Origin of the sequence: Bradyrhizobium sp. CCBAU 53351 (assembly GCF_015291745.1) — a bacterium.
Classification (GTDB): domain Bacteria; phylum Pseudomonadota; class Alphaproteobacteria; order Rhizobiales; family Xanthobacteraceae; genus Bradyrhizobium.
This window is the reverse complement of record NZ_CP030060.1, coordinates 57,672-115,342: the sequence shown is the minus strand read 5'-3', so window position 1 is coordinate 115,342 and position 57,671 is coordinate 57,672. Positions and strand designations below refer to the sequence as shown.

The following is a 57,671-nucleotide window of genomic DNA, read 5'->3' as shown; positions in this document are numbered from 1 at the left end:
CAAGGCGCGATCCACCGCAGCAGGCGCAGGTCGTTGGAGCCTCGATAACGACGCGCTCACGTTCGATGTCGTCCGGCCACGGCTTGCGCACCGGCCGCTTACGCGTGAAGGCGCTTACGCTCTGGGTTTTTGCGGCGGCAGCCTGCGCAGCCAGCTCATTCTCGGTCGCCGTGGTGGCGAGTTCTTCGAGCTCCAATTCCAACTGCTCGAGTAGCCGCGCCGTGCGCTCGGAGCGCAGCCCGTGCAGTTCGCGTTTGAGCTTCTCGATCCGTAGCTCAAGATGAGCGATCAGCACCTCGCTGTCCGACAGCTCCGCCCGCGCGTTGGCGGCATCCGCGACTGCCACATCGCGTTCAGCCTGCAACGCCTCGCGCTCGGCCAGCAGCGCAAGGTAGGCGCTCGCGAGATCCGACGGAAGATCGTCCGGCTTCGATGTCATGAAGCCATTGAATCAGATCAAGCCGCAGATTCAAACCAAAAACGGCTATCCGACACGCGTCGGACGATGAGTTTCTTGAGGGTTGCGCCAATCGATTCCGGACAACAGGTAGCTCATCTGAGCCGATGAGATCGTCACCGCTTCGCCCGCAACCGATGGCCAGACGAACCTTCCTCTCTCAAGTCTCTTAGTGAACAGGCATGCTCCCTGGCCATGGTGAGTCGGCCCCGGGAGTTGCACCCGGAGCCGCTCTCCGAACCGTACGTGACGCTCTCACGTCATACGGCTCTCAACAAGTAACGAAGCAGAACCTAACATCGTCCAATGAGCGAACAGCTTCGGCCTACGGCAGCGGATCAGCCTGAGCCTGGTGGAGGCCCTGACTTTTCCATTCTTCAGCCCTTTGTATTTGCGTCGCGCCCAGCGGTTTAGAGATTCGTCGACGTATCGATACAGGTTATGCATTTCTGACCGCCCATATCTGCCGTAGTACTGCATCCATCCACGAAGGACGGGGTTCAGTTCCAAGGCGATTGCGTCGATTTCCGTCTGCGAGCGAAGCCTGAGCCGGAGCTGCCGGATCGTCATCCGCATAGACTTCATTGCCGCCCTGCTGACCGCTGGCGAGAACGTACAGAAGTTTTCTTTCTTCTGATGGTTTCTTGCCCTGCGCGGTCGAAAGGTAAATCCCAGAAAGTCAAATGACTGACTGGCATGGCTACCCGGGCGATTGCTATCTTTGCAGTAGACGATCTTGGTCTTGTCGGGATGCATTTCGAGTTCGCATTCCCTGAACCTCGCCTGCAGCGCCGCCTTGATGGCTTCCGCTTCAGCCTTGGTTCGGCAATGTACGAGCCCGTCGTCCGCGTATCGACACCACGGTGACTGCGGGAAGTTTCGCGCCATCCATATATCGAACGCATAATGCAAGAACAAATTGGCAAGGACGGGACTGATCACGCCGCCTTGGGGTGTACCCCGGTCGCGAGCGGTGATCGCTCCGTCTTTGCCTTGCATCGGCGCTGTTAGCCAGCGTTCGATGTAGAGCAGAGCCCATTCGTCTTGCACATGCTTCCTGACGGCTTTCATAAGCAACTGGTGGCTGATATTGTCGAACAGGCCTTTGATGTCGAACTCCAGCACCCAGTCCATCTTCCAGCACCGTTGCCGGGTGATGCCGACGGCGTCCAGCGCGGCTTTTCCGGGCCGGTAGCCGTAGGAATCGGGAAGGAAGATTTTCTCGAGTACTTGTTCAATCTGAAGCTTGACGACCGTCTGCGCCACGCGATCTGCTACTGTCGGCACGCCTAGAATGCGTTGTCCGCCGTTCTTCTTGGGAATGGGGACAGCCCGAACGGCAGGTGGAAAGTAGCTGCCAGAAGACATTCGATTCCAGACCTTGTAAAGGTTGCCCTTGAAGTCCTTCTCAAAAGCTTCGAGCGATACCTTATCCACGCCGGCCGCGCCCGCATTGGCTTTGACCAGTTTGTAGGCCTTCATCACTGTCTGCTTGTCGATATCGTACTGCTTACGTCCGGTTACACTCACATGTCCTCCTGCTCATCACAGTTGCATATGGGCGCAACCCACTTGTTTCGGCCCCTTCGCTCCAGTTCCATTACAGCACCTTCATCACTACTACGAGCCGATCCGCCCCAGTGTTGTGCTTCGGTACTCTCGTCTCGCGGTGTGTGCCGCTTGAACTTCTCCCTTGGCATCACAACGACTGGTTCCTGCAGTTCTCTACAAGAGCCTGTATCCAGATCGCGTCCCCTAAACGCCGGTCGCCATCCGCGCAGTAATCCAGGCGTCTCACGGATTGATCTCAGGGATGGCACGCGCCCCTGATTTTGGCGACGCCTTAGTAATTTTCGACGCGTCATCGGAAGATTTGCTTTCGCTCGCCTTCTGGATACTTACCTGCCCCGTAAACCCGGGACTTTTGCAACACTTGCTGATGACCGCGCCTTTTAAACGAAGCCACAGTGTCGTGGTTTTGCACCTGCGCCTGGAACGCCGATGCAGGAGGGCCGTCCTCCATCTCTCATAAAGCTGTACGCATCAAATTCGGTTATTCACCTCCTTCATGCTCTGCAGCACACCGTGCCAGATCACCTTCACAAGATCGCTGCGGCGACCGCGGAAGACGAACAAATGACCGCTGAGCGGTTCTTTGCGCAGCACCTCCTGAACTTGGAGGGCCAGCGACAGGAAGCCTCTGCGCATATCCGTGTAGCCTGTCGCCAGCCACACTCGCACATTCCCTGGTACAGCAATCATCGGCGTCCAAGCACATCGAGGACCCGCGCCAGCGCCTCCGGATCGACGTGCGCATCCACCCGGATGCACCGTCGGTTGCCGAGATCGATCTCTATCAATCCAGTACGTGCGGCTGCCGCCGAGCGAACTCGGCCATCAACCGTAGGCAAAAGCTTCGCAGTTTCTTCAGCCGAGGCCGCTACGGCGGCGATCTGCACCGGCGTAAAAGATGGTGCAACTTGTTCCGATGTCCGTGCTTGTCGACGCCAGGTAAACACCAGGCTGGCCGCTACTCCGTTGCGCCGCGCGACTTCAGTTACCTTCGCGCCCGGTACTAGCGTCTCCTCGACAATCCGTGCCTTGTCGTCCTGCGACCAACGCCGCCGCCGCTCAAGCCCGCCCAAAACTTCGACCCGCATCGCCTGATGACCTTAAAGCTAGACTTAAGGTCACACGCTTCGCGAATTACCACCCGTCACGCAAGACGGTCCTCGTCGGAGGCGTACTTTCAAGTGGACGAGAATGTCGGCTCGCTTCGAACGCAGAATGGGGCCCAGCGCGCCTGTGAGCCCGTAGCGGGCGCGTCAAGTTGCTGAGGTCAAGTCAGCAAACTCCGCTGCTGGAGTTTTCCAAACAGCCGCTCAAATCTAGGGAGAAGTCAGCCGAACCGGTCTACGATTAGCGTCGGCCGTCAAAGCAATCTGGAACGCGCCACTTAAGGCGCGAGGTAGCGCAGAAGTTCCGGATTCGTGCGGATATCGGCTGCAGCGCCTTGTAGTGCGATACGGCCGCGATCAAGGACATAGGCCTTGCTCGCCACGCGCAACGCGAGATCGAGGTGCTGTTCGACGATGATGACCGCGATTTCCTTGGCGAGTTCAATGAGACGTTCGGTAATCTCTTCGATGACGCCGATCCAGACGCCCTCGGTCGGCTCATCCAGCAGCAGCAGCTTTGGGTTCCCCAGGAGGGCGCGCCCGATCGCTAACATCTTACGCTCGCCACCAGAAAGCGTACCAGCCGCCTGGTCCAGGCGGTGGCCGAGCTTGGGAAAGATCGCCAGGACCCGATCGATCGCCGAAGCGTCGGTGTTGAAGAGGGAGCCCATTGCAAGATTATCCCGCACTGAAAGGCGTGAGAACACTGAGTGCTCTTGCGGCACATAGCCGATGCCGGCGCGCACGCGTTGCTCGGTCTGGAGCCGATTGAAATCGTGGCCATCGAAGACTACCTCGCCTCTCCAGCTTGGTAGCTCGCCAACGATAGCTTTCATAAGCGTGGTCTTGCCTGCACCGTTGCGCCCAAGCACGGCGGTACCACCACGCCACGGAATGTCGAGGCTCAGGTCAAACAGCACCTGGCTGCGACCATAACCGGCGTCGAGATGTCTTATGTCGAGAAAGCGTTGTTCAAGCACGGCGCAAATAGATCTCCTGGACACTTTTGTCAGCCTGGATCTCAGCGACGCTTCCTGTCGCCAGCACACGGCCCTGGTCGAGGACGGTGAGGCGGTCGCAAATGTCGCGGATGAAATCGAGATCGTGCTCGACGATAACGAGGGAGCAGTGCTCCTTTATTGGTCGCAACAGTTCGCCAGTGACGCGACGCTCCTCCAGGCTCATGCCTCCGGTAGGCTCGTCCAGCAGCAGGAGCCGGGGTTTTCCCGCGAGCGCCATCGCAATCTCCAGCCATTGCTGCTGGCCATGGGATAGCGCTGCTGCTGCATCGAACGCACGATCGGCAAGACGAAACTGGGTGAGCATCATCATGACCTGGTCGTGCAGCTGTCTGCGGCTGCGCGAGAACACAAGATCAAAAAGAGAGCAGTGCCCCTGCAGGGCAAGGAGGATGTTGTCGTAGAGGGTGAGGGATGGCAGAACCGATGTGATTTGGAACTTCAGGCTCATGCCAGCGCGCGCGCGCTCGGTGGGGGTGAATGTGGTAATATCAGTGTTGATGAATCGGACTTTGCCTTGCGTCGGTACCTCCGCCCCCGCGATGCACTTCATCAGCGTGCTTTTCCCCGAGCCGTTCGGCCCGATCAACCCGTGGAACTCGTTCTCGCGGACGGTGAGCGCCGCACCGTCGACTGCCGTGAGCTTGCCGAAGATCTTTCGAATGCCTGCAGCTTCAAGAAGCGGCATGATGCTGCGCCCTCTTCTTGTCTTGCGCTTTGGCGGCGAAACTGCCTACCCGCTCGCGCTCCGTCAACACCAGGCTGATAAGCCCAAGCGGCCGAAAAAGGATTACCAGGAGCAGGAGCACGCCCAGGATGATCGGCCAGATATCGCGGTAATTGTCCGACAGCCAGAAGGAGAGACCTTCGACAATCGCCGTACCGATCACCGCACCGATCAGCGTGCCGGAACCGCCGAACAGAACGTAGAGCACGACTTGCGTGGAGACGACAACGCCAATCATATTGGGCCACACAAAACCCTCGTGGAAGGCATAGAGGCTGCCGCTCAGGCCTGCGATGGCGCCACCGATCGCGAACACTATGGCTTTTAGATGCTGTGTCCGGTAGCCGAAAAAGGCAATGCGTTGCTCGTTCTCGCGGAGGCCTGCGAGTGCAAGACCGAACTGCGAGCGCACCAGGAAACGGCATGCAACGTAGACGATGACAAGAAGCCCTAGTGCCAGATAGTAAAAGTTCGACCCTTCCGATAATTCGTAGGAGCCGAGCGTCATCGGCGGAATCGAGGGAATGCCGTTCTGGCCGCCGAGATAGTACCAGCCACGCGCGAGGCGATCCGCCGCATAGGCACCGGTGAGCGTACCGAGCGAAACGAAGATCATGCTGGCCGGATGCCGTCCGAGTAGGAGGAACCCACCAAGTAGCAGCGCGAATACGAGGCCAATCAGCGTGCCCGCCGGCAGTACCAAAAGGATTGAGGTGATATCGAGGTCGCGCGCAAGCAGCGCAACGCCGTAGCCTGCGGAGCCGAAGAAGAGGGCCTGCCCAAAGCTCATGATTCCGGCATAGCCCCAGACCAGATCGAACGAGAGAGCGAAGAGCGCCAGGATCACAACGCGAGTGGCAAACACCGTAAGATAGTCGTGAAGCATCACCGGAAGGACTAGTGCTCCAATCAGCACTAGTCCTTCGATGATGAGCAGGACACGTCGTGCACGACTGACCTGTCCTGCAAAGGCGATTTCAGCCATGTCAGCCGTCGCACAATTCACTTCTAGCGTGGGCACCGATGGCCTCTCTACCGCGCTTGTCGCTTTCACAGTGATTCGTCAACATTGCCCGGGATCGACAAGCCCATTGCTGCGTTGCACGACTTGAAAAACCCCGCTCTTGCACACGGCCGTGTACATGTTCATCTTACAGTGCCGCTTGCCCGGCACCATCTCGGCGGGGCCGCCCGGACCCTCCGCGATCTTTGCGTGATCGAGCGTCGCAGCAACCGACTCGCGATCGACCTTTCCGGCCTCTTTGACGGCAGCTTCCCAAAGTTTCAGCCCGCGATATGTACTGGGAGCGGCACTGCTCGCGGCAAATAGAGAATCGCCTGGATAGTCCTTATCATAGGCAGCCTGAATTCTGGCGGAGACCGGGTCATCTTTGGCGACGGCTTTGTAATAATCGAGACAACTCGCAAGCCCTTCCATCTCATTGACCGGATGGAGGCTGAGATAATTCTCGTCCTCGTTGACGGCAGCAAGCCGTCCGCCGTTCTTCAGATAGCCCGCTTCATAGAGCTGTTTGAACAAAGGACCGACGCCGGGTGGAATAACGGTGTTAAAGACGGTGTCGGCCTTGTTGGACATGATCGCGTGGACAGTGGCGGAGAAATCCACTTGGTCTAAAGGATAATACTCCTCGAACACGACCTCGCCGCCATTGGCTTCGATTAACTTGCGAGCATATGCATTCAGGTTACGCGGCCAAATGTAGTTGGAACCTGGAAGGGCAAATCTCTTGCCGCCGTTCTTGATCAGCCACGGGATAAATGTGTCGCATTGCTGCGCCGGTGTGGCGCCGCTGCAGAACAGGTATGGCGTGCATTCCCCCCCTTCATAAAATTGCGGATAGATATAGAGCGTCTTGCCCCGAGAAACGATCACATCCTTGATCGCATTGCGCATTGAGCTCGCGAGGCCGCCTAGGACCATGTCCACCTTGTCCCGCTGGATCAGCTTGCGCACGTTGCCTACAGCGACCGATTCATTGGAGGCGGTGTCTTCGATGTACAGCTCGATCGGCCGGCCCAAAAGACCACCTGAATTGTTGATCTCCTTGATGACCATTTTGGCGACGTTGGCATCCGCCTTTCCGGCAAAGCCGATCGGGCCGGTCAGATCGATCGCGATGCCGACCTTGATGGGACCTTCGGCCGCATTGGCCCAGTCGGGACGGATCACCCAGCTACTCGCTCCTGTGGCGATTGCACCGGCCGTGAAGGCAAAGTTCGAAAGGAAACGACGGCGTGTGAAATTGAGTCGATCAACAGCCATATGACTACACTCCCCCTTGCGCGATGAGGCCTTGCGGCCGACACTTGATGAAAACAATGGCAAGCAAGAAGACGAGCACATCGGCGAGGACCGGAGGGATAACCCAGGGCAGCGCCGCGCTGAGAGCGCCGATGATACCGGCTCCTGCCACTGGGCCCATAAAGGAGCCGACACCGCCAAGCATGACGGCGACAAATCCCTGGATCAGAAAGCGAATTCCGAGATCTGCAAACAGATCGAACACCGGCACGATAAGCGCCCCGGCGAGCCCGGCCAAAGCTGCGCCGAAGGCAAAGGTGGTGCCATAGATGAAATTCGTCGAAACCCCGGAGGCGCGCGCTAGCGCCGGATTTTCCAGGGTCGCCCGAACGCGCAAGCCGAAGCTTGTGCGGGACAGGAGCAGAAAGCAGCCCCCCATCACCAAAGCCGTGATCACGAGAATCGTAAAGCGCCAAGCTGAGATGTGTATCGTGGCGATATCTATGGATCCACCGATAGGCTCCGGAACCGTCAGATAAAACCCGCCAATTAGGCCCCGCACAGACTCCCGGATGATAAGACCGAGCGCATAGGTGCCGAGCATTGCAACGATCGGTGCGGCATAGAAGCGGCGGATGATGAGCGCTTCGAGTACGAAACCCAGCAATCCGACTAAGATCGGTGCCGCCGCCATACCGAGCCAAACCGGGAGACCATGACTATAGGCGAGATAAGTAATATAAGCGCCGAGCAGGACGAACTCACCCTGGGCAAAGTTGAAGATGCCCATCATGCTCGCGATGATTCCTAGCCCAAGCACGATCAACACGATAATCGCACCGAAGCTCAGGATCTCGAATGCCGCCATGAATGCACTAGTCATATGCCGCGATCCAGTCGCACTATCGTCTCGGCCTCACATCTTCTTCCAGTCGCCTATCTGTTCGAAGGCATGGGCGGCGCGGTAGATGGTGGATTCCTCGAAGTGGCGACCGACCAGCATTAGGCCCACTGGCAGGCCGTCGACCATTCCGCAGGGCAGCGACATAGCTGGATGATGCGTAATGTCGAATGGCGCGGTGTTGGTGAACATCTCAATCGCGCGCGTGAAGTAGTCCTCGCGACTGGCATTGGATGGCGGCAGCGGGGTTGCCTTCATCGGCGTCGTCGGCATGAGGAGGAGATCATAGCTCTCGAGAGCTTTGTCATATGCCGTAGCGAGGCGGCGGGAGATGTTGAGCGCCTTGCCGTAAAACCTGGACCCGAAGGTGTTGTTGATATAGGTCCCCCACAACATAAACAGCTTGTTAGTCTCGGACAATGAGTCCGCCTTCTGCCGCCACCCGCGATGGAAATCCATCAGGGAGGTTGGATAAAGATCGCCTCGGCTGAGACCATAGCCGTCACCGAACATCATGGTCTGGACAGCCCCCTCAGTTCCGATGGGGGTCCAGATCGCCGCGCCTAGAAGGTGCATCGGAATCGAGACGATCTCTACGGTCGCGCCGAGATCTTTGAAGCGCTTTGCGGCCTCACGCACGCTTTCGTTCACGGCAGCTTCTGCGGACGGCTGCTCGAAGCCCTCCTTGAGGATACCAATCTTCATCCCTTTGATGCCCGCACCCAAGGCCTTGGTGTATTCATCCACCTTCGGAGCCTTGATGCGCGAATCGTAGCCGTCGTCGCCGGCGATCACCTCGAGTAGCAGGGCGTTGTCGGCCACCGTTGCCGTAATCGGCCCGGTGTGGTCGATAAAGATCTCAATCGGCATTATTCCTGTATAGGGAACGAGACCCCAAGTCGGCTTCATACCGTACGTGCCGCAGAATGAGGATGGCATTCGGATCGAACCGCCCTGATCGCCGCCGATCGCAATGTCGACCTCGCGTAGTGCGACCACAACCCCGCTTCCGGAGGAAGAACCGCCGGCCGAATAGCCCATCTTGTGTGGATTGTGGACCGGGCCAGTCGCGTTGGTGTGGCTGCCGCCAGAGAGACAGAAGGCTTCGCAGTGAACCTTGCCCACAATTTCGGCGCCAGCATCAAGCATGCGTGTAACGATGGTGGCGTCAAAATCGGGTACGTAGCCTTCGAGGGTGGCCGAGCCATTCATCATAGGCACTCCGGCCAACATAATGTTGTCCTTCAAGGCAACGGTCTTGCCTTTCAGTTTTCCGCTGCCGGCGCCTTTGATGTTGGTTTTGCGGTACCAAGCATTGCGAGTGTTTTCGTCTGGCGATGGCCGATAGCCGGGCGTCCGCGGATATTTGACCACGGGCAACTCGTCGGGCATCGCGGCAACGAGATTGTATGCGTCCAGCGAGCCCCGCATCAAACCGCGGAACGAGGCGACATCTTCGTCGGTCAACGAAAGACCACACTGCTTGGCAACTTCGAGAAGCTGGGTGGGAGTCGGAAGGGAAACTGACACGCGGCTCTCCTGAAAGGTTGATCCCGTCATTGGGACACGCGGCGTTCTTCTGTCGTGGCCGCTTATCAGATTAGCCGTAGGTAAAGCGCAGCAGGGCGCTCGGCCCCAGAAGGTGCGCAACGCAAGTTGGGTAATATTGGGTAAAACGACGCTGAATGCGTCTGCCAGTGCAGGCGTTTCGCCGATCTGTCCTGCCTCGCCGGCTTGTCTTTGAGCCCTTAGGTCTTTTTGACGGGCTGGTAAGGCGACAAGTGAACCGGTCTCGTCACCTTAGAGTTGAAATATGGCACGGATCTGACAATGCAGCGGATTACATCAGAGGCCTAAGCATTTCAAAGTAACAACCAGCCAATTTCGGCGATCACGCGCTTCCCCTAACTGGCGCGAACTGCCGCGCGCCAAGCTCACGATCGTACGCGCATTCGCCACCACCTTAATCCACCTAAAGGGGGGTGGTAGATGAATGATGGTGTAAAATCTTCCAGGAGGCATCATGACGGCGCAGCACAAACGTAAATCGGGCGGGTGTCGCCACTTGCAGATCATGCCGCGTTTCAGAAAAGACATAATTTCCGACGGCCATAACAATGTCAGCCGCCAAGCTGACGCAATGACATACGTCAAATTTTACCCTTGCGGTGCCATGGAAGTAGGTGCGTATTTCTGCGACACCGATGTAGAGCGTGGAACTAGACGTACCGTGAAGCAAGGCATCATCTGCGTATAACGCAACAAGATACTCCGGCTTGCCAGAGTTGAACGCTCGCGCCCAAGCTTCCAAGAAGGCACGCACATCCAGCACAACTTTGTCGTTGTTCACGATGAACGCCTCTTCAGCGGAGAAATGGCGACCGGAAGCGATAAGAGTGGGTTGGCCTTACCATCTGATATAAGGAAACCTCTTGCATATGCACTGCATTTTTGATCCGTTCGTTCATGCTTCCGACTGCGCGCTCATCCACGATCTTGTTGAGGTCGCTGCTTGTCAGCGGAGCGCAACGTTTTTTGCAAGCTCGCCTCCTCTATGCAGCTTGTCGGTCATTATGTTCTCATTGCGAGCCAGCAGTACCTTCGCCACCCCGTCCGGGTCCACACCAAATTGGTGATGGGGCCGCAAAAGAATTGGCGCGAACTCAACAAGTACGGACCGAGTTCAGAAGTGTTCGCAGAGGATCAGGGGCAGCGACGTGAAGTCGCTGCTTCGAGCCCTTGATCGCCGCGTATACGACGCAGCCCTGATACACCGGCTTATCTTCCCTCAGCTCGCCGCCAGGTGCTGGGACTGGTGCCAGTGCTGCGCTTAAATTCACGGCTGAAGTGATAGACGTCACAAAAACCGCAGCGTTCGGCGATTGCGCCGAGCCCAGCGTCACTTTCCAAGAGCAGCTTTTGCGCCATCATGATCCGCTCTCGAATCAACAAGCGCCTTGGGCTGATCTGCAGATGCCCTTGAAATAGCCGCCGCGTCTGTGCGGCGCTGAGGCCAGTGACCGAGGCGAGTTCATCGGCGTGCCAGGATCGCTCCGGGGACTGCCGCATCTTTAAAATGATGGCTCGCAATGGGGCCGGGAGACGGGATTCACCGTGCTTCGAGGAAGGTGCTGCGATGAGGTGAAGCAGTTCCGCCACGAGGCAGTTAAGTGCCAAATCGACGTTATCATCCCTGGCGCGCAAGACATCAAATAGTCTTGCGAACCACCGTTCGATCTCGTTCGGCACTGATATCGTTGCTAGCGTTGCTCCGGTGCCGAACACCTTTCGCCGAATGGCCGCACAGTCGGGCCCGTCGATCCGCACCCACAGAACAGTCCAGGGATCATTTTCATCCGGCCAGTGCGCATGCGACGTTTCGTTGGCAATCCAGATCAACTGACCGCGCTCAACAGTCGATGTCCTGCCTTCGCTGACTACAAAGCCGCGCCCAGCGGAGCAGTATAGAATGTCCTGGCCCGGATAATTGTCTCGAGCGATGTGATGATCACGTGCGGTGATGGCCTTGCCCGCCCTAAGTACCGTAAAGGCGCATCGGGTCCAGGCAGCATCAGGGAGGACGTACTGATGGCTCTCAGGAAAAAGTGTGCGCTGCGGCAAGCCGGCCATGCGCGTTTTATATAAATTGAAGCGTGCTTTGTCCATTCCCGCTGGGGCTTTCTGCATCTAGGCTCGATGTCAATGACTAACAAATGAGCTCGTGATCAGGCTCCCGGATGCACGTTTTGTATCCATAGAGATCGCTGAGGGAGCTCAGGGAGGACCGGTGCCGATGCTCACGGCCCACGAAACTGCGCCACCGCGCGCAGGGCCCTTGTGGCGACGTGGTGGAGGCATTCCACGCCACGCCTTGATCTCAGGCACTTTCAGGGGAGGAATTGATGAGTAAACCGAGAATTACCGTCGTCGGCAGCTTCGCCGTAGGACTGACCATTCGCGCTCCGAACATCCCGGTCTTCGGGGTCACGATGTTAGGCAGCAGTTTCGATATGGGCCCGGGCGGAAAAGGTTCGAATCAGGCTGTTGCCACTGCGCGGCTCGGGGCGGACTCGTCGCTGGTTGCGATCATCGGCAAAGACCAATTCGCAGATATTGGCATTGATCTGTACAAGGCCGAGGGCGTCGATACGGCGCATGTCAAGCAGATCACCGAGAAGCCGACGGCGGTTGGCTTCATCATCCTCAATGAGCGAGGCGAGAACTTCATTATCATGGATTATGGCGCCACAAACGCCATGGATCCGGCTTTTGTCGATCGCGCCGAGAGCCGCATTCGCGAGAGCGACCTCGTCATGGCGGTCCTGGAGCCGCCGGTCGAGGTGGCTATGCGGGCGATGGAGCTCGGTCGCAAATACGGTAAGAAAACCATTCTCAATCCGGCGCCGGCCGCACCGCTGCCGGATGAAATCTTCCCGTTGGTCGATTTCCTGACGCCGAATGAAAGCGAACTTCGCATCCTGCTCGGTCTGCGCCCGGATGATCCGCGGCCCTCGCGCGAGCTGGTCGATCTGTTGCGCAAGCGCGGGGCCGCCAACGTGATCGTGACGCTTGGCGACCGTGGTGTACTGATCGTCACCGACAAGGTCGATACCACCATTCCGGCTGCAGTGGTCGACGTAGTGGACACGACGGGTGCTGGCGACGCGTTCAATTCCGGCTTCGCCGTGGCTCTGGCGGAAGGGCGGGATGTGATCGAGGCCGCGCGCTTCGGGGTGTGCTGCGGTGCCCTGGTCTGCACAAAGCTAGGGGTCATTCCCGGCATGGCGAGGCGCGCCGCAGCAGACGAGATGTATCGCACAATGCGCGCCTCGGCTGCAGAATGAGAGAGCAACAAGAAATCAATGCGCCTTGGGCGCGAACAGTGAGAACTGGAACGATATGCCGCGGATTTACGATTGGGCGGCGCGCGAGGCCGAGCGCACGGTGACGGTGGCCGACCTGCGCGCTTCCCGAAAGTCGGGCAAGCGCTACACTCAGGTCACTGCCGAGACCGCCGAGGAGGCAGCGGCCGCGGAGCAGGCCGGCATTGAAATGCTGGTGACCCGCGCCCGCAACGTGGAAGCCGTACGGAGGGGCTCAAAGCACCTCTTCGTCACCGCCGCGTTGGGCTTTGCCGATGCTGTAACACAGGACGACATCCTTCGTACCGCCTTGAAGGCGCTAAGCGACGGGGCCGATGCGGTGATCACCGCACGCGGCATGGCGACCGTCTCAATGCTCGCGGCCGAGGATATTCCGGTTGTCGGTCACTTGGGCCTCGTTCCCAGAAAATCGACCTGGCTCGGAAGGCTTCGCGCCTTCGGCAAATATGCGGAGGAAGCCTTGGCACTCTTCCAGCGCTTCCGACGTCTAGAAGAAGCCGGCGCTTTTGCGGTGGAATGCGAGGTCATCCCAGCCCGGGTCATGTCGGAAATTCGCCGGCGGATCGGACTGGTGACCGTCTCGCTCGGCTCCGGACCGGATGCTGACGTGATCTTTCTATTCACCGAGGACATATGCGGTGGCGAAGGCCGGCGGCCCCGGCACGCTCGGGTCTATGGAGATCTTCAGGCCCTGCAGGAGCGCATCAAACAGGAGCGCGTGAAAGCTCTCAGCGCATTCCGTGCTGACGTCACCGCAAATGGCTTTCCAGGCCCGCAGGAAATATCGGACATCGCCGACGATGAATATGCGGCCTTCGTGTCGAGACTAAAAGACTCGGGCTTTGGCGATTGATCTAAAGCTCTTGCGACGGCGACGAGAGCTGATCTCAATCAGCCGGCGAAGGATCTAACACACGAGCTGTCTGCCTTGAAGCGGCAATGGAGTGCAATATGGACGAAGCATTGTACGGCACGCGCGATAAGCGGGGCAATTGGGTACCAAAGAAGAAGCCCGAACGTGCGCCGATTTTTGTCTGGCCGGTGCAACCGCTGAAAATACTGCGCTGGTTACCGGGCTATCTCCTGCCCTGGAATACGGTCTATTTCCTGATCTCTCTTGTATCGTGGACTTATCTCACTCCATCGCTCGATACGATGCGAGAACTCCACGCCGACTGGATACTGCTCATTCTGCTTCGTAACACCGCTTTGACTCTCCTCCTCTACGGCACCTTCCATTTCATTCTTTATATCGAGCGGCGTCAGCAGACGGCGTTTAAATACAATGCAAAGTGGCCGGATGCGCACAACCCGACCTTCATGTTCGGAAGTCAGACGGCCGAGAACATATTCTGGACCATGTGCAGCGCCGTGCCTGTATGGAGTGCATATGAGGCGCTCACCTGGTGGATGTACGCGAACGACCGCTTGCCTTACGTCGATTTCGCAGCGCATCCGCTATATTGTGCTGCACTCGTGCTGGTGATGCCGGCGTGGCGCGAACTGCACTTTTACCTCATTCACCGCCTCATCCATATTGGGCCGCTGTACCATCTCATCCACAAGGTCCACCACAAGAACGTCAATCCGGGGCCGTGGTCCGGCCTCTCGGCGTCGACACTGGAACACATCGCTTACTTCTCAGGGGTATTGATTCATTTCGTTCTTCCGTCCCATCCGCTGCACGCAATGTTTCAGCTGATGCACGCGGGACTGTCCCCCGCAAAGTCACATACCGGTTTCGACCGCGTGGTCGTGGATGATGCGAAGGCGATCAGCACCGACAACTTCTACCATTACCTGCACCACAAGTATTTCGAGGTGAACTACGGTGAACGCCGCATCCCGCTCGACGAGTGGTTCGGCACGGCTCACGACGGCTCTCCAGAGGCCGACGAGAGAATGTATAAGCGCATAAAGGCCAAGAAGTGGGTGCGCGGCGGTTAGCGCCGAAGCGGGGAGGCTCCGAAGGCCTGTCACGTTGAGGCAGCCCTTGCGCCGCAACGGTACTGGCGCACGCTGCGCGACTGAGCCACAGCCGATTGATCGCCGCCAGTTGAAGATTGAGGACTAGATATGACTAAACAAGCTGAATGGGTGGCGGCCTGCGCTGCGGACGCTTTGAGGCCTGAAGAGGTTCGCCGCCTCGATCACGGCGGCCGCACGTTTGTGATTGTTCGCTCGCCCGAGGGCGATTACTTCGCGATGGACGGCCACTGCTCACACGAGAAGGTCCATCTTGCGGATGGCATTGTCGATGGCGGAATTATCGAATGCCCGAAACACTTCGGCACCTTCGACTATCGAACGGGCGAGTCGCGTGCGCTGCCCGCATGCGTCGACTTGCAGAGTTACGAGGTAAAAATCGAGAATGGCATTGTTATGGTCAAGGTCTGAGCGGGTGAGAGCTGCGGATGACCTCACAGCGTTTACTTGTCTTGCAGTCCCTCTGGGCCATGGAGCGGCGGCAGCCTGACGGTTTCGAACGTTCTCTCGATGAAAACCTGGCGATGATACAGCAAGCGGGGTTCGACGGGATCTCTACGTCCTGCAATGATCCAGGACGCGTCAACCTGATCGCACGCGCTTTGAACGGTTCCGGGCTTGCAGTCGAGGGCATGTGCTTCCCGCAGACGATCGATCACTTGAAGTCTGCCATCGACCTCGCCAAGCAGATCAACGTTCTGCATCTCAACGTCCAGCCAGACATCCGTCCGCGCAGGGTCAGCGATTGTATCCCGCTGCTGGATGGCTGGATCAGGGTGGCGGAAGAGGCAGGCATGCCGATCTACTTCGAAACGCATCGCAACAGGATGACCACGGATCTCCTCTTTACTCTCGATCTGATGGACGAGGTGCCCGGGATGCGGATCCTTGCCGATTTGTCGCACATCCTGCTGGGTCGGGAGTTCTGGTATCCCATCTCGGACGAGGATGAAGCGCTGGTGCGGCAGGTGCTCGATCGCGCTTGGGCGTTTCATGGACGGGTTGCATCTCGCGAGCAAATTCAGGTTGAGATCACGTTTCCTCAGCACAGGATATGGCTGGATCTGTTCCTGGGGTGGTGGAAATACGGGTTCCGAAGCTGGCGAAAGCGCGCAGGCACGGGTGCCTGCCTTAGTTTTACCTGCGAACTTGGCCCGCAGCCCTATGCGATCACCGATCGGCAAGGCAAGGACACGACGGATCGTTGGGAGGAAGCTCTTCTTCTTAGGTCCCTAGTCCGTGACCTCTTCGATAGCGTGGCCAGTGAGGAGCAGGCTCTGCCTGCAAGAGGGGTGGCCATTTGAGTACTCATTCGACGATTGCCATTGTTGGCGCCGGCGAAGCTGGCACGGCAGCCGCCCTGGCGCTGCGCGAGCGCGGCTGGGAAGAGAGCGTGGTGTTGATCGGCAACGAAAGCAGTCTCCCGTATGAGCGCCCTCCTCTCTCCAAAGCAGTTCTGGTCGATGAGACGAGGCCTGGGCCGAAGACGATTGTGACGTCAGAGCGGCTTTCCGAATTGAAGATCGATTATCGCCACGGCTGTGAGGTGGTCTCGATTGATCGCACGGCCAGCATGGTGATTCTCTCGAATGGGGCCAAGATAGGCTATCATCGCCTCCTCTTGGCCACTGGCGCTCGTCCGCGTGACCTGAACGTGCCAATTGCTGAGGGATCAAGGGTCGCAACGCTTAGGTCGTATGAGGATGCCACACGCCTTCGCGAGTTAATCGGCCAAGGCTGCGAGATGGCTGTGATCGGCGGCGGCTTTATCGGGCTCGAGGTTGCTGCGAGCTCGATCTTGCGAGGCGCTTCGGTCATCGTCTTCGAAGCAGGATCGCGCATACTTTCCCGGGCAGTGCCAGTTGGCATAGCTGAACTGATCAGGGCCAAGCACGAGCGTTCTGGGGTACGGATCGAGACAACGGCAGTCGTTGAACGTATCGAGCTTTGTGAAGGACGCTCCTGCGTGGTACTGGCCGGGGGCCAAAGACATCTTGCCGATCTCGTGATCGTGGGGGTCGGTGCAACCCCCAACGTCGAACTGGCGCAAGCGGCGGGGCTCGCTGTCGACAACGGCATCGCGCTTGACGAAATGCTGGCCACATCGGATCCGCGCGTATTCGCAGCGGGGGACTGCTGTTCCTTTCCACATCGCCTTTACGGAAAGCGGATCAGGCTGGAAGCTTGGCGCAACGCGCAGCGGCAAGGGGTGATTGCGGCGGCGAATATGGTGGGCGAGGATCGTCCGTATGACGATCTCCCCTGGTTCTGGTCGGACCAATACGATGAGACTTTGCAAATGGTCGGCCTCTGCTGCGGCGGAGAAATCCCGGTCGTCAGAAGCCTAGGCCCGAGGGGCCAACTTCTATTCTCCCTTGTCGACGGCGGGCGCCTCGTGGCTGCTTGTGGGTTTGGAAGCCTCGGCGCCGTTGCGAAGGAAATCCGAGTTGCAGAGACGATCATTAGGCGGGAACTGAAGGTCGAGGCAGAGGCGCTCGCTAATCCGGCGCTGAACTTGAAGCAGCTTCTTTAGTGACTACTGCCGCGGCGCAGGTCACCCGGCAAGCAAGTCACCTGGCAAAAGGACATGCGCCACGCGGGCTACCGAATGCTCGCCCATTGGGCGTAGCGGCAATCCCTCGTCAGAGGCTGGATGCGGCGTTTGTCGAGCCAGGACGACCGTTGAGAAGGCTCGATCGATAGATCAACTTCGGGCCGGCGCGCCAGCGCTCCACTGTGCGCCAATATCCCTGCAAGCAAACGCAGACTACTTTGATACCGCGCTGAACATCATGCGCTGCTTTTCGGGACCTGGCGGCATCACGCTGGGAGCCCGATTGAATGTAGCAAGACCTACCTCGTTGAGCAAATACACTATCCCAATTTCAGATTGATATAATGCAATAATCATGAGAAGCTCTCAAGTGAAGCAATGGTGAGAACCCGCTTTCAGGTGGAACCATCCTGCATTTTCACGAGGAGCTTTGATGAGCATAGACTGGGAAGAAGCGATCGCACGTATGATGCGGCGGATCGAGAATACAGCTCAACAAGTTGGCGACGCCTATCCACATTGGGCAGATCCGGAGAGCGGCACCTGGACGACAACTTCAAACGGAGACTGGACCGGCGGCTATTGGCTGGGGATGCTTTGGCTTGCCTCGCGGAGTAACGGCGGCGAGCGCTTCAGAGATCTTGCAGAACGAGGTTGCGAGCGTCTTGAACCGCGCGTCTCGGCCGATACCGCGTTCAAGGCTGCGACCTTCTATTACGGGGCCGGACTGGGTTCGCTGCTCACCGGAAGTCACCGCGCGCGGACGCTCGGCCTTGCGGCGGCACGAGATCTGAAGCAACGCTACAACCATCACCTTGGTCTTGTGCCCCTTGGCGCGAATGCCGAGGAGGGCGCTGACGTGGGAGCCACTGCAAGCAGCGTCGACAGTTTGGTCGTCTCATTGCTGCTGTTTTGGGCCGCTCGAACTCTAGACGACCGCGCGATGCGCGAAGTGGCTGCCAATCATACGGATAAAGTTCTGACCGTCCATCAGCGTGAGGACGGATCCTTCATCCAGTCCTCCTCCCTCGATCCCGAGACCGGCAAGGTTCTCCGACGCTACACACACAAGGGCTTCAGCGAGAACAGCGTTTGGGCAAGAGCACAGGCGTGGGGCGTGGTGTGCTCGACGATCAGCTACTTTTCCGGCGGCGGAGAGGAGCGATGGCGTCAAGCCGCCATGAACGGGGCCGACTGGTGGCTCGCCCATGTGCCAGATGATTGCGTGTCGTACTGGGATTTTGACGCTCCTAAAGCGCCCAACGTCGAGCGGGACACTGCGGCGACCGCTTTTATGGCATCGGCTCTTCTAAAATTGAGCTCGATTGCGCCGACTGACAGTAAGCGGCGGCAATACCGTAGCGCCGGAGAACGCACCGCTTTGGCGCTGGTCGAACGATATCTCACTCCGGTTCATAAGAACGATAGCCGTCCAGCCGGCATGCTGGTGGAAGGATGCTTCAACAAGCGCGGGGATTCGAGAGCCGAGGACTACGTCAGTAATGCCGAATTGATCTTTGGTAGCTACTACTTGTTCGAGGCGCTTCATTTGCTAACCGGCAGGTTGCGGCCTGAAGAAATCTAAAATGGCACTCGCTGCTGGCGAAGGCCAGCGGCGAGCGCTCTCTGTGTCACTCTCGCGTTACCCCGGCCGAAATCCTTAAAGCGGCTTGGAACGGACCTAGGGGCGCATTTGACGGCTGGAGAGATCAAGGGTTTCTTGTTCAGCCGCTGTTCCACTGAGACCATTGCCTTTCCAGAGGGGAGCCGCCGATCGGCCGGACCTCTCTGGAGTGCCCTAACAAGACTGTTATCACTCGCCTACATAGATGCAGCCGCGCTTTTTAGCGATCTGATATACGACCACGCTGAGCAAAGCGACGAGCGACCCGTAGATTGGGAACATCCATGCCATGTCCTCGCGTTGCAACCATACCAGCAGGTAGGGCGTGGTACCGCCGAAAATTGTCACACCGATTGCGTAACCAAGGGCGACGCCTGTCGTTCTCACTGTGCGCGGCATCAAGGTTGTGGCTATGAAGTTGTAGAGAGCCATATTGCAGCCCACCATGGCCCCGCCAACCAGCATCACCATGGCGTAGGTCAGAAGGCTTTGGTGTGAATAGAGCAGCGTCAGGAAGAATGCTGGGATGAGCAGAAGGCGCATCAAGATGAACGCGCGCGAGGGCTTTATCTTGTCTGCAAACGCACCGATGGCAGGTGAAAAGACCATCCAGCAAAATCCCATGAGGGTCAGGATGCCGTACACCCACGTGCTGTTTTCCTTGAAAACACCATTGGCGATGTTGGGCAGGCCCACGTTGTACGTGTAGTTGGCGAGCTGCACCGAGCCGATCACCAAAATCACGGCCAGAAGCGACAGTCGCACATTCCAGAGCGCCTTCCAAACGCCGCCGGTGGTTTTCTGAACGCGCGACATCTCGTCATGATGCATAGCGCGGGCGATCAATGTTTCCGGGATTGCTTGGCGCAGGAAGAAGATGAGGACGCCAAGCAGGCCTCCGACCGCAAACGGCACTCGCCAAGCCCACTCGCGCATGACCTCGGGGGCGACGGCCGCGCTCACCAGAAAAGCGACGAGGCTTGCTCCGATCGAACCCAACATGATGAATGTACCGTTGATCAAGCCGAGATACCGCCCCTCCTCACCTGGTGGTGCCAACTCGATGGCGATTGCATTGGCGACGCCCGCCTCTGCGCCAGTGGCAAGCCCTTGCATCAGTCGAAGAATGACCAGCGCTGCAGTGGCAAGGGTCCCGATGTCCTTATGAGCCGGCAAGATCGCAATCAGGAACGAAGATAGCGCCATGACCGTAACAGCGATCATCATGACGCGTTTATGGCTGATGCGATCTGCGATAGGACCAAGCAAAGCCGCTCCCAGAGGCCGCGCAATGAATCCGGCTCCAAATACGGCAAATGCTCCCAGCAGCGAAACGACCGGGTCATTTGAAGGGAAGAAGTGGGGAGATAGAAAAGCCGCCATGAAGCCGTAGACTTGCCAGTCATACCACTCCAGCGCGACGCCTCCGCCCAGACCAATAGTCATTGATCTCGTTGCAACTTGCTTCTCGGGCTGAATGAAATCGATAGAAGGTTGGGCCATTGTTTGCATGGGTCTGCTTCCGCTCATTGGGTAAGACTGCTTAAGCCTTGCGCGGCAAGCGCGAATGCGCGCCGGCCTGTCGCTTGTTGGCCTGCTCAAGGCGCTGAGATTTCTGGCGGCACGCCCGTAAATGGACGCTGGCGCGATCGAAGGCAGCTGATCGGGCTTCCTTCATTCCAATCGTCTGTGTAACAGCCCGCGGGCGGGCTTATGTCCCAACTCCATGGTCCCTCCTGTAGCAATGCGCCCTTCTGCGGGACGCTTAAGTTTTTCGATTCAAGGCAGGCGGACAAACTCCTCCGCGCTGAGACGTCCGCTCGGCTTGGCGAGGCGAACGTTTCCTACTTTTCCGCGCAAACGATGCGAGCTGATCGAGTATCTGCTTACGTAAGCCGAACTGACCTGGAAAAGGTGAATGATGAGATCGTCTCGGGGCCGCCGCTTGGATCACAAGGACTTGCGCGGAAAGACAAAGGGGCTCGCGCGAGCGCGAGAGGGATGGTTGTAAAGGGCGCGGGCTGGCGAGAAGCTTGGCATGGACTGCAATATCGCCAGCCCAGCCGCTCCTCCCATGAAACCAGTAAATCGCCTCCACCGCTTCGTCTCCCATGACGGCCGGCATCTCTGTGCACTAGCCCAATATCGAGCGAGACCATCACAATGACGGGCCAATGTCAAGCAATAGACTATCTCAAATACAATTAGGATATATCAATCTGGTAGCCATCATTCTAGCTGAAGGATTGATACATCTATACGACTGAAATCGCTCATGAAATATTGGCACCCCCGATTAGCCAAGCACATTGACCTATCTCAATTTGAATGTCAGTCTGGCTTTGCCGCAATCAGCGCGGCTGGCTCTCACCTGGAATGGATCTCGTGCGCCTCATCCAATTTGTATCTCTGAACGGTTCTCGTCATGTCGCTGCGCTCCAGGCGGGCGACGGGGTCCCTGTGCTCGTGAACAATCGGACAAGTGTACGCGAATTAGCCTTGGAGGCAGCCCGCTCCCGGCTATCGCTTGCCGAATGCGTCCAAAGGTGCGGCTTCGGAGAGAAGGTCGATTACGATGCGATCATCCGCGAGAAGCGGCTGTTGCCGCCTCTCGACCACGCTGATCCTTCGCGTTGCATGATCGCGGTGACTGGACTTACGCACCTCGGTAGCGCCGAGTCGCGCGACGCCATGCACGCGAAATTGGCCGCAGGCGAACTTTCCGATTCAATGCGGATGTTCAAGCTTGGCCTGGACGGTGGAAAGCCTCCGCCGGGATCCATCGGGGTCCAGCCAGAGTGGGCCTATAAGGGTGATGGCTCCTGGGCAGTCGCACCTGAGCAACCCCTCACGTTGCCGTCCTATGCTGAAGACGGGGGCGAGGAGGCCGAAATTGTAGGGCTTTACGTCATTGGCGAGGGAGGCGACGTACTGCGTGTCGGCTTCTGCCTCGGCAACGAATACTCCGATCATGTGATGGAGCAGCGAAACTACCTCTACCTTGCTCATTCAAAGCTGCGCCAGTGCACCTATGGTCCCGAACTCCTCGTGGGCGATCTTCCGGACGAGGTATCCGGAACGGTCCGCGTCTTGCGAGCTGGCGAAGCGATCTGGTCCGGAAGCTTTATCTCGGGCGAGAACAACATGTCTCATTCCATTGAGAATCTTGAGCACCATCACTTCAAATACCGCGCGTTTCGTCGGCCCGGCGACGTCCACGTCTATTTCTTCGGCGCGAGCGCCTTAAGCTTTTCGGCCGGCGTCAAGCTGCGCGGCGGTGACGCTTTCGAGATCGAATCTCCGGCTTTCGGGCGGCCATTGCGCAACTCGCTCATCGAGGAAAAGCAAACAGAGATCGTGAGGGTGCGGCCGCTATGAGCTTGATCTGGTGGACCAAAAATTGGGATAGCGAAAGCGCGGTATTCTGAGATAAGCAATCAAAATGCAGAAATGGCACCCTCACCTGCGGGCTGGCACCGCTCCCCTGTTCGTCCGGCTCGTCGAGGCCATCGAACACGACATCGCGGCAGGAACTCTTGCGGCAGGAACAAGGCTGCCTACCCAGCGTGATTTGGCAGAGGAGATCGGCCTCAGCGTCGGAACGGTCATCAAGGCCTATGCAGAAGGTCAACGGCGCGGCCTGCTTCTGGGGCACGTCGGCCGCGGGACGTTTGTCGCGTCACAGAGGCCGACCCCTGCGTCCGGTGGCAAGGTTGTCGATCTCAGCCTCAACATCCCAGGGCCGGCGTTACTGCCCAAGGTGCTAGCTGAGAGCCCATCTACGTTTCCAACGGCTGACATCTCCGACTACGTGGGATACCTCTCCCACTCTGGTGTTGCCGAACACCGGGCCCAGCTCGCCGGCCTATTTCGTCAATCGGGCTTCGAAGCCAATCCGGACAACCTCGTTATTACGAATGGAGCACAGCACGGGATAGCGCTGACCTTCAGCTCGATCTGCCAGCCTGGTGACAAAGTCTTCGTCGAGGCCGGCACTTATCACGGCATGAAGTCCTATGCTCATTTCGCAAAGCTCGACCTTATCGGGCTGCCGATGGATGGCGAAGGATTGCTGCCGGGCGCTTTCGACAAAGCGGCGGCAAGCGGGGCAGCGCGGGTGCTTTTTGCTATTCCCACCATCCAGAGCCCAACCGCGAGAATCATGAGCGCGGCACGCCGGCGAGAGATCGTGCGGATCGCGCGTAAGCGGGACATCCTGATCATCGAAGATGACGCATACGGCTTCCTGGACGAGACCAGCGAGCCGCTCGCCTCATTGGCGCCGGAGCGGACCTTCTATGTCAATACGCTGTCGAAGTGCCTGGCGCCGGGTCTGCGCATCGGAATGCTCGTCGCGCCCGAGCCTTATCTTTCGCAGATTCATCAATCTATGCGCGCGACCTGCTGGATGGCCTCGCCGATTTCAACCTTCATCGTATCCGAATGGATCCGCACGGGAACAGCCGCGCGCGTGAAGCAGTCTCTGGTCCAGGAGGCGAAGAAGCGCGTGAAGCTTGCCTCCCAAATCCTCCGGCCGCATATACGTGCAGATCATCCGGCCAGCTTTCACATCTGGATGGACCTGCCAAGCGACATTGCTCAACAGGTGGCAGCCCGTTCATTGCAACGGGGCGTCATCACAACGCCGCCCTCGGCGCTCGTGGTTGATCCCTCCTTGATCTCGGGGCTGAGGATATCGATCGGCGTTCCCGAAAACATCGAAGATCTCGAATGGGCGCTCCGCCAGGTCGCAGCTTCGCTCGAAGTCGGCAACGAAGCCAGCATGTCAATCATCTGAACGTGCAGAACTGTTCAACTCGGGCGCTTTCAGGCGGCCGCCATCACGCTCATGGTGGACCTCCATCAAACGCATAGGCTGTCTTCACAGTCGCATAGAACTCTGCAGCGTAGCGCCCTTGCTCACGTGATCCATAGGACGAACCTTTGCGGCCGCCGAAGGGCACGTGATAGTCGACGCCCGCCGTCGGCAGGTTGACCATCACCATGCCAGCCTCCGCGTTGCGCTTGAAATGGCTGGCATAGTTCAGACTTGTGGTGCAGATTCCGGAAGATAGTCCGAATGGGGTGTCGTTGGCGATCTCAAGGGCCTCGTCATAATTTCGCGCCCGGATCAGTGCTGCCACGGGCCGAAAATTTCTTCGCGCGCGACCCGCATCCGATTGTCGACTTCTGCAAACAGCGCGGGCGACAAGTAGAAACCGGGCGCATCGCGTTTCAATAGCTCGCCCCCAGCGACGAGCTTGGCCCCCTCGTCCTGGCCGAGGCGGATGTACATCAAGTCTTGCTCCAGCTGCTTCTGATCAACCACCGGCCCAATCTGCGTTCCTGGCTTGCAGGCGTCATCCACGACCAGCGCATCCATCCTTTCCGTGATAGCTGCCAGGAAGGCGTCGTAAATGCCATCTGTCACGATGAGGCGAGATGAGGCCGTGCAGCGCTGGCCGGTCGAAAAGAAGGCGCTGTTGATCGCGCATTCGACGGCCACCTTTAGGTCGGCGTCGTCGAGCACCACCATTGGATTCTTGCCCCCCATCTCCAACTGCATCTTCTTCATGGGATCGGCAGAAATGCAGGTTTGGGCAATGCGCCGGCCGGTCGACAACGAGCCGGTGAAGGAGATCGCGGCCACCTTCGTACTGGCGAGCATTGTTTCGCCCACGACCGAGCCGCTCCCCATGACGAGGTTGAAGACGCCGGGGGGAACGCCGGCGCGCGCAATGATGTCGCAAAGGGCGTTTGCCGAGGCGGGGACCAGTTCTGCAGGCTTGAACACGACGGAGTTGCCATAGGCCAGTGCCGGGGCGATCTTCCAGGCCGGAATGGCCATAGGAAAATTCCATGGCGTGATCGCCGAGCGGCTCGCGGGACATCTCAACGTCTATGCCGGCTCGCACGGAGAGCAGCTTCTCGCCGCTCAGCCTCAGGCACTCACCCGCGAAGAAATGGAAGATCTGGCCGGCGCGAGCGACCTCGCCGATCCCCTCCGGCAAGGTCTTTCCTTCCTCACGTGAGAGCAGGCGTCCGAGTTCGTCCTTGCGGGCCAATATCTCGTCACCCACGGCTTTCAGAACGTCGTGGCGGCTCTGGATCGTCGAACGCGCCCAAGCCGGAAAGGCGCCATGGGCCGCATCGATCGCACGCTTCGCCTCTTCTACAGAGGCTTGGGCGTACTCGCCTACGATGTCGCGAGTATCAGACGGGTTGATGTTCGCGACTGCCTTGGCTGCCGCAATCCATTCACCGGCGATGTAGTTCTTCGTCATCAGGCCCCCCGTCACCAAGCCTTGCAGAACGTCTCAGGACGTCCAACTGCGTCGGCACCTGCTTTTCGGCGGCAGGGAGTGATCCCCTTTCCGGCAGGTGCTGGCCCAAACGCCTGTTCGGCGCCTCGATTCGGCAATCGCATTCAAAGCCGGTTTCGCAGCGCATTGCAATATATCAATTTTATAATGGGATATAGTAATCTTGACGGCGACGATCGCGCGGCATAGTATCGAGCGTTCCAATCTGAGGGAAAGGCCTGTCGTGAGCGATAAAGCAACTGCCTCCGTAGCGCGTGGCGCCCTTGACGGCTTGATCGTTCTGGAAGTCGGCATGGTGATGCAGGTGCCGCTTGCAGGACAGGTGTTGGGGGATTTTGGCGCGGACGTCATCAAGATCGAACGTCCCCAAGGTGACATCACGCGCGGGCTTGATTTTGAGGCCACCCGCGTCGGCGGGATGAGCGCGTATTACGCTGCGATGGGCAGAAACAAGCGGACACTCGCCTTGGATTTGAAGAACCCGGCCGCCTTTGAGATCTTGCTGACCCTGGTCGACCGCGCTGACGTGTTGATGCACAACTTCCGCCCCGGCGTGATGGAGCGGCTGGGCCTCGGCTATAAGGATCTTAGCACACGCAATCCCCGTCTCATCTATGCTGCGGGGTTTGGTTTCGGGGAAACAGGTCCGCTTGCAGATCGTCCGGGCCAGGACATGCTGGCGCAGGCATTTAGCGGGTTGGCACGGGGAGGACTGCAGGAGCACCAGCCTCCGCAGCTGACGAACTCTCCTATTGTCGACTATGGCGCGGCGATGTCGCTCGTCCAGGGCATTCTTGCCGCCGTCATCGAACGCCAGACCTCGGGCCGGGGACAACTGGTGTCGACGTCGCTGTTCGATGTTTCGCTCGCTATGCAGCTGTGCGAAATCGCCAGCGAGAGCATCTATGGTGTGAAAACCGACTGGACGCGTCAGGCGATGCTCGTCAGGACCGCGGACGGTTGGGTAGCCGTTGTAATGCTCTTTCGCGACAACCCGCTTGGCCTGCTTTGCCAGGCGCTCGATCTACCGGACATAAGCACGCGGCCTGAACTCGCTACACGCGAAAAGCAGATCGAAAATCTGACCGCCATTCAGGAATATTGTGCGCCGGCTTTGATGACCTTGAACACTTCGGAGGTACTCGATCGTCTGGCTTCCGTGGATCTGCTCTGCTCACCTGTGAATGAAATTCCAGAAGCGATCAGCCACCCTCAGGCAAGCCAAAACGGCATCATGTGGCAGGTTGAGGTACCCGGGCGAGGAGTCGTTTCGCTCGCCGGACTGCCAGTCCGGCTCTCACGCACACCTCCAGCCGTCCGGATTCACCCCGCGCCGATCGGTGCCGCTACCGAGGAGGTCCTGACTTCCTTTGGCTTCTCGGAGCAGGCGATTCAGGAGGCTCGAAGCAGAAAGGCTTTCGGATAGCCCGCCCAAACCACAATGTGGTGTCTGTTTTTCCTGGCCTTGCTCGCACGATAGCAACCATATCAACCTCGGGTCCTCGGCAGCTTGCCCGGATGAATGGCAGCGAATTGTGTGCAACGCAATGATCTCTCCGAAGCTCGCTGCAAGCCAGCTTACGCAAGGTGCATCCCGATCCAAGTCGAGAAGAAGTTCTGGTTCTTCTCCCATTCTCCAGGAAGAATTCTCTCGTGATCCAAAAATCCGAACTCGTGCTATCCACTTCCCCTCTCCCGCACGTCCGCCTGCTGAGCATGAACAGGCCGGCGAAGCGAAATGCCCTGAGCAATGAGCTTATCGCGGCACTTGCATCGGCCTGCCGAGACGCAATTTTGGATGAGGACGTCCGCTGCATCGTGCTTTGCGGCACCGACACGTTCTTTTGCGCGGGCGCGGATATCAAGGAGATGCAACAACGCGGCTTCGAGGCCATTAACAATCTCGCCCGACGCAATGATTGGCGCGACCTCACCAACTGTCTCAAGCCGATCATAGCTGCCGTAGAGGGCGTTTGTCTTGGGGGCGGTCACGAACTTGCAATGCTGGCCGATATCATTATCGCAGGCGAAGGCGCGCTCTTCGGTCAACCTGAAATCAACATCGGCGTTTTGCCGGGTGACGGCGGAACCCAGCGGTTGACACGCGTGGCGGGCAAATCGCTTGCCATGCTGATGATCCTCACTGGCCAATCAATTTCGGCCCGTGCCGCAATGCAGGCAGGAATGGTCTCCGAGGTTACAGAAACGGGCCAGGCGCGGGCACGCGCGCTCGAGATTGCGGAAATAATCGCACAGAAGCCGCCTCGATCGACGGAGCTTGCGAAGGCTGCCGTTCTGGCCGCCTATCAAACGAACCTCGATGCCGGTGTGGAATTTGAACGGCAAGCGATCCGGGTTGCTTTCACCACTTCTGATCAGCAGGAAGGGATGGACGCTTTCTTCGAGAAGCGGCCCCCAAATTACCAGGGGAAATAGAACCCCTTTGCAGAATTCTGCTCTTAGGAACACAATACAAAGCGAGCAGATTTGCGAGCGCCGCACGAGAGCCGTCGGGCTGCTTGTGGTGCTGAGGCATTGGAAGCTACGATGGCCTAGCCGGATCATCGTTGATCGTCTCGATCACCCTGTCATCTTCGCTCCCGGCGAGAGCCACGAGTTCAATCGGCGGCGCAACCGCGTCGCTCTGAGCTAAAGCTGGCCGCCGGTTTGCTTCTGGTCGCAATGGTCGAATTGCATCGGTACTTAGATATTCTGGGTACGATTGTCCCGGCTGAGAATATCGGGACTGCTAGGAAGGAGAAATACAGACCGCCGCGCCGTATATGCTTCAGACAAGAGGGTGCCCAGTTGGATCTAGTCGATTGAGGCGAGCCAGTCGAAGCTCAGTCGTAAGGCGACTAAGACGATGCGGCATTTGCGACCGTCGACCTTACTCGTTCGCGCGGATCTGTGCGGTTGCAGTAATACATCTCAAAGCGGCTACCGGTTTCTTGGAATAACTTGTGACCTTCCAGCGCCCGTCGGTCACTCAGCGCAAACGCCAGTACGTGACTCGTGATCCCCCGAGATCCCATCGCGCTGTTGGAGCCGTAGCGAGGGGTGCAGATGCCGGGAGAGGCTACCACACTGCCGCTGTCGGGGCGGTGGGCGGAGTCACCATCAGCCGCCGCATTTGCACGTGGGGGACGCGTTAAAGAACCGAGAAGGAGCATGCGGCGCACTGTCGGAGTCACGACACACCCGTTCTACCTGAGACACGTGCCAGATGAGAATAAGAAGGAAACTCAGACTGACGGTTTTGGTATGCTTCTTGAACTCAGAAGCTGACCCGCCGTGTAATGCTCCATCCGAGAATAGGAAATGCTGCAATGAGCGCACCGAATTTGACCAAGCGAGCTAATGCCCTCGGAACCGACAAGGGGAATGAGGTAGGCGACGCCCACGGCTACACCAGCTTCTACTCTTTTCTGTTCGAAGAATTCCGCCAGCAACCTTTCACGATGGTCGAGATTGGATTACAACACGGAAACGGCTCTCTCGATCCCGATGTAGTGGTCGGTCGCAAGGTTGACGACATTCCGTCTATTAAGATGTGGCTGGAGTTCTTTCCCAAAGCCGAGATCATCGGATGCGACGTTGCCGATTTCAGCGCCTTTAAGATGGACCGGTTCCGTTTCGAGCGCCTTGACATGGGCGATACGGTAGCCCTGGAACGCCTAGCGAACTCGCTCCCGCCCGTAAGGATCATCATTGATGACGCTTCGCACGCAGCTTATCACCAGCAGCTTGCTCTAGCGAAGCTGTTTCCCATCGTCGAGCCTGGCGGTTTCTACTTTATCGAGGATCTACATACCACGCACGGGATTGCCGCACGATTGCCTTCCTGCAATTCAACTGAGACCGTAGTTGAGAAATTCGCTCAGACACGTCGGCTCGACATTCCGTTCCTGCCCGCGATCGAGCGTAGAAACCTCGAGACTACAATCAGGAAGATGTTCATTCATCGCGACGACAAGGGGGGTGTCAGCCGCTGGACCATGAAAATGGTGGGATTTGAAAAGTACTAAAGAGTCAACCGAACTTTCCCGCGACCAACATGCCTATCTAGTCGGCGGTCTTCGCTCGCGCACGTGAGACCACTAAAATGTTGATCTCAGAAATATGAATGGGTTCACAATGGTGGAAAAATGGCGATAGAGGTGATTTGCTGGCTGGAGCGGCTTGGCAATTCCCGTGCCTCGCTGCCGCGCGATACGGCGGCTCGAAGTCTTTGTGTTGGAGTTACAAGCTGCGGGCCGTCTAGCTACTTGATCGACGATCGCCAAGCTTTCTCGACAACAACGTTAGATTGAGGCCCTGGCTCTTTACGGACTTCAAGGCCAGGCTGTACAACGAATTCGCTGGCCATGAGCGACACGTCACGCAAGGCCTCGACAGGTGCGCCGACGACGACAATAAATTTGGAGAGGCTGCGCACCTCGAGCCGCCCGTCGACGTCAACATCGCGCCGAGTCGGCCAAATTCCTTCGTCCGCTTGGCCTGCACGCGGTAGCTCTCGATGATCGATGCATCAATGATCTGCGTGTTGCGGTACTTCCGCTGTTGACCGGAGAAGCCAAACCGACCGCCGAGTCCAGTTCGCGGCGGTAGGTCGGATAGCACCTCCCAATTGGCGTAGCGCATGCTTCTGTCCGAAAACACACTCGTCTGATGTCAGGAACCCGCCAAGCAGTTTGCGAACGCGAGAGTCGGCCGAGAAACCGCGAGGGATTCCTGCGATTTGCATTGGTCTAGATCGTGCACTGCGCTACGTGCGGCATCTAGTAATCGGATCGCCGCGCTGGGGTCACGCTGCTAGTGCCGAGACGGTCGTGGGTATGTGGAATGCAACCTTAGACCGACGTCGAGCGCGAGCGGTGCCAGAATCGATCCACGACGATTTCCTATTCGCATCTTTCTAAGTTCGATTCGGTCTTTGTCAATCGAATTGCCGGCATCAGACAAGGAGGCACTATGCGCATCTGCGGTATCAAGCTGACACATGACGGCGGGATTGCTCTTGTTGAGGACGGACGGCTTATCTTTTGTATCGAGCAGGAGAAACGGAGCAACAATCCGCGGTATCAAACAATCGACAACCTCGATGCAATCGTCGTCGCTTTGACCGAACACGGTCTGGATCCGCAAGAAGTTGATCAGTTCGTCATCGATGGCTGGGCGGGGGTGGCGGAGTCGCAGTTCCAGGTTCTCAGCGGGACGACACCGATCACTCTCAAAGGGGCGCCCTATGTTGAACGCCATGCCGACGGCCTTCTCACCTCGTGCGATGGCTCTGGTCTTAGGCTCGATGGCAGCGATTTCCCTTATAGAAGCTATCCGCACGTCACAGGCCATGTAGCCTCCGCATACTGCACCAGCCCCTTTGCCAAAGCTGGACAGCCCGCCTTCTGCCTCGTGTGGGACGGCGGCACCTTTCCACGTCTTTATCACGTAGAACATCGAGGCGCTCAGTTCATCGAATGCCTGTTCCCGGTGATTGGGCATGTCTATGCCGCCGCGGGACTTCATTTTGGACCGTATAAGCAGGCGAACCGCGCTAACTGGGACCTGGGTGGCCCCGGCAAGGTGGACCCGGGCGGTGCCGGCAAGCTTAACCTGGGTGTAGCCGGCAAGCTGATGGCGTATATCGCGCTCGGGTCTGTCATTGAAAACATTGTCACGGTCTTTGAGGAACTCTACCAGGAGCGCTTTGCGGCCGACACGAAACTTGCCAGTTTCCGTACAGACATTGAGAGCATGGAGTCCGCGCTTGCGGCTGTGCATGACTTCTTCGACGCCAGCGCGCGCCACCTAAAGGCCAGGGCCCCCGAAGATGTGCTGGCATCGTTTCATTGCTTCCTCGAGCGTCTCCTCGTCCGCAAAATGGCGCTTGCTTTGCAGCGGCATTCATATCTTGGGGCGCGCAATCTGTGCGTAGCAGGTGGCTGCGGTCTCAATATCAAATGGAACAGCGCACTACGTGCGACAGGCCTGTTCGATGCCGTCTGGGTGCCCCCGTTTCCGAATGACAGTGGCTCGGCAATCGGTGCCGCTTGCTGCGCAATGGTGGTGGAAAAAGGCTTCTCGCCGTTGGAATGGTCGGTATATAGTGGTCCAGCCTTGCAACGTCGAGATGTACCCCCCGAATGGAAGGCCGCGCCGTGTAGTCTGCATGAACTTGCGACCATTCTTGCCGGCAACAAGCCCGTGATTTTTCTTACCGGCCGCGCCGAGCTTGGGCCTCGGGCGTTGGGTAGCAGAAGCATTCTCGCCCCCGCGACCTCGCCGCGAATGAAGGATTATCTCAACGACATCAAACTTCGCGAACACTTCCGGCCAGTGGCTCCGATATGCCTAGAGGATCGTGCGCCGGATATATTTAGTCCCGGAACACCGGACCCTTACATGCTTTTCGATCACCAGACACGACCAGAATGGCGGGACAAAATCCCCGCTGTTGTACATCTCGATGGATCGGCGCGATTGCAGACGATTTGCAGGACCTCTCAGCACAAAGTCGCCGAGCTTCTCGTCGAATACGAAAAGCTCACAGGCATTCCGCTGCTTTGCAATACGAGTGCAAACCACCATGGACGTGGGTTCTTCCCGCATGTCGCAGCAGCCTGCGAGTGGGGACGCGTCGAGCACGTATGGGGCGACGGCATACTGTGGACCAAAGCTCGATAACCGTGCGGCGCGACAATCAGTGACAGTGCTTCCCAACCAGATTGTCGCGCTATAATAGCCTGTTCTAGAGGGCGCACAACGCAATTTGAGTAATACTCGGTAGAGCGGCTCCGGCGACGAATGCAGCCTCCCTGAGCGTCGCCCTCATCCAGCCGCCAGGATTTGACTTGTGTCGCAGTTGGCGCGAGCGATTAGTTTTTGTAAGGCGGCACGAGTACACCAACGTGATCACTTAGAGTTGCGGCATGGCCGCAATCTGACAGTGCAACGCAATACGCACGTGGCCTCGCTTGCCAAGGGAAACGCCAACTGTTTTGGCCGGGATCAGCACAATCCACGCGCTGTAGTAAGCGGATGTGTTCGGAATGGCTTGACGCATATCCGAGTCCGAAAAGAGTACGGCTGCTTTTCGGGTGCAGCAGTCGCAGGACCAACGGCCTATGAGCTTAGCAGGGTGCGAGTGGGCATCCTGGATCCCCGACCTCAGAGGATGACACCTGATACGAATGAAGTTCGCATAGCGCGCTCGGCGATGGTGTTGAGGTGGCGGGTTCGCGCGCTTCGGTGCTTCGGTAGTACCATCGATCGGATCGAGAACGAACGCGGCGCCTCGGTGACCGACAACGTCCCTTGGTCAGCATCCCTCCTGCCGATGAACGAAAGCACGTCTGGGCCGCGCTGGCAGTGACAGTTCAAATTGACGGCAGACCTGATTCACGATTAACCCCCGCCAGCGACCGACCATGTACGGATCGTAAGCGAACAAGCTCACTTGCCGTCCGCACTCGAAGATCCTGTCGTCGCCGATTGTCCTGCTGCACCTGTCTGTGGCCGCAGCAAACCAGAGGACCGCTTAACCCTACATTGCCATCCATGTTGAACGAGCGTGGCTTATGCCGCACCAGAGCTTCCTCTGCGCTCCCCGTTGGAACAAGCCGCCGCCGCTAGTAAGGACTCTTATGGTTCGGATCGAGTTCGATTTTGCAGTTTATGACTGGCCCACGTTAGACGTTTTGAGCTCGACTCTTGAGTGAGACTCACAGCGATGCCCTTATCACGGACCAGATCAGGAGATTGATCGCCAGAAGTGGCGGCATCGCTAGGGCTTAATTTTGAAATAGAGCAATCTCGCCGTTAACAAGATATCGAAAGCCCTATCCGCCGCTTAGCGGCAATGGATGAGGTGAACGACGGACACTCAGCTCAAATTCCTTCATTTCTGATGCGGTTAGGTCCCTGGCTGCCCGCGCCTTAGACCGTTGAGCGCCTCGACGATGCGTTTGAGCCCCATCTCCAATAGCTCCGGTGGAGCACCGAAGGAGAGACGTAGGCCGTTCGCGTCGCCGAAAGCGTCGCCTGGAACACATCCTACATTAGCTTCTTCGAGGAGCACTCGTGCGATGTCATCGGCAGATCGCACTGAGCCTTCAGTCCGCAAAGCAGACAAAAGCCGACTCAGATTGAGATAAAAACAGAACGAACCATCGGCGCGGGATGGAGTTACATCGCGTAGATCAGAAAGGATGTGAAGACCTATGTTGCGAGCGTCGACAAGACGCTGATAGATCTGCTCCTCAAAGCTGCCATCGCTGGCTTGAAGGTGGTGCAGGATCGCCTGCTGCGCGATTACATTCGGAGTTGCGATTGCATGGCTCTGAAGCTTTCTTACCGCGGAAACGAGCTGCGCGGGCGCGGCGAAATAGCCCAAGCGCCAGCCGGTTATCATCAACTCCCTTGAAAACGACTTGACTATGATCGTCCGCGAACGTACCCGGGGGTGCGCCATGACGATCGACTCGTGGTGACGAAAACCAGTGAATACCAGTCCCGAGTAGCACTCATCGGAAATGATCCATATCTGGCGTTCGATAGCGAGTTCGCCGATATCTTGTAGTATCGTTCGATTGTAGACTGCGCCGGTCGGGTTATTTGGCGAATTGATTATTATAGCTTTCGTCTGCGGTGTGACAGCAACTCGGATTGCACTGATATCGGGAATATATCTCGGGCAGCGAGCATCAACGAACACTGGTGCTGCACCAGCGAGAACGACCTGGGACAGCAATATCGGCCGCCAGGGGCGAATAATGATAACCTCGTCGCCCGGCGCTAGGACAGTCACGGCCGCATAGAGCAGCGCTTGCTGCGCGCCCGTAGTGATTACGATCTCTTCCGCACTCCAACCAACGCGCGTTTCGACCGAGAGCTTTTCGGCGACGGCCCTGCGAAGGGGCGTAAGCCCAATGAGATCGACATAGCGGTTCGCTTCGGCGTTGACCGCAGCCATCGCTCCTTCGCACACTGATGAGGACGGCTCGACGACGATTTCGTCGGTTGCCAGATCAATGAACCGGCGCCCAATCACAGCTACCGTGGCTAAGTCGTGGCCGGCTTTTCGGGATCTAGAAAGGAAGGACATCGGGCGCGACGGCATAGGCGCTCTCCTGCAAAGTTGTCGCGCTTGTGAAGTGATCCCAGCCGCGTGACCGGACGTTCCTTGATCTGTTTCGGAGATATCGCTCTTCGGGTTGAACAAGCTCTTCCCAACCGCCGAGAGTTCACCGAAACCACCAAGCCCTTTCTCAATATGCACAACACGTGGTTGCGACTACTCCGGAATTGAAGCCGAACACGCACAAGACGCGGACCAGAGCCAACCGCAGCCGACCTTCAGTAGTATTGGCACGGCGATAATGCTGGGAACAAACAGATCGACTTTTGGACCCCGATGTCGCTCGGCAGGACGCCACCATGCAATGCGGGCTGGTGAGCGCGCCACGAGTCGTGCCATCTGCCAACTTGCCGAAGCTCCTGTCTTCATCAACGAGCGCATGGCAGCGTTCAGCCTCAACACGCCACAACCTCCATGTGATCGTTCTGCGACCCGCCTTGCCGCCTCGACTAGCCCGTTGACGATAGTCGATTGTGGTTGATCTTAATTGCCGACCTCCTCCCATCTGCCTTGCGATCAGCGCGTGATCCGCAGCAGTTACCCACCGTTCATTGCCAAGAAACCATCTCTTGATCAATCACTATTGTTGGTAGTTCATCCGGGCAATACTTCCTTCTGCTGGATGCCAGCAAAGCCCCGCGGCCGGCTTGGCGCGACTCGCATTGGTCATGCTCGCTAATGTGAGGACACTGCCTCGTACCCACGCGCGAGCGTGAGAGTCTCAGACCAACGGTCGGCGCCTGACACTTTTCGGACGAGCTCGTCGCACCTTAGACAGAATGTCGGGATTCGGACACGGAGCTCATCGCGGGTCGCCAAACTGTTTGCGTATCTCGACCTTCGTTGTTGCATCAGCGCGAGCCAGCTCGTCTGAGGAGTGGTACGGCGCTTGCTTAAAGAGAGCAGAGCCACGTCGTCACGCCGTGGTGCATTCGCCAATGATGCGAGCCGGGACATCGGTTCTTCGACAAGAGGGGTAAAGGCATGTCCGGCGTTGCTGCTGCGTTTTTTTGTCCTTCAAGCAATTCGCAGGCGGATGTTTATGATCGACTCGAGCACATGATCCCGAAACTTGCGCTTCGTGGCCAGGCGGCGGTCGGCGTTGCGGCTTTCATGCACAAACAAGGTATTCGATATGGGAGAGCGTTTCAGTCATCGAGCGCTTCAGTGCGCATTGATCCCAACGAACAAGATCGGCGTTTTCGGCCTCATGTTGCAATCGCTCAAGTCCGTAGCCGATGCCGCGAACTCAGTGATGGCGTCGACCTTCAGTCAATTCATAACAATGCAGGCACCAGCCGCCATCTGGCCATTTCTCTGGATGAGGCCTTGGTCAATGCTCGTGAACTCAGGGGAGCCTTTCTTGCCCAGGAGCAACGATCAACCGTCAACACAGATGCTGAGCTCTTGCTCAAGTGTATTGAACGCTGTTGTGAACGACACTACTGGCGCCACGGTCTAGCGGCCAATTACGAAACCGTTTTTCGAGAGATTGACGATCGTATTGACGGCGCTATTAGCGCGCTTTTCCTGGACGGAGACGGAAATCTCATTGCTTACCGCAATCGAAGCGGCTTGCGACCGTTGGAGACCATGCAAACAGATGACGGGTTCTTGCTCTTCGCCTCTGAAAATTGTGCCTTTGCCGCTCTCGAGGGTAAGACGCGGCAGATCTCGCCGGGCCACATAACGTATGTGGACGGAACGACGGGGGGCAGCGTTAGTCGTGCCGTGCACAACGGGCGACATAAAGCCAGGCTCTGCGCGTACGAAGCTCTCTATTTAGGAAGTCCGAATACGTCGGTCGAAGGCCATTCACATTTCGAAACCCGGTACAATATCGGTGCTGCCTTGGGTGGGATTGTTGCGCAGCGACTGCAAGCTGAAGCAGATCCTACCTGCACACTCGTTTCCTCCAAGCCGCGTACAGGTGGTCCGTTCGCCGATGGCCTGTACGCATCTCTCGCGGAATACGGGCTGCTCGCCGAGCGTCGTGAAGTGGTCGCCACGACGTTTCTTCAGCGAACGCTCATCGGCACGACCGACGAGCGAAAGTCCCGCATTTCTCAAAAGTACCGAGTACTGGAAACTGACCTGACTAAAACCAGCGTAGTAATTGTCGACGAAGCACTCATTCGCGGCGATACCAGTCGAGCTGTCACGAGCATGCTCCTTACCGCCGGAGCCAAAGCCGTGCATTGGGCGATCGGTTCGCCGCCTATAGTGGCTCCGAACTACTACGGCATGGGTATCAACACACTCGATGAGCTCGCATTCTGGCAGATTTGGAAACGACTGCCGTCCGAGCAGCGAACGCAAAGCCTTCGCTTTCACAAGATGGAACCCCACGTTTTGAGACTCATCGAAAGCAACATCGCGACATCCATCAACGCAGCCTCGATAACGTATCTGCCCTTCCCACTGCTAGAATCGTTGCTGCCCCTGAGACCGGAGAGCTTCGATCTGTCACCCTTTACATTCGAGATGCCAACTCGGGCGGGACAGGAGCGGGCGGACAGGAATCTGCGCGAATTGGTGGCTGATCTTCCCCGCATGCAATCAGTTCACGCTTGAGGTCATTAATGAAACCCGTTCTCGTCTTTGATTGGAATGGAACGTTGCTCGATGATGCGCACGCACTGCTTCAAACGACTAATGCTATTCTGAACCGCTTTGGTTACGCGCCGATCAATATGGAGACGTTTCGGGAACATTGCGACCTCCCGCTATCTCTTCTTTATCGCAATCTCGGAATGTCGCAGGACGAGGTTGCGGCCGTGGATCGCGATGGCAGCGCTGTCTTTCACAACACCTATGAACCACTTGCGGATCGCGCCGATCTGCGCGAGGGCGCGCGTAGAGTGCTGGAGCTAGCGCACCGAGAAGCAGCTTTGTCCGTCATCGTGAGCAACCATATCGTTGCCCCCCTTCGGTCCCAATTGAGAAGACTTGGAATCCATGACTACATCAACGAAGCTCTCGCCTTTGAAAGCCGCGCCACTCAATACAAATCGATGAGCAAAGGAGAGCGGCTTCGCCTCTACATGCAGAAGTACAGCCTCGACCCGGCGTCGACGTTTATCATCGGCGATATGCCGATCGAAATGGACATCGCACGCAATCTCGCACTCATAAGCATATCGATCACCGGAGGTTTTGTTTCGGACTCGCGCTTGCGGGCGGCAAATCCTGACTATTCGATTAACAACCATCATGAGCTGTTGCCTATCTTACAAAGGCACGGCTTTTTCTAGAGTGCATGAACCATGTTCAGCGAGGCATCATCACCAAACGCAGGTCCTAGCACTGCGAAACAGAGAATAGGTCTTGTCGGCGTCGGGCGAATGGGAACTGGAATGGGTATTAGCCTGATGCGTCATCAAATTGAACTGCATATCAAAGCCAACAAGAATCGTTTCGGTGCGAATCGATTTGCTTCAGCCGGTGCCCGTGAACATCCTTCGATCGCTGAGTTGGCGCAACATGTAAGCGCTGTGGTGTTGTCCCTACCGTCAAGCCGCGAGGTTGAGGCAGTGTGCCTTGGGCAGGATGGGCTTTTTGTCCATATGTCCCGTGGCGGTTTGATAATTGACTGCACGACATCTTATCCTGCTTCGACAGTTACACTGGCGGAGCAGGCTCAAGAACATGGCCTAGGTTTTGTAGATGCCCCAGTAACACGTAGCCCCGAACAAGCTGAGTTCGGCCTTCTCAATGCGATCGTTGGATCGAACGAGACGCTCTTTCCTGTGGCGGAAGGCATTCTTGCTGCATTTTGTGAGACCGTTCTTCATGTCGGAGAAGTCGGACAGGGTCATAAGCTCAAGCTTGTTTACAACAGCATGACTATGGGCATAGCGGCCGTCGCAGCAGAGGTCTGCCAATTCGCAAAGGCTCTTGACATTGATCTTGTAACACTCCGCTCTCTGGTCAGCCGCGGTTCCACTAACAGCGGAATATTCCAAGCCTTCGCTGCCTTTTTGTTGGGCGAAAAACCCGATGTTCTGGCCGTCTCAATTGCCAATTCCGCAAAGGATATTAATTGCGCTGTGCGCCTAGCGGGCGAGAACGTAGTTTCGGTGCCGATCCTAGCTGCGGCTGCGAACAAGTTAAACGCCTCGGTTGCCTCGGGCAAAGGCGAACTGACTCTACCTCATTTGTCTCACTCATAAAGTCTTCGGTCTAATCGAATTTTACTATCTCACTGCCTTTGGAGGTACGGGCGTGTTCCTTCAATGCCGAGAGCGTGGAAGGGTCCCGCCCTTGAGGATTGGCGCGCTCGTTAGCGACACTCGCGCTTCAATGAATGAGATGCCTAGTGTCCTTTAAGAAAAAGCCGCTGTCAGATTTCTCCAACAGCGGCTTAAGTTGAGGGAGGAAGGCAGACGAACCGGTCTGCCAGCGGAGCCGAAGGCTATCGTTAGCAGGCGACAAATCGGATAGTTGGTCGCCCAACGCATCGACATAGGACGCCGGAGACCACCGCGACCAAATTACCGATTGAATTAGATTTTCCTGGTGCCCCCCAGTTCGGAGAGATTCCGGACGAGACGCTGGACCAGGCTGGAGACTTGCGCCGCCACTCTCGCATTCGGAGAGCGAGGGTCGGCACGGGCTTTGGCGCTTGCGCGTGATCCAGACCATTGAAGGTTGCGGTGAAGCGGAACACCTCTTTCCCATCACTGGCGGCCGCGAGATTTCCCCTTAGTGGCCGCGAAAGGATCCAGCGGGTGATTTTTGCTTCAGCTTCAACCAACCACCGACAAGGGTGACGCCGGCTTTCACACGCACGGATTGAAACATTTACAGGCGAGGCTCCATCCGGGACCGACGCTTGGCCGTCCGCCAAATAATGAGACACGAATTTCCTCCCGGAGCATTCTCAACAATAGGAGGTCTAGACCGGGCTGAAGCATTGTATAACATCGGCGATACTTCCGGGTGGGTAAGAATGGGTATAGTCAGCTGCAAGCTTGCCACGCGCTTAACGGCCGCATCTAGAGGCGCGCCCTTGGAAATCTACGCGCCGTCCCTGCGGAGCTTTCCAGCAGACTCGATGCTCGTAATGGCGACTTTACCTGTCGTCGACTGGAATGACTGTCTTTTGCGAGATTTGCGCAGCCTCGACAAGCAAGCGTCCATTCGCGCCTACGCGGCGATGGTCATGATCGATCCCTTTGCCTGTTGGGAGGATTTTGCCGACTTGCTGAAAGAGGCGAGAATCTCCGGCGTCACAAATTTCCCACCTGCATCTATCATTGAGCAGGCTACGGATGGCATGCCAATTAACTCCGGACTGGAGCTCGAACTTCGACGTATGGAATGGTTCGCCAGCCTGGGATTCAAAATCCTGTTTGTTGCTGCCAAGGATTCTGAGATCACGATGGCAGAGACGAGACTTGGAGCGCATCTCGAAGGTATTGTGTATTTGCCCGAAGAGGCTCTTGCGCGTAGGATTTGCGACGAAATGGGGTTGATCAGCCTTGGCCAACAGGCATCGTCGATGCCAAGGTTCTCGTTTTTGCATGCGACTACGTCGCAGCAAACCCGACGCAAGAAATGAGGGTAGGCTATTCTAGGATCCGCAGTTTCTTTATCTTGTTGTAAAGCGTCTTCCTTGAAAGCCCAAGAGATTGTGCGGTCTTGCCACGGTGGAGCCTGTTTCGTTTTAGGCCTTCGATGAACCACTCGCGCTCGGAGAATGCTCCTTTGGGCCGAGCGGGCGACGTCGAGTTCAGAAGCGGCTTGAGGACGTCAGCAGTTATATGCGCGTCTTTCACCATCACCAGTTGATTGACGATCTGGCGCAATTCTCTCAAATTTCCGGGCCAATGGTGGCCCGCTAACGCCAAGAACGCGGACTTCTCTATTGCCAGCGTTTGTGCATTCGAATCCCCCTTGGCTTCGACGGCAAAATGCTGAATGAGCTGTGGAAGGTCCTCCAGACGGTTTGGCAAAGCGGGTTGTTCTATGTCAAGCCCGGCAAAGAAGGCAAGAAGGCGGGGACATAGAACACTTTCCAAGCTTGCTCCGCGGGTCACTGTCGCGGTTGCGATGATCCGGGCGTTTGACCTTACAACGGATACGCCGTTCAGCGGCGTGAAAGTACCCGTCTCGAGATAGTCCGCGAGACGCTCTTGCCCATCTCGCGACAGCTGATCGACATGCGTCAGCAGGAGCGCGGAATCACTTGCGGCTTCGAGGAGCGACAGTTGGCGCCTCCTATTCTCAGCGCTCTCGGCACCGAACAGCGCACCGACCGTGTCGATTGCCGGCCCTCGGCGGCAATGAAACAGCGCGGCCTTCGTGTGTCTCCGATCGCTAAAGGCATGGACGAGGTTCGCTATCCTTCGCTTTCCCGATCCCGCCTCGCCCCACACCAGCACAGAATTGGGATTACTTGCCAAGCGCCTTGCAGTCTCAAGCACGTGCTTCATGATCGAGGACTGCGCGATGACGCCATGCCGGAATCCGCTCAACTGGAGCTGGCGCTCGAGGAGATCGACCTTCTCTCGCAATAAGTGGATGGTCTTAAAGCCCGAGGTTACCTCGAGAACTGACATTTCGAGCGGGATGCGGTCGAGCGACGAACCGCCAATGAAACCCTGCACACCCGTTTCTCGGCAGATGTCCAGGAGTTCGTCAGGCTTCGTGATTGGCCCGCCACCAAGCAGGCAAATTGCGTTCACGTCGACGGATTGAGCGACACGCGCAACAGCGCTCGTTCGCGCGGCAAGCTCCGACAGGCTGATCGACAAGTCGCATCCGCTTTCGACAGCGCGGTTGAGATTGAAGTTGATACAGATGGCTTCAGCTCCAGCTTCAACCATGCGCCTTGCTTCGGACTGGGTGCGAGTATAAGCGATGGTCATTAGGCCGCGTTTTGCGGCTTTGACCAGGAGTTCGATTTCCCGCTCGTAGCCGAGCCCGCAACTTTCAAGCAGTGATCTCCTGTAGTCATCAATGTGGATGACGGACGGGAAATTGGTGACGCCTGAAAAACCCCATCGCATGATGCGGTCGAGAAAGCGGTCGATATCCAGCTGCGGATCGAAGGTACAAGCGCCAAAAAATACCGGCAATTTCGTTGAGGGCAGGATCTCGGTCCGGCCGAAGCCCGCCACGAATTCGTTTGTATTGCGGATTGGAAGAATTGAGGCTGGCGAAGAGCCCCCCATCGCGCGAAATCGGCCGGCGTTAAGGGCGAGAACGAAATCCGCGCCCGCCCGTTCGGCCGCTCGCGCGGTCATGCCCGATCCTATTCCAGCCCCAAGCATAAAGGAGCGGGAGTTGCGGAAGAACCGCCTGATGCCGCCGCCCTTTGCCTGGTCTGTCCGCGTGTGCATGACTTGCCCGCCTCCTGCACGGCGGTTGCGAAAACTAGCTCCAATTTGCGGGCGCGTGCAACCGGCGCAGCGCCTTTCCGTTCGTCACGAACAGGTGGCAGTCCGCCGGCGACGCCGCAAGACGAACCTTGCCAGACCTCTTCTGTGACTCCGGCTTTGGCGCCTTTGCGACCACCGATTCCTTGCCAGCGTTTCCGTAGATGTAGGTGACGCTGCCAAGATGCTCGACGAAATCGACGTCGAGTTCGATCGCGATCTCTTTCCTCTCCGCCGCAGATGGAGAGAAGTCATCGGGGCGAATTCCGAGTGTGATCGGCTTGCCGACGAGCAATTGATCCGGCTGCACGGGGACGGAGACTGTCGCCCCGGCGTCGAGCCTGACGTCCATGCCCGCCTCGTGCGCCGCCTCGATGTGGCCGCCCAGGAAATTCATCTTGGGTGAGCCGATGAATCCGGCCACAAACCGGGATGCCGGATTGTGATAGAGATCATGCGGGCTTCCCACCTGCTCGATGTTGCCGTCCTTGAGTACGACGATCTTGTCGGCCATTGTCATGGCTTCCACCTGGTCGTGTGTCACGTAGATCATGGTATTCCCAAGCTGCTTGTGGAGCTTGGCAATCTGAACCCGCATCTGCACCCGCAATTCGGTATCAAGGTTCGACAGGGGTTCGTCGAATAGGAACACCTTGGGTTCGCGAACAATTGCGCGGCCAATCGCAACGCGCTGACGCTGGCCGCCCGAGAGTTGTCGGGGTTTTCGGTCCAGAAGATGATCGATCTGTAGCAGCGACGCAGTCTCGGCGACCCTGGTCTCGATCCCGGTCTTCGCAACCTTTGCCATTCGCAGAGGAAAGGCAAGGTTCTCGCGCACAGTCATGTGCGGATAGAGCGCGTAGCTCTGAAACACCATCCCGAGGTTTCGATCCGCCGCATCGACATCATTGACGAGCTCGTTGTCAATCAGAAGCCGGCCGCCGCTGATTCGTTCTAGTCCTCCAATCATTCGCAACAGCGTCGACTTGCCCGATCCCGAAGGTCCGACGAACACGACGAACTCGCCGTGATCGATGGTGAGATCAATGTTCCGCAGGATCTGGATTGTCCCATAGGCCTTGTTGACGCCTTCCAAACGAACATCGGCCATCACGAACTCCTCTGTCGAATCCGTTCGACCAGCGCCGCCGGGACCTCAATCTCTGCCAGGCTGGAGACGATAAAATCAGGTGGCACCAGGGATGGGTCTTCGCGGGGCGGCACGCCGGTCGTGACCAGCACCGTCGGTAGCTTCGCTCGCTTTCCGGCCTGGATATCCGTCTGGATCTGGTCGCCAATCATCAATGTGGCGTTGCGCGCCGTCCCGAGACGGGAAAGTGCCGTCTCGATCATGTGCGGCTCAGGTTTCCCGACAATCAAGGGCTTCACGCCTGTGGCAGCAGCTACAGCTGTGATCGTTGCTCCTGCTCCAGGTTCGAAACCGCCTGCGGTCGGCAGGAGGAGATCGGGGTTGGTGCCGACGAATGCGGCACCGTTCAGGATCGCTTCGACCGCAATCCGCAGCTTCTCATGCGTTATCTAGCGATCGAGGCCCATGACCACGGCATCGGGTTCGCGATCGGTCACATCGAGCCCCGCTTCGGTGATGGCCTTCACCAGCGATGGCGCGCCCACGACGAATACGCGCGTTGCATCCTTGTATGTCGCGCGAATGAGCTCGGCGGCAGTGATGGCGCTCGTGACAACGTCTTTCGGCGTGACGACAAGCCCGAAACTCGCAAGTTTGCGGAGACATCTTCGGGGGTATGGGTGGAATTGTTAGTCACGAAGCAGAACGGCAATCCTGCCGTCTGCCAAGCTCCAAATGTCTGGATAGCATCTGGTATCGCCGCGTTGCCGCGATAAACCACGCCATCGAGATCCGAAATGATACCTTTGACTTGCGGCCAGTTATGGGCCGGGGCGGTATTAGCCATTCATCAGCATCCCGCCGTTCACGTGAAGAATCTGCCCGGTCATATATGAGGCCGCGGGGCTTGCGAGAAAGACAGCAAGACCCGCGATATTCTCCGGTAGACCCACGCGTCCCAGCGGGATCCGGCCACTATGGCGGGCTTCGGTCTCCTCCCGGGGACGCCCGTGCATGGGCGTGTCGATAATGCCAGGGGCGATTGCGTTGACATTGATCTTGAGCGGCGCGCATTCGTAGGCGAGCAGCTTGGTGAGATCGTGGACGATCGCCTTGGACAAGCAGTAGTCGGCGCCGCCAGCCTGATAGTTGAAGACTGCACCTTGCGAGGACAGCGAGGAGCCGACGTTGACGATACGGCCACCTTTCGCCTTCATGAACCGGTCGACCACCAGTTTGGAGGAGCGCAGGACAGCGACTGAGTTGATCTGGATCGTGCGCTCGATCTTTTCCGAATTGCCGTTCAGGAGCGGCTCGGCAGACTTGATGCCGGCGTTATTCACCAGCACATCGAGCCGGCCGAAACGTCTGGCAATCTCATCTAGCACCCTTGCGACATCGTCCTCCCGCGCGACATCCATCGCCATTGGCAGTACGCCGTTGCCATGGGGCAGGCCAGCCAAGGTCTCCCTGAGGTTTGCGAGATTAGCATCGGTGGCAAGGACATTCGCCCCTCCCGCCCGGAATGCATTGAAACAATGGCCGACCCGATGCCTCCACCGGCTCCGGTTACGAGCACCGTTCTATCCGAAACTGAGAACTGTTCAGTCATTCCAACTCCAGGATCGTTTGTGATTGCAGAAATTCGCCAACCGCCTCGCGGCTCGGCATCGAGCTTTGAGCACCGCGGCGCGTCACGCACAGGGCTGCCACCGCGAGCGCCCTTCGTACGGCTTCCCTCAAGGGCAGGCTCTCAGCCAATGAAGCGGCGAAGGCGCCATTGAAAGCATCCCCTGCGGCCGTGGTATCCACGACCTTCACCGGGAAGGCGCGCAGAGAAAAAGATTGCTTCTTGTCGGCATAGTAAGCGCCCTGCGCGCCCAAGGTGATTAGGGCGGCAGCTGGACCGAGATCGAGAAGCTTTAAGGCCGCGCCCGCGGCTGTGTGGAAGTCGAGGACTTCGATCCCTGTGAGCTCAAAGGCTTCCGTCTGGTTCGGCGTGACGAAGTCAACGCTTGCCCACGCGGCCGGTGAAAGCCCGGGCCTGACCGGCGCCGGCTTGAAGATGAGTTCAAAACCCTTGTCCGCCTTCATCTCGAAGAGCCGATTAAGGGCCGAGATCGGCATCCCCATTTCCGCAACAACGATTGCATCGCGCGCGATGAACTCGGCCGCGCGCTCGATCATCTCGGGTGTCACGTTCAAATTCGTGCCAGGGTCTATGACGATCATGTTCGAGCCGTCGTCGCCGACCATGACCAGGGCTGAACCGGAGACCTCGCCCGCAGAGATCTGAATGGCATCTGCGCGAACGCCGGCCTGCATCAGGGACTGCAACAGCCAGTGGCCGGCATCGTCATCGCCGAGACGCGTGTAGAAATGTGGCTTGAGGCCAAGCCGGGCGGCAGCAACGGCCTGATTGGCGCCCTTGCCTCCGGGGTAACGGGTCAAGCCGCCCATCAGGCTTTCACCTGGAGTCGGCAGTCGCTCGACGTTGAAGCAGAGATCGAGATTCGTCGTTCCGAAGAACATCAATGGCCGGGTGTTCATTTTACGGCACCGAAGGTGAGGCCGCGTTCGAGGTGACGCTGGCCAATGACGATCAGGATGACGGGAATGATCATCGTCACGACGAGCCCGGCCGCCATGACGGGATAGAACTGCACGCCCGGATTGAGAAGCTTGAGCAGAGCGACCGTCACCGGCGCCTTGGTCGAGCTCAGCATTAGACCGAGGGCAAAATTGTGCCAGGCGAGCAGGAAGATGAGCAATGAGGCTCCGATCAGTCCTGGCTTCAACAGTGGCAGCACGATGTGCAGCACGACGCGAACGGGTTTGGCGCCGTCCATGGCAGCCGCCTCCTCGATGTCCTTGGGGATGTCCTCGATGTAGGAGCGGCTCAGCCAGACGATCATCGGCAGTGTGACCACCTGGTAGACCCAGATCATGCCGAGATAGGTGTCATATAGCCCGATGGTCTGGAATACGCTGAAGAGCGGGATGACGACCAGGAGAACCGGGGCAAAGCGGAATCCAAGAATGAAGAACGCAATGTCCTCTTTGAGAGGTATGTCGCGCCGCGCCAGCACGTAGCCGGCCGGCACGCCCACGAGCAGAGACACGATGACCGAGCCCAGCGCTATGACGACGCTGTTGGTGATCGGCGTCAAGAAATCGACTTTGATGGTGCCATAGCTGGTCGCCCCCGCCTGGGCGACATCAAACAGCACGCGAAAATTCTCCAGGGTCGGCGAGAACAGAAAGGTCGGTGGCCAGGTCATGACTTCGGCCTGCTGCTTCAGCGACATCATCAATATCCAGATAAGCGGAAAAGCTAGGATAAATGCGCAAACGCCCACGAGCAGGTTGAGGATCAGATTGGCGGGAGTCGAACGATTGACGCGCATGCGCGGCCTCTTCAGCTGACGCGCTGGCGAACAAAGCGCCAGAGCTTGACCATGGCGAACGTCCCGACTAGCACGATCAGCCAATTGACCACCATCAGTGCGGCGCCACGCCCAAAAGCGAGATTCTGGAACGCGGTGATGTAGGCACGTACCGAAAGAACCGAAGTGCTGTTGCCGGGCCCGCCTTGGGTTGTCCCGAAGATGATGTCGAACTGGTTGAGAGACTCGATCAGCCGAAACACCGCCGCGATCAGAATGTAGGGAGCAATCAGAGGCTGCTCGATGTGCAGAAAGGTCGCCAAGCCCTTCGCACCGTTAACGCGCGCGGCTTCTCTCACCTCTTCATTGATGCCCTGAAGGCCGGCGAAGATGATGAGTGCGAAGAAGGGCGTGTAGGTCCATACGTCGATCAGGACCAGGGAGAACATTGCGGTCACGGGATCTGAGATCCAGGCAAATCGGCCGATCCCGACAAGCGACAACAGATAATTCATGATCCCGTTTTGTGGGTCCATCATGGTCGTCCACATGAGCGCTACGCTCATCGGGGGTAGGACGAGGGGCAGGAGAATGACCGGCCGCATCACGCGGGCCAGGAAGACTTCGGTCGCGAACAGCTTGGCAAGCGCGAGACCGAAGGCTGCCTCGGCAAGGACGGCGGATCCAGAGTAGACCAGCGTCGCGCGAATGCTATTCCAGAAATCCTCTGTCTTAATCAGCGCCGCGTAATTGTTGAGGCCGATGAAGTGGACCAAGGGGCGACCGAACCTGAGGTCAGTCAACGACTGATAGACGCCGTAGAAGAACAGAAGCAGAAATCCTACAAGTATGACGATGGCTGGCGCAATTGCTGCAATGCTCCACCAGTCAAGACGCGGCTCCTCAGCGCTCTTGATCCGCCGATCCTGTGAGGAGGCAAGTTGGCTGGCCGAAGACTGCAGCGTCACGATTGCGTCGTATCCTCGAAGTTCCATATGACTACATCTCTAATTGCAAGAAGGGGCAGCGGGTCGCCGCCGCCCCCTCGGCACTTCACATGGTCGATCGGATTTCGGCCGCGAGGTCTGTCAATGTCGCCTTCACGTCAGCTCCGTTGACCATTTTCTGCATGGCAACGGCCCAGGCATTCATTGCTTCGGCAAAGCCGACGCGAGCTGTAAAGGCCAGCTTTGCCCGGTCCTGCACGCTCTTGAACGTGTCGACAAAGTTGTTGAATTCAGGCTTTGCCGCGTATTCGAGCCATGCCTTGTCAGTCCAGGTCGAGGTGCGCGGAGAGTTGACGAGCTTGCCGGCCACGGCACCGTTGAGCTTCACTTGCTTCGAAGTCGCCCATTGGATGAAGAGCCACGCAGCTCCCTTCTTTTGCGATGCCGCATTCATCGCCAAAGACCAGATCCAGATGTTGGATTCGAAGTTTTTGGCATTCGGAGCACGCAAGGGCGGCGCAAATGCTATTTTGCCTGAGGCTGGCTTGCCGGCAACGTCGTTCCAAAAGCCAAACATGTTGGAATCGATCGCCATGGCTGTGCGGCCGGAATTGATGCCTTCGACCACCTGGTACCAATTGTCGTTAGCAAAGGAGGGCGCCGCGCACTTCTTGATCATGTCCACATAGTCCTTGTGGAAAGCGATCGACTCGGGTGAGTCGAGGCCGGTGTCGAGCTTACCGTCCTTGACGGTGAAATCGTGCACCCCGTAGGACCTGGCGATCGAGATTGCGGCCGTGTGGATGCTGCTCCAGAACCGCACACCGCGGACGCCAAGGGGCGTAATCGTCGGATCGGCAGCCTTCAGCTTTTCGCATGCCGCGGACATCTCCGGCGGGGTCGTAGGGACCTTGATGCCATACTTGTCGAGGATGTCCTTCCGTTAGAACAGTTGGATATTCTCGAAGCCATGCGGAATGGCCCACACCTGCCCGCTTCCCGGCTCGATCTGGCCTTCCTTGACCTTCCAAGTCAGCGCATCTCGTAGTGCTGGGAAGAAATCCTTGTAATCGTAGCCGGCCGCCGTAAGTTTCGGATCGTTCAGATAGCGGTCGAGGGGCTCAAGCAATTGACCGGGCGCAAGATCCCAAGCCGGTTGAATGCCCGTACCGACAACGTCCCAGCTTGGTGATTTGGTGCTGAGCTGGATCGTCAACTTATTCCAATACGCATCGTCCGGATAAAGCTCCGGCGTCACCTTGATGCCGGTAAGCTTCTCGAATTCCGGCAGCTGGGCTGCAACCGCATCGGCATATGGATGAATATCGGAGGCCCAGACGATCGACTCGCCTTCGAACTGGCGCCAATTGATGTCGTCTGCCTTGGCGTGGGTAAGCGCCATGGCCGTTCCGGCCAAAAGCGTGGAGCAGATAAGGGTAGCTTTCCTAGCAAAATTTGCTGAACGGTCCGGACAAGCAGCGTACTTCCTTGGCATGATTCCCCTCCGGTGAGCTCTTTGGCCCGTAAACCTCGTGCCCCCTCCTCTTCGAGAGGCCGCAGTGTCGGCAAGGCTAGCGCCCGCTGTTCCGTCGTAAGCGGTTTTCCGAACTCTCTTTGGGTAAGATTGGGTAACGTCGAACAATCGGTAGTTCAGAAAGTGATCCGCGGATCGCGTCAGGCGTACTCAAGCCACGTTGTCTACCAATTTGCTGGACTGGCAGCAGTCATCCTCAAGGATCAATTAGCAAACTTATGACGCTGACGCCTCGTAGCTTCGGCAGTCAAACGACAGTCGATTGTCCTGGGATGTGGCGGCTCCGAAATCTCTTGTGCACGCGCCGGTTAGCGAGGTTCACAATGACCGTTCTCGAGTGCGCGATAGGGCAAAGGTTTCAATCCTCCACTGCAGTACTTCACACGGTTTTCCGTCTTCCGTACCGTTCCTCCGAATGCGCCGAGACGGCTTTAAGCTGCAAGAACCGTCATCAGGAATCTCCGGACCTCTGTCTTCAGCCGCGCGCTGTCGTTGGACAGCATCTGCGCGTAGGTGAGCAGTTAACTCGAAGCCGAGCCGGTCTCCGTTGCGCGGCGCTTCACGTCGGCTATGCTCGAAGCCACTCGGCGGGCCCCGTGTGTGCCTCCTGGATATTGGAGGAGATCTCTTGCGTAACAGCTCCTTGTTCGTCAACCGCGCACAAGATCGCCGACCAAGAACTAAGTTCAACGGCGGCGTGGGCCAAGCGTGTAACTCATCAGCAACGCGACCACGAGCAGCACTCCCTGAACGAAGCTTTGCGCGTAGTACGGGAAATTGAACATTGTCAGTCCGTTGATTAGTGTGGCGACGAAGACCGCGCCAACCAGCGTACCGACGGCATTCGCTTTGTTGGCGCCAAGCACGGCATATCCCACGAGCGCGGCGGACACGGCCTGCAGCAAGTACGCGTCGCCCACATTGACGTCGCCCCGGTTGGAGCGGGCCGCTAACATGACTCCGGCGATTGCTGCCAACGCGCCGGAGATCAGGTATGCCGCCATGCGATAACGCGCCACGCGGATGCCGGCCGCCGCGGCTGCGATCGGATTGCCCCCAACGGCGTAGAAGGCCCGCCCCCACCGCGTGTAATTGAGCAGCACAATGACGACGATGAATATCAGACCTGCGACCACGACTGACGCTGGGATACCGAACAGCCGCCCACCACCTAGCCAGCCGAATAGCGGCGAGAACTTGCCCGGAGCGACATTGCCGTTGAACGACATACCCTCCGCGATCGACTGGCCCGAGACGCCGAGCAAGGTCAACCCGTTGATGAGGAACAAGCCGGAGAGCGTTGCCACCAGATCGGGGATGCGGGCGTAGACAATGAGAAAAGTGTTGAATAGGCCGACCGCGACGCCCGCCGCCACGGCGATCAGAATCGCTGGGGCGCCACCGAGGTCGCCGATCACCATCGCCGCGGTTGCTGCCATCACCGCAAGCGACATCGACGCTCCTACGGACAGGTCGAATCCGCCGACCGTCATCGAAACCGTGGCGCCAAGCCCGATCACCGCGACCACCGAGGCCGCTTGCAGGATAAACATTGCATTGGCGAACGTGCGGAAGAACGGCTGCTGCCAGGAGAAGAACAGAATCATCAGCACCAGAACGGCCAAAAGCCCGTAGCGGTAGATGAAGACTTTCAGCTTTTCCGCGCTGCCGCGGGTGGATCCAGGCTCGGCCGGCTGCGCGAGCGAGTTTTGGATTGTCATTGAAGGGTGCCCCCACTTACGCCTTGCCGAGCTGCACCGGTCCGGCTCATGATTTCAGAAAGCTCTTCGGAGCTGAGCGCATCCGCCATAACTTCGCCCGCGATCGCTCCTTCGACCATAATGAGTACGCGGTCGGCGACCTCCACCACTTCCTCAGGGTCCGACGACGAGACTACGACCGAGTTGTACTCCGAGAAAGCCCGCAGCGCGTCCGAGATGATGCCGCGCGCTCCGATGTCGATTCCCCGGAACGGTTCGTCAAGAATTAGAAGTGACCAGCCGTGCTTGAGCCAGCGGCCGACTAACAGCTTCTGCTGATTGCCTCCCGACAGCGCCTCGATGGGGGCATCCCAGCCGGGACACTTGACGTTGTAGTCACGGATGATATCCTGGGTGAATGCCACTTCTTTATGTAGGTCGATGAAGCCATAGCGGCTGAAGAATCCCATTGCGCCGATCGAGCAATGCTTCGCCAGGCCCTCGCCAGGGAAGATCGATTGCTTCGCGCGCTCCTCCGGCACCATCGCCACGCCCCTCGTCAGCGCATCGGCTGCGTCGCGCGGCTTGAAGGGCCGATCGTTGAGCAGCATCTTGCCCGAAACCAGCGGCATAGCACCGTAAATCTGTTCCAGAAGCTCGGTCTTCCCGGCGCCAACGAGCCCGGTGATACCGATCACCTCGCCCTTGCGGAACGTCAGGTCGACGGGCACCGCATCGGGCCGCACACGCAAGCCGCGTCCGACAAACACCGGCACCTGGTCCGAGCGGCGGATGACATGTTTCGCCGACAAGATCAGATCGCCGAGAATTGATGTCGCTATCGCATTCGTATCGAGCGGTGACTGGTGCTCGGAAACGATCTGACCATTGCGCAAAACGACTGCGCGGTTGCATAGTTGCTGGCTCTCGCTCATGCGGTGCGAGACGTAAAGCACCGCGATACCGCGCCGCTTGAGGTCCGCCACCGCCTCGAACAATTTTTCCGCTTCACGCGCCGACAGCGTCGAAGTCGGCTCGTCGAGGATCAACAGCTTAGGGTTCTTCACTAGGGCGCGCGCGATCGCCACCTCCTGCCGACCGCTCGCTGACAGTTCCTCCACCGGAGCTTCCAGCGGTAGCTTGAGGCCCAACTTCTGCTGCACCTGCTGCGCGCGGTCCATGACGCTGCGGCGGTTGAGAAAGAAGGGCGAGTCGGCGGTCGAGAGATCGTCGAGCAGCAAATTTTCTGCCACTGTCATGCCGAACACCACGGCATCGTCGATGTTCTGGTGAACGGTCGCGATGCCGCAGTCACGCGCTTCGGTCGGCGAGCGGATTTCGGTCCGCTCGCCCTCGATCAGGATTTCGCCGGACGTGCGCAGGAAATTGCCGGAGAGCACTTTGATGAGCGTGGACTTGCCGGCGCCGTTGGCACCGAGCAGACCCAGCGTCTCGCCCGGCATAATCGAGAAGCTCACACCCTTTAGCGCTTGCGTGGCACCGAAGCGCTTGGTGATGTTGCGGAACTCGACGAGGGCTCTCGTTCGCTCGGACATAGGGCAACCTCCAGCGAGGCTTTCCTGCGTGGACCGATTCATTTCATCTTATCCATCCAAGGGGCCTTCGCCACGTCCGGCGTCTTCAGATCCGGAAAGACCGCACCAAGCTGTTCGATGTTCTCGACTTTGTTCGTGCGCAGCTCTTCCTGAGTGATAACCAGCGGCGGCACGCTCAGCGTGTTGCCGATGAGGTCGCCGGCAATCCTGGCCGCGGCCACCCGCAGTACGACCGAGCCGACATTGGACTGGTTGGTGGTAGCCGTGACCACCCAAGGACTGTGTGGCTTCGTCATTACCGCGATGTCGGCAGTTGAGATGTCCATGCCATAGGTCTTAACCTTGTCCGCCAGACCGAGTTCGCTGATCGCTAGCGATGCGCCTTTGGTGAACTCATCATACGGCGCGACAATCGCCTTGACGTTTGGATGGGCAGTCAGCGCTGCCTTGGCCTGATCGGCCGTCTGGGCGGCAGTGTTGGCGTTGACGACGCCGATCGTCGCTACCGTATTGACGCCAGGGTTGGCCCTCAAGAATTCCTTCCAGACTTCGTTGCGCAGATCGAGCGCCTGATAGCCTGGCACATAGACATAGATGACGTCAGCCTTTGCACCGTCGCCGCCGATATGGGCCTTCAGAGCACCAAGGATGCCGGTCATCATCAGCTTGTCGCCCTGATCAACGGTGATGACCTTGTCCGACGGCTCGACCGAAACGTAGTAGGTCACGACAGGAATATTGGCGTCAGCGGCCGCCTTGATGCCGTCGCGCAGACTATCACCAAATCCCCAACCAATGACGATGGCATCCGGCTGAGTGGCTACGGCCTGCTGCAGCATCAGCGCCTGCTTCGCATTGTCGCCGTCGGCGTTGTAGACCGTCAGCTTGACGCCGAGCTTCTTCGCTTCAGCCTCAACGCCGGCAATCCACTCCTGATACACGTCGCCAGTGTTGAGCTGGCGGACAACCGCGATCTTAACCGCGTGATTCTTAAACTTTTGCGGTACCTCGGCGTGCGCGTCCGACTTAACTCGAATCGGAGTGGGCCCGTCTGCGAACGCTACACTTGTAAGGGCGATCCCCGCGACGCCTGCGAGAAATGCGCGACGAACAATCCTTGCCACAATCATAACGTTTCCCCTTTGCTGACGTGGTGCTTGGCCGCGGAGTTCTCCGTGCGGCTTGAGTTCTTCAATAGGATTCTAGGGTACGTTGAGCACCCAGTCAGGCTCGAGCGTCCTTCTTGGCATAAGCTTCAGCACGCCGTTCCATACGAAGCTTTAGACGCTCATCGGCTTCAGGGCTGCCGTCGTGAAAGCTGCCAAACCACTTGTCTAGTGGGACCGCCCCATCAGCGTAATTCACCTCGAAAAGCTTGTGGTGAAGATAATGAGCGTAGACTCCAGATGGGACGGTGCGCTCGCCCCCCAGCTCGGTTCGATCGAAACCGGTATGGGCAATTGCTGGAGCGAGGCCCGCGCGCATCACCATGGCAAGCATATGTATTGGATGTGAATTGAAGACAGCGATCAACACGATGACAGAAAAATACAGGATGTGTTCGACCGGGTGCATCGCTAATCCCGACCAGGGAAGCACGTTCGTATTATTGTGGTGCAATGAATGAACGTACTTGTAGAGGAGACGAGTATGAAGCAGGCGGTGAACCGCGTAAAAGTGGACCTCATGAATGAATGGGACGAGTAACAGCAGGACGATGAACCATATTGGGTTGTCTGACAAGGTGATGAGAGGCACGTAGCCGTTGGCATAAAGATAAAACGCCGCGACCTGATATGCTGTAAAGACCGGAACGCCGCTCGTTATCGTCCAGAAAATATTGTCCAAAGCCTGTTTGCCGAAGACGAAAACAGTAGCTCTGGCCGTGGGCCAACGCGGGTTGTACTTAAAGCGCGTCTCCTGCCGTCGCAAAACGTAGAGCCAAGAGTGCCAGGCGCCATACCAAAGGACGACGATGGCATAGTTGAGGAGAACGAGATAAAGTACCCAGCCGATCTCGAGTGTCTTCATTTGTTCAAGAGACGGCGCAAGAAAGAGCCAATAACCGATCCCGAACACGATAAGCAGCAGGTTCCAAGGCAAAAAGTACCCTGGCAACCACTTTATCACCGCCATAGGTTTCGGAGGCAACGTGAACAACGGCCCATAACTGATGAGCTCCTTAGGCGCGTAGTGACCAAACTCGTCGCGACGGCCGAATTTAGTTTCCTCCATCATCGCTTCCTCCTGGCGCGCAATCCACCCCTATATTTTCTTCAGTATATGGCAGAGCGTTGGATGGCTCGATGGTTAGGTTGATTGAAATCCATCAAAATGTCGAGCTACGGCTTACTGCATTGTCGCCACGGCCGCTAAACGCTCGTCATTGTACGGCTCGTTTGCTCCCCTGCACGCTACGTATAGCGGTCGAGAGTATAGATTGCAGATCGGCAACTGATGCAACTTAGCGTGCTCGCTATCGAAACACCGGTACACCAGACATCACTGCCTTTCGAACCGCGATGCAGCATCTGAGCGGCCACAACGGATTGCGCCGGGCGCCACTTCGAGGTGAACGACTTCGCCGCGAACCGGTCGCTCGCGTTATTAGCAGCGAACCGTTGTACGCTGAGGGCTGCGCCACCGGCGACGAACTTTGGCGTCTTGCTCACAACGGACCACACGACCTTCACCGCCGCGGCCGAACTCTTCGCCAACTTCGACCACGGCGCCGCAATGTTCGCGTTGTGTCCGTCGTCAGATAATTTGAGACCGCTCATGCATTTCGAGAAGGGAGGCTCCGGATCATCTTGGGCTAGAGGTTAAGCTGCCTGCAGTCGATGCCGCAAGCGACGGATTGCGATGGTCTCGCGCTTGATGCGCTCAGCAAGATGCGGTTCTTCAAGGTCTGATGCCAGTGCCCTGGGTCTGGCGATGATTGGCGCACCGCGCACAGGCCGTATGTCCTTGCCCTTGAGCCAGGTGGCCAGATCATCCGCGACGTAACTTGATCCGTTGTCGCTGAGAAGCCGTGACCGCTGCTTTATATTGATGTACTCCAGGCCTGAGGCGACAAGCGCCCGGTCGAGCGTGGCCGTAACGTCGGAGGCGCACATGGTTGGGCTCATCCTCAACGCCACGATATAACGCGAGAAGTCAGCGAGCACAGTGAACAGATAATACCAGCCCCAGCCGGTGATCTTGAGGTAGGCGAAGTCAGTCTGACAGAGCTGGTTGATCGCCGTGGTCTTGTCCTTGAACTCGTTGGCCGTCTTGATCACCTCATAGGCGGGGCTGGTGATCAGGTCGTGCGCCTTCAGCAGCCGATAGACCCAGCGCCTCGGAGACTAAGTACTTTCTGTCATCGGTGAAGCGCACCGCCAGCTCGCGCGGCGACAGCTCGGGAATCTCCAGCGCCAGATCGATGATCTGACCGCGGACTTCGTCAGGAACCCGATTCCAGACCATGTCCGACTTCGAGCGATACTCAGCCAGTACCTCAACGCCAACCGCACGGTAGCGATCGTACCACCGATAAAATGCGGCTCGCGGGATGCCGAGCTTCTCGAGCGTGCGTCTGGCACGCAGATGGTGATTGCTCGACCAGCGCGATGATCTCGGCCTTCGCGAACGCAGGATACCTCATGCCTCGTCCTCCCCAGCCGCGCTCAACTCTTTTTTGTAAGCGGTTCTCCAGGGTACGATCGGCGACCACCTCCTTCAATTCGGAGGCTTCACGACGAAGATCCTTGACCTCGCCGGACGTGGCTGAGCGGGCAGTGTCGCCCCCCAAGGCGGCGTTTGCCAGCCTCAAGGAACTCCTTGGACCGGCCATAATACATCGAGGCCACACAGCTCGGAGATATTCTCCTCGTCGCGCAAATCCTTCCAACACGATACGGATATTCTTTTCCGCTGAATACTGCCGAGGTGCCTGGCGTCGGTTGTCCTTCAGCACTTGTTCTGCCGGGGCTTTGTCCGGCCCGGATTTCTGCTTCAACTTCGCTCCGTACGGCAACGATGAACCAGAAATCCTCCTTCGTGAAGTCCTGGTCTCAGAGGCGCTGACGGCGAACACGCCACACTACATGGCGTTGATCCTACGCCGGCAGGCCGCCGACTCGGGGCGCCCCGCACACGAGCGAGTCTACGAATCGTAAACATGATGGAAAAACATCAGGTTCAGAATAGCCTAAATCAGATGTCGGCGACTAACCTCCAAGCTCGCACAGTTCGGACTTGATGTGATGGCTCGAAGAATTGTCATAGTTGGTGCTGGACATGCTGGGACGAGTGCAGCTCGCGCACTACGGGAGCATGGGTGGTCCGACGAGATTGTACTCCTAACGGAGGAACGGTCCGCCCCTTATGAGCGTCCGCCTCTGTCCAAGTCAGTCCTTACTCAAGAGGAGAGCTTCAGCGGCGTAGCGGCTCTTGCCCCAGGTTGGCTTGACCAGAACGGAATCCTTTTCCGCTCTGGGGTCAGAGCGGAAGCAATCGACCGGGACGCACAGAGCGTTACACTCGCTGGAGGAGATCGTTTTCGGTATGACTACCTCCTGCTCGCGACAGGAGCAAAACCGCGTTTTCCGCAGTTGCCTGGCGTCGGCTCGAAGGGAGTGATCGCGCTGCGGTCGTTGGATCAATCCGCCGTTCTCCGAGAGAGATTGATGCCGGCACGAAGGCTTGTCGTTATCGGCGGAGGACTGATCGGATTGGAAGTCGCGGCGTCTGCCCGGGCAAGAGGTGTTGACACAACAGTTTTGGAAAAGGCACCCGCTCTGCTGTCTCGCGTGATGCCGATCTCGACGTCCGATAGAATCTTAGAACTGCATCGTTCCAACGGCACCAAGGTTTTCCTCGGAGCGGACGTGGAGGCGATCATTGGTTGCGACATGGTCGAGGGCGTGCGACTCAGATCAGGACAGGAATTCGTAGCCGACACAGTTCTGGTTGCTGTTGGCGCGGATCCCGACGTTGAATTGGCGCAGAAGGCTGGCCTTGCCACTGACGACGGCATTCTCGTCAATGAATACCTCCAAACTGCAGACTCTCGGATCTTCGCCGCCGGAGACGCAGCAAGATATCCGGCGTCGACGGGTAAAGACACGATACGATTGGAGGCATGGAAGAATGCGCTGGACCAGGGGGGCACTGCCGCGTTGAACATTTTGGGACGAAAGGTTTCCTATAGGGCAGTTCCATGGATGTGGTCTGATCAATTCGACAAAGTATTCCAAGTTGCTGGCATTCCGAACAAATCGCAGGTCGAGGTAAATCGTAGTTTAGACGATGGGGGTATAGTAACGTTTCTCCTAGACAGATTTGGCGTTCTAGAGGCCACGGCGGCGTTCGGTAGCCTATCGCAAGTAGCAAAGATCGTCCGAGTCGCGACCTCGATAATTGAGAGGCGCCTTCGCCCGTCGCCTTCCGTCCTGCAGGACCCAAGCTACGATTTGAGAAAGCTCTTGCAGTCAGATGCCGTCAACGCCCACTCAACGCATGAAGCCGCTCTCTCAGCA

42 protein-coding genes and 8 pseudogenes (2 of these 50 cut by a window edge) are annotated in these 57,671 nt (G+C 57.9%); 18 read left to right on the top strand and 32 right to left on the bottom strand.

Features of this window, described 5'->3' with window-relative positions:
* From XH83_RS35540 to XH83_RS35480, 13 genes and pseudogenes are all read right to left on the bottom strand, one after another.
* Positions 1-439, bottom strand: a pseudogene (locus XH83_RS35540) (IS66 family transposase zinc-finger binding domain-containing protein) (its annotated part extends 371 nt beyond the left edge of the window); the annotation flags it as partial.
* A gap of 45 nt (positions 440-484) precedes the next feature.
* The gene (gene tnpB, locus XH83_RS35535; RefSeq protein WP_128929738.1) at positions 485-679 is read right to left on the bottom strand and encodes an IS66 family insertion sequence element accessory protein TnpB; all 195 of its coding nucleotides are present in this window, start codon (positions 677-679) and stop codon (positions 485-487) included.
* 33 nt (positions 680-712) lie between these two features.
* Positions 713-1,939, bottom strand: a complete 1,227-nt coding sequence (gene ltrA / locus XH83_RS35530) for a group II intron reverse transcriptase/maturase (RefSeq protein ID WP_128929739.1) — start codon at positions 1,937-1,939, stop codon at positions 713-715.
* 606 nt (positions 1,940-2,545) lie between these two features.
* Positions 2,546-2,719: pseudogene (gene tnpB, locus XH83_RS35525) on the bottom strand (IS66 family insertion sequence element accessory protein TnpB); the annotation flags it as partial.
* Positions 2,716-3,117, bottom strand: coding sequence for a transposase (locus XH83_RS35520; protein WP_128929741.1), 402 nt, complete (start codon positions 3,115-3,117; stop codon positions 2,716-2,718). The pseudogene tnpB (XH83_RS35525) and the gene XH83_RS35520, both read right to left, overlap by 4 nt.
* Positions 3,118-3,413: 296 nt before the next feature.
* Positions 3,414-4,115: an ABC transporter ATP-binding protein gene (locus XH83_RS35515; protein WP_128929742.1), complete on the bottom strand. Its 702-nt coding sequence runs from the start codon at positions 4,113-4,115 to the stop codon at positions 3,414-3,416.
* Complete coding sequence (locus XH83_RS35510) at positions 4,108-4,842, bottom strand: ABC transporter ATP-binding protein (RefSeq protein WP_128929743.1); 735 nt, start codon at positions 4,840-4,842, stop codon at positions 4,108-4,110. Before XH83_RS35510 ends, XH83_RS35515 begins: the two co-directional genes overlap by 8 nt.
* Complete coding sequence (locus XH83_RS35505; protein WP_128929744.1) at positions 4,829-5,866, bottom strand: branched-chain amino acid ABC transporter permease; 1,038 nt, start codon at positions 5,864-5,866, stop codon at positions 4,829-4,831. Before XH83_RS35505 ends, XH83_RS35510 begins: the two co-directional genes overlap by 14 nt.
* Before the next feature lie 78 nt (positions 5,867-5,944).
* Positions 5,945-7,165 (bottom strand): substrate-binding protein, encoded by a 1,221-nt coding sequence (locus XH83_RS35500; protein WP_128929745.1) that lies wholly within the window; start codon positions 7,163-7,165, stop codon positions 5,945-5,947.
* 4 nt (positions 7,166-7,169) lie between these two features.
* The gene (locus tag XH83_RS35495) at positions 7,170-8,027 is read right to left on the bottom strand and encodes a branched-chain amino acid ABC transporter permease (protein ID WP_128929746.1); all 858 of its coding nucleotides are present in this window, start codon (positions 8,025-8,027) and stop codon (positions 7,170-7,172) included.
* A gap of 33 nt (positions 8,028-8,060) precedes the next feature.
* On the bottom strand, positions 8,061-9,575 hold the full coding sequence (locus XH83_RS35490) for an amidase (RefSeq protein ID WP_128929747.1): 1,515 nt from the start codon (positions 9,573-9,575) through the stop codon (positions 8,061-8,063).
* Between the two features lie 442 nt (positions 9,576-10,017).
* Positions 10,018-10,395: a nuclear transport factor 2 family protein gene (locus XH83_RS35485; protein WP_128929748.1), complete on the bottom strand. Its 378-nt coding sequence runs from the start codon at positions 10,393-10,395 to the stop codon at positions 10,018-10,020.
* Positions 10,396-10,823: 428 nt separating this feature from the next.
* Complete coding sequence (locus XH83_RS35480; RefSeq protein WP_237891805.1) at positions 10,824-11,711, bottom strand: AraC family transcriptional regulator; 888 nt, start codon at positions 11,709-11,711, stop codon at positions 10,824-10,826.
* Between the two features lie 236 nt (positions 11,712-11,947).
* Here XH83_RS35480 and XH83_RS35475 point away from each other — a divergent pair, with 236 nt between their 5' ends.
* The 7 genes from XH83_RS35475 (at position 11,948) to XH83_RS35445 (ending at position 19,053) form a co-directional block, all read left to right on the top strand.
* Complete coding sequence (locus tag XH83_RS35475) at positions 11,948-12,889, top strand: ribokinase (protein ID WP_128929749.1); 942 nt, start codon at positions 11,948-11,950, stop codon at positions 12,887-12,889.
* 25 nt (positions 12,890-12,914) lie between these two features.
* The gene (locus XH83_RS35470) at positions 12,915-13,781 is read left to right on the top strand and encodes a 3-methyl-2-oxobutanoate hydroxymethyltransferase (protein WP_232995600.1); all 867 of its coding nucleotides are present in this window, start codon (positions 12,915-12,917) and stop codon (positions 13,779-13,781) included.
* Between the two features lie 98 nt (positions 13,782-13,879).
* A complete protein-coding gene (locus tag XH83_RS35465; RefSeq protein WP_128929750.1) occupies positions 13,880-14,875 on the top strand; it encodes a sterol desaturase family protein in 996 nt (331 codons plus the stop codon).
* 129 nt (positions 14,876-15,004) lie between these two features.
* The gene (locus XH83_RS35460; RefSeq protein ID WP_128929751.1) at positions 15,005-15,325 is read left to right on the top strand and encodes a Rieske 2Fe-2S domain-containing protein; all 321 of its coding nucleotides are present in this window, start codon (positions 15,005-15,007) and stop codon (positions 15,323-15,325) included.
* 17 nt (positions 15,326-15,342) lie between these two features.
* The gene (locus XH83_RS35455; protein WP_128955097.1) at positions 15,343-16,218 is read left to right on the top strand and encodes a sugar phosphate isomerase/epimerase; all 876 of its coding nucleotides are present in this window, start codon (positions 15,343-15,345) and stop codon (positions 16,216-16,218) included.
* Positions 16,215-17,447, top strand: coding sequence for an NAD(P)/FAD-dependent oxidoreductase (locus tag XH83_RS35450; RefSeq protein WP_128929753.1), 1,233 nt, complete (start codon positions 16,215-16,217; stop codon positions 17,445-17,447). The genes XH83_RS35455 and XH83_RS35450 overlap by 4 nt, the downstream gene beginning before the upstream one ends.
* A 454-nt stretch (positions 17,448-17,901) precedes the next feature.
* Positions 17,902-19,053, top strand: coding sequence for a glycoside hydrolase family 88 protein (locus tag XH83_RS35445; protein ID WP_128929754.1), 1,152 nt, complete (start codon positions 17,902-17,904; stop codon positions 19,051-19,053).
* A 228-nt stretch (positions 19,054-19,281) separates the two neighbouring features.
* On the opposite strand, the gene XH83_RS35440 is transcribed toward XH83_RS35445, so the two are convergent.
* Positions 19,282-20,604 carry an MFS transporter gene (locus XH83_RS35440; RefSeq protein ID WP_164934143.1) on the bottom strand — a complete coding sequence of 441 codons (1,323 nt, stop codon included), beginning with the start codon at positions 20,602-20,604 and terminating at the stop codon, positions 19,282-19,284.
* 873 nt (positions 20,605-21,477) lie between these two features.
* Between XH83_RS35440 and araD1 the strand changes: the two genes are divergently transcribed.
* Both araD1 and XH83_RS35430 read left to right on the top strand, forming a co-directional pair.
* On the top strand, positions 21,478-22,470 hold the full coding sequence (gene araD1 / locus XH83_RS35435; RefSeq protein ID WP_194408522.1) for an AraD1 family protein: 993 nt from the start codon (positions 21,478-21,480) through the stop codon (positions 22,468-22,470).
* A 64-nt stretch (positions 22,471-22,534) separates the two neighbouring features.
* On the top strand, positions 22,535-23,890 hold the full coding sequence (locus XH83_RS35430; RefSeq protein WP_128929756.1) for a PLP-dependent aminotransferase family protein: 1,356 nt from the start codon (positions 22,535-22,537) through the stop codon (positions 23,888-23,890).
* Positions 23,891-23,939: 49 nt separating this feature from the next.
* Here the strand turns inward: XH83_RS35430 and XH83_RS35425 are convergent.
* Positions 23,940-25,376, bottom strand: a pseudogene (locus XH83_RS35425) (aldehyde dehydrogenase family protein).
* A gap of 202 nt (positions 25,377-25,578) precedes the next feature.
* Here XH83_RS35425 and XH83_RS35420 point away from each other — a divergent pair.
* From XH83_RS35420 to nodU, 4 genes are all read left to right on the top strand, one after another.
* Positions 25,579-26,841 carry a CaiB/BaiF CoA-transferase family protein gene (locus tag XH83_RS35420; RefSeq protein ID WP_128929757.1) on the top strand — a complete coding sequence of 421 codons (1,263 nt, stop codon included), beginning with the start codon at positions 25,579-25,581 and terminating at the stop codon, positions 26,839-26,841.
* A 227-nt stretch (positions 26,842-27,068) separates the two neighbouring features.
* Positions 27,069-27,851, top strand: a complete 783-nt coding sequence (locus XH83_RS35415; protein ID WP_232995601.1) for an enoyl-CoA hydratase-related protein — start codon at positions 27,069-27,071, stop codon at positions 27,849-27,851.
* 893 nt (positions 27,852-28,744) lie between these two features.
* Entirely contained in the window at positions 28,745-29,443 is a 699-nt protein-coding gene (locus XH83_RS35410; protein WP_128929758.1) for a hypothetical protein, read from the top strand.
* A gap of 946 nt (positions 29,444-30,389) precedes the next feature.
* On the top strand, positions 30,390-32,102 hold the full coding sequence (gene nodU, locus XH83_RS35405) for a nodulation protein NodU (RefSeq protein ID WP_128955098.1): 1,713 nt from the start codon (positions 30,390-30,392) through the stop codon (positions 32,100-32,102).
* Positions 32,103-33,330: 1,228 nt separating this feature from the next.
* Here nodU and XH83_RS35400 read toward each other — a convergent pair.
* Positions 33,331-34,536, bottom strand: a complete 1,206-nt coding sequence (locus XH83_RS35400) for a pyridoxal phosphate-dependent aminotransferase (protein ID WP_128929760.1) — start codon at positions 34,534-34,536, stop codon at positions 33,331-33,333.
* Positions 34,537-35,538: 1,002 nt separating this feature from the next.
* Between XH83_RS35400 and XH83_RS35395 the strand changes: the two genes are divergently transcribed.
* The 4 genes from XH83_RS35395 (at position 35,539) to XH83_RS35380 (ending at position 40,117) form a co-directional block, all read left to right on the top strand.
* A complete protein-coding gene (locus XH83_RS35395; RefSeq protein WP_232995602.1) occupies positions 35,539-37,128 on the top strand; it encodes a hypothetical protein in 1,590 nt (529 codons plus the stop codon).
* 8 nt (positions 37,129-37,136) lie between these two features.
* The gene (locus tag XH83_RS35390; RefSeq protein WP_128929761.1) at positions 37,137-37,808 is read left to right on the top strand and encodes an HAD family hydrolase; all 672 of its coding nucleotides are present in this window, start codon (positions 37,137-37,139) and stop codon (positions 37,806-37,808) included.
* A gap of 102 nt (positions 37,809-37,910) precedes the next feature.
* Complete coding sequence (locus XH83_RS35385) at positions 37,911-38,726, top strand: NAD(P)-dependent oxidoreductase (protein ID WP_164934142.1); 816 nt, start codon at positions 37,911-37,913, stop codon at positions 38,724-38,726.
* 839 nt (positions 38,727-39,565) lie between these two features.
* A complete protein-coding gene (locus XH83_RS35380; RefSeq protein WP_232995603.1) occupies positions 39,566-40,117 on the top strand; it encodes a hypothetical protein in 552 nt (183 codons plus the stop codon).
* Positions 40,118-40,124: 7 nt separating this feature from the next.
* On the opposite strand, the gene XH83_RS35375 is transcribed toward XH83_RS35380, so the two are convergent.
* From XH83_RS35375 to XH83_RS35310, 16 genes and pseudogenes are all read right to left on the bottom strand, one after another.
* The gene (locus XH83_RS35375) at positions 40,125-41,900 is read right to left on the bottom strand and encodes a phosphoenolpyruvate hydrolase family protein (RefSeq protein ID WP_188637435.1); all 1,776 of its coding nucleotides are present in this window, start codon (positions 41,898-41,900) and stop codon (positions 40,125-40,127) included.
* Between the two features lie 34 nt (positions 41,901-41,934).
* A complete protein-coding gene (locus XH83_RS35370) occupies positions 41,935-43,047 on the bottom strand; it encodes an ABC transporter ATP-binding protein (RefSeq protein WP_128929765.1) in 1,113 nt (370 codons plus the stop codon).
* Positions 43,047-43,289, bottom strand: coding sequence for an HAD hydrolase-like protein (locus XH83_RS39930; RefSeq protein ID WP_232995604.1), 243 nt, complete (start codon positions 43,287-43,289; stop codon positions 43,047-43,049). The genes XH83_RS35370 and XH83_RS39930 overlap by 1 nt, the downstream gene beginning before the upstream one ends.
* 186 nt (positions 43,290-43,475) lie before the next feature.
* Positions 43,476-43,873: pseudogene (locus XH83_RS39925) on the bottom strand (hypothetical protein).
* Positions 43,866-44,498: pseudogene (locus XH83_RS35360) on the bottom strand (SDR family NAD(P)-dependent oxidoreductase); the annotation flags it as partial. The pseudogenes XH83_RS35360 and XH83_RS39925, both read right to left, overlap by 8 nt.
* A gap of 136 nt (positions 44,499-44,634) precedes the next feature.
* Positions 44,635-45,576 (bottom strand): ribokinase, encoded by a 942-nt coding sequence (locus XH83_RS35355; RefSeq protein WP_128929766.1) that lies wholly within the window; start codon positions 45,574-45,576, stop codon positions 44,635-44,637.
* Complete coding sequence (locus tag XH83_RS35350; RefSeq protein WP_245470880.1) at positions 45,573-46,337, bottom strand: carbohydrate ABC transporter permease; 765 nt, start codon at positions 46,335-46,337, stop codon at positions 45,573-45,575. The genes XH83_RS35355 and XH83_RS35350 overlap by 4 nt, the downstream gene beginning before the upstream one ends.
* Positions 46,338-46,444: 107 nt before the next feature.
* Complete coding sequence (locus XH83_RS35345; protein ID WP_232995606.1) at positions 46,445-47,380, bottom strand: carbohydrate ABC transporter permease; 936 nt, start codon at positions 47,378-47,380, stop codon at positions 46,445-46,447.
* A gap of 85 nt (positions 47,381-47,465) precedes the next feature.
* Positions 47,466-48,761: pseudogene (locus XH83_RS35340) on the bottom strand (extracellular solute-binding protein).
* 563 nt (positions 48,762-49,324) lie between these two features.
* Positions 49,325-49,566: pseudogene (locus XH83_RS39920) on the bottom strand (hypothetical protein); the annotation flags it as partial.
* A 13-nt stretch (positions 49,567-49,579) separates the two neighbouring features.
* A complete protein-coding gene (locus tag XH83_RS35335; protein WP_128929769.1) occupies positions 49,580-50,614 on the bottom strand; it encodes an ABC transporter permease in 1,035 nt (344 codons plus the stop codon).
* The gene (locus XH83_RS35330; RefSeq protein ID WP_164934141.1) at positions 50,611-52,149 is read right to left on the bottom strand and encodes a sugar ABC transporter ATP-binding protein; all 1,539 of its coding nucleotides are present in this window, start codon (positions 52,147-52,149) and stop codon (positions 50,611-50,613) included. Before XH83_RS35330 ends, XH83_RS35335 begins: the two co-directional genes overlap by 4 nt.
* A gap of 38 nt (positions 52,150-52,187) precedes the next feature.
* A complete protein-coding gene (locus XH83_RS35325) occupies positions 52,188-53,279 on the bottom strand; it encodes a substrate-binding domain-containing protein (protein WP_128929771.1) in 1,092 nt (363 codons plus the stop codon).
* A 94-nt stretch (positions 53,280-53,373) separates the two neighbouring features.
* Positions 53,374-54,387, bottom strand: a complete 1,014-nt coding sequence (locus XH83_RS35320) for a sterol desaturase family protein (protein WP_128955099.1) — start codon at positions 54,385-54,387, stop codon at positions 53,374-53,376.
* A 176-nt stretch (positions 54,388-54,563) separates the two neighbouring features.
* Positions 54,564-54,929: a hypothetical protein gene (locus tag XH83_RS35315; RefSeq protein ID WP_128929773.1), complete on the bottom strand. Its 366-nt coding sequence runs from the start codon at positions 54,927-54,929 to the stop codon at positions 54,564-54,566.
* 104 nt (positions 54,930-55,033) lie between these two features.
* Positions 55,034-56,149, bottom strand: a pseudogene (locus XH83_RS35310) (DDE-type integrase/transposase/recombinase); the annotation flags it as partial.
* Positions 56,150-56,396: 247 nt separating this feature from the next.
* Here XH83_RS35310 and XH83_RS35305 point away from each other — a divergent pair.
* Positions 56,397-57,671, top strand: the 5' portion of a protein-coding gene (locus XH83_RS35305; RefSeq protein ID WP_128929774.1) for an NAD(P)/FAD-dependent oxidoreductase. The gene runs 12 nt beyond the window's last position; only the first 1,275 of its 1,287 coding nucleotides appear in the window; the start codon lies at positions 56,397-56,399; the stop codon falls past the right edge of the window.

Bases quoted from the DNA above. Each gene is read 5' to 3' on its own strand.
- XH83_RS39930 (WP_232995604.1), bottom strand. From the start codon at position 43,289: ATGATCGAGACGGCACTTTCCCGTCTCGGGACGGCGCGCAACGCCACA.
- XH83_RS35520 (WP_128929741.1), bottom strand. From the start codon at position 3,117: ATGCGGGTCGAAGTTTTGGGCGGGCTTGAGCGGCGGCGGCGTTGGTCG.
- nodU (WP_128955098.1), top strand. From the start codon at position 30,390: ATGCGCATCTGCGGTATCAAGCTGACACATGACGGCGGGATTGCTCTT.
- XH83_RS35385 (WP_164934142.1), top strand. From the start codon at position 37,911: ATGGGTATTAGCCTGATGCGTCATCAAATTGAACTGCATATCAAAGCC.
- XH83_RS35510 (WP_128929743.1), bottom strand. From the start codon at position 4,842: ATGCCGCTTCTTGAAGCTGCAGGCATTCGAAAGATCTTCGGCAAGCTC.
- XH83_RS35315 (WP_128929773.1), bottom strand. From the start codon at position 54,929: ATGAGCGGTCTCAAATTATCTGACGACGGACACAACGCGAACATTGCG.
- XH83_RS35500 (WP_128929745.1), bottom strand. From the start codon at position 7,165: ATGGCTGTTGATCGACTCAATTTCACACGCCGTCGTTTCCTTTCGAAC.
- XH83_RS35370 (WP_128929765.1), bottom strand. From the start codon at position 43,047: ATGGCCGATGTTCGTTTGGAAGGCGTCAACAAGGCCTATGGGACAATC.
- XH83_RS35410 (WP_128929758.1), top strand. From the start codon at position 28,745: ATGAGCGCACCGAATTTGACCAAGCGAGCTAATGCCCTCGGAACCGAC.
- XH83_RS35350 (WP_245470880.1), bottom strand. From the start codon at position 46,337: ATGATGTCGCTGAAGCAGCAGGCCGAAGTCATGACCTGGCCACCGACC.
- ltrA (WP_128929739.1), bottom strand. From the start codon at position 1,939: ATGAAGGCCTACAAACTGGTCAAAGCCAATGCGGGCGCGGCCGGCGTG.
- XH83_RS35335 (WP_128929769.1), bottom strand. From the start codon at position 50,614: ATGACAATCCAAAACTCGCTCGCGCAGCCGGCCGAGCCTGGATCCACC.
- XH83_RS35455 (WP_128955097.1), top strand. From the start codon at position 15,343: ATGACCTCACAGCGTTTACTTGTCTTGCAGTCCCTCTGGGCCATGGAG.
- XH83_RS35325 (WP_128929771.1), bottom strand. From the start codon at position 53,279: ATGATTGTGGCAAGGATTGTTCGTCGCGCATTTCTCGCAGGCGTCGCG.
- XH83_RS35495 (WP_128929746.1), bottom strand. From the start codon at position 8,027: ATGACTAGTGCATTCATGGCGGCATTCGAGATCCTGAGCTTCGGTGCG.
- XH83_RS35400 (WP_128929760.1), bottom strand. From the start codon at position 34,536: ATGCCGTCGCGCCCGATGTCCTTCCTTTCTAGATCCCGAAAAGCCGGC.
- XH83_RS35460 (WP_128929751.1), top strand. From the start codon at position 15,005: ATGACTAAACAAGCTGAATGGGTGGCGGCCTGCGCTGCGGACGCTTTG.
- XH83_RS35445 (WP_128929754.1), top strand. From the start codon at position 17,902: ATGAGCATAGACTGGGAAGAAGCGATCGCACGTATGATGCGGCGGATC.
- XH83_RS35505 (WP_128929744.1), bottom strand. From the start codon at position 5,866: ATGGCTGAAATCGCCTTTGCAGGACAGGTCAGTCGTGCACGACGTGTC.
- XH83_RS35330 (WP_164934141.1), bottom strand. From the start codon at position 52,149: ATGTCCGAGCGAACGAGAGCCCTCGTCGAGTTCCGCAACATCACCAAG.
- XH83_RS35440 (WP_164934143.1), bottom strand. From the start codon at position 20,604: ATGCAAACAATGGCCCAACCTTCTATCGATTTCATTCAGCCCGAGAAG.
- XH83_RS35320 (WP_128955099.1), bottom strand. From the start codon at position 54,387: ATGATGGAGGAAACTAAATTCGGCCGTCGCGACGAGTTTGGTCACTAC.
- XH83_RS35355 (WP_128929766.1), bottom strand. From the start codon at position 45,576: ATGAACACCCGGCCATTGATGTTCTTCGGAACGACGAATCTCGATCTC.
- XH83_RS35395 (WP_232995602.1), top strand. From the start codon at position 35,539: ATGTCCGGCGTTGCTGCTGCGTTTTTTTGTCCTTCAAGCAATTCGCAG.
- XH83_RS35430 (WP_128929756.1), top strand. From the start codon at position 22,535: ATGCAGAAATGGCACCCTCACCTGCGGGCTGGCACCGCTCCCCTGTTC.
- XH83_RS35375 (WP_188637435.1), bottom strand. From the start codon at position 41,900: ATGCACACGCGGACAGACCAGGCAAAGGGCGGCGGCATCAGGCGGTTC.
- XH83_RS35475 (WP_128929749.1), top strand. From the start codon at position 11,948: ATGAGTAAACCGAGAATTACCGTCGTCGGCAGCTTCGCCGTAGGACTG.
- XH83_RS35465 (WP_128929750.1), top strand. From the start codon at position 13,880: ATGGACGAAGCATTGTACGGCACGCGCGATAAGCGGGGCAATTGGGTA.
- XH83_RS35480 (WP_237891805.1), bottom strand. From the start codon at position 11,711: ATGGACAAAGCACGCTTCAATTTATATAAAACGCGCATGGCCGGCTTG.
- XH83_RS35390 (WP_128929761.1), top strand. From the start codon at position 37,137: ATGAAACCCGTTCTCGTCTTTGATTGGAATGGAACGTTGCTCGATGAT.